Source organism: Enterobacter cloacae complex sp. P13B (assembly GCF_014895915.1).
GTDB lineage: Bacteria > Pseudomonadota > Gammaproteobacteria > Enterobacterales > Enterobacteriaceae > Enterobacter > Enterobacter bugandensis.
In genome coordinates this window covers 1-56,654 of sequence record NZ_JADBQN010000014.1, presented here as the reverse complement: position 1 = coordinate 56,654, position 56,654 = coordinate 1, and the positions used below count along the sequence as shown (strand labels likewise).

General features: G+C 56.3%; 55 protein-coding genes. 39 read left to right on the top strand and 16 right to left on the bottom strand.

Annotated features, from left to right (window positions below; genetic code table 11):
- Window positions 1-92 precede the first annotated feature (92 nt).
- The 9 genes from IM273_RS07935 (at window position 93) to trmL (ending at window position 10,179) form a co-directional block, all read left to right on the top strand.
- Window positions 93-2,000: a PTS mannitol transporter subunit IICBA gene (locus IM273_RS07935; protein WP_028015047.1), complete on the top strand. Its 1,908-nt coding sequence runs from the start codon at window positions 93-95 to the stop codon at window positions 1,998-2,000.
- A gap of 102 nt (window positions 2,001-2,102) precedes the next feature.
- Window positions 2,103-3,251 (top strand): mannitol-1-phosphate 5-dehydrogenase, encoded by a 1,149-nt coding sequence (gene mtlD / locus IM273_RS07930; RefSeq protein ID WP_045630257.1) that lies wholly within the window; start codon window positions 2,103-2,105, stop codon window positions 3,249-3,251.
- Window positions 3,248-3,838, top strand: a complete 591-nt coding sequence (gene mtlR, locus IM273_RS07925; protein WP_028015045.1) for a mannitol operon repressor MtlR — start codon at window positions 3,248-3,250, stop codon at window positions 3,836-3,838. Before mtlD ends, mtlR begins: the two co-directional genes overlap by 4 nt.
- A gap of 57 nt (window positions 3,839-3,895) precedes the next feature.
- Entirely contained in the window at window positions 3,896-4,258 is a 363-nt protein-coding gene (locus IM273_RS07920; RefSeq protein WP_008502724.1) for a YibL family ribosome-associated protein, read from the top strand.
- Window positions 4,259-4,529: 271 nt separating this feature from the next.
- A complete protein-coding gene (gene lldP, locus IM273_RS07915) occupies window positions 4,530-6,185 on the top strand; it encodes an L-lactate permease (protein ID WP_193051584.1) in 1,656 nt (551 codons plus the stop codon).
- Window positions 6,182-6,955, top strand: coding sequence for a transcriptional regulator LldR (gene lldR, locus IM273_RS07910; RefSeq protein ID WP_028015042.1), 774 nt, complete (start codon window positions 6,182-6,184; stop codon window positions 6,953-6,955). The genes lldP and lldR overlap by 4 nt, the downstream gene beginning before the upstream one ends.
- Window positions 6,952-8,139 carry an FMN-dependent L-lactate dehydrogenase LldD gene (lldD, locus tag IM273_RS07905; protein ID WP_193051583.1) on the top strand — a complete coding sequence of 396 codons (1,188 nt, stop codon included), beginning with the start codon at window positions 6,952-6,954 and terminating at the stop codon, window positions 8,137-8,139. Before lldR ends, lldD begins: the two co-directional genes overlap by 4 nt.
- 180 nt (window positions 8,140-8,319) lie before the next feature.
- Entirely contained in the window at window positions 8,320-9,660 is a 1,341-nt protein-coding gene (locus IM273_RS07900; RefSeq protein WP_193051582.1) for an aromatic acid/H+ symport family MFS transporter, read from the top strand.
- Window positions 9,661-9,705: 45 nt separating this feature from the next.
- Entirely contained in the window at window positions 9,706-10,179 is a 474-nt protein-coding gene (gene trmL, locus IM273_RS07895) for a tRNA (uridine(34)/cytosine(34)/5-carboxymethylaminomethyluridine(34)-2'-O)-methyltransferase TrmL (protein WP_193051581.1), read from the top strand.
- Here the strand turns inward: trmL and cysE are convergent.
- From cysE to IM273_RS07870, 5 genes are all read right to left on the bottom strand, one after another.
- The gene (cysE, locus tag IM273_RS07890) at window positions 10,176-10,997 is read right to left on the bottom strand and encodes a serine O-acetyltransferase (protein WP_008502718.1); all 822 of its coding nucleotides are present in this window, start codon (window positions 10,995-10,997) and stop codon (window positions 10,176-10,178) included. The genes trmL and cysE overlap by 4 nt on opposite strands.
- 75 nt (window positions 10,998-11,072) lie before the next feature.
- Window positions 11,073-12,092, bottom strand: coding sequence for an NAD(P)H-dependent glycerol-3-phosphate dehydrogenase (gpsA, locus tag IM273_RS07885; RefSeq protein ID WP_028015038.1), 1,020 nt, complete (start codon window positions 12,090-12,092; stop codon window positions 11,073-11,075).
- Window positions 12,092-12,559, bottom strand: a complete 468-nt coding sequence (secB, locus tag IM273_RS07880) for a protein-export chaperone SecB (RefSeq protein ID WP_003860835.1) — start codon at window positions 12,557-12,559, stop codon at window positions 12,092-12,094. Before secB ends, gpsA begins: the two co-directional genes overlap by 1 nt.
- A 32-nt stretch (window positions 12,560-12,591) precedes the next feature.
- Window positions 12,592-12,843, bottom strand: coding sequence for a glutaredoxin 3 (gene grxC / locus IM273_RS07875; protein WP_028015037.1), 252 nt, complete (start codon window positions 12,841-12,843; stop codon window positions 12,592-12,594).
- A gap of 11 nt (window positions 12,844-12,854) precedes the next feature.
- Window positions 12,855-13,286 (bottom strand): rhodanese-like domain-containing protein, encoded by a 432-nt coding sequence (locus IM273_RS07870; RefSeq protein ID WP_014882007.1) that lies wholly within the window; start codon window positions 13,284-13,286, stop codon window positions 12,855-12,857.
- A 246-nt stretch (window positions 13,287-13,532) separates the two neighbouring features.
- Between IM273_RS07870 and gpmM the strand changes: the two genes are divergently transcribed.
- Genes gpmM through IM273_RS07845 form a run of 5 tightly spaced genes read left to right on the top strand, consistent with a single transcriptional unit; the run spans window position 13,533 to window position 19,483 of the window.
- Complete coding sequence (gpmM, locus tag IM273_RS07865; protein ID WP_028015036.1) at window positions 13,533-15,077, top strand: 2,3-bisphosphoglycerate-independent phosphoglycerate mutase; 1,545 nt, start codon at window positions 13,533-13,535, stop codon at window positions 15,075-15,077.
- Window positions 15,078-15,110: 33 nt separating this feature from the next.
- The gene (gene envC, locus IM273_RS07860; protein WP_235428248.1) at window positions 15,111-16,370 is read left to right on the top strand and encodes a murein hydrolase activator EnvC; all 1,260 of its coding nucleotides are present in this window, start codon (window positions 15,111-15,113) and stop codon (window positions 16,368-16,370) included.
- Between the two features lie 3 nt (window positions 16,371-16,373).
- Entirely contained in the window at window positions 16,374-17,327 is a 954-nt protein-coding gene (locus IM273_RS07855) for a divergent polysaccharide deacetylase family protein (RefSeq protein WP_193051580.1), read from the top strand.
- Between the two features lie 20 nt (window positions 17,328-17,347).
- Window positions 17,348-18,553, top strand: a complete 1,206-nt coding sequence (locus tag IM273_RS07850) for a glycosyltransferase (RefSeq protein ID WP_047363319.1) — start codon at window positions 17,348-17,350, stop codon at window positions 18,551-18,553.
- Between the two features lie 15 nt (window positions 18,554-18,568).
- Window positions 18,569-19,483: a hypothetical protein gene (locus IM273_RS07845; RefSeq protein WP_045260055.1), complete on the top strand. Its 915-nt coding sequence runs from the start codon at window positions 18,569-18,571 to the stop codon at window positions 19,481-19,483.
- A gap of 26 nt (window positions 19,484-19,509) precedes the next feature.
- On the opposite strand, the gene tdh is transcribed toward IM273_RS07845, so the two are convergent.
- Both tdh and kbl read right to left on the bottom strand, forming a co-directional pair.
- Window positions 19,510-20,538, bottom strand: coding sequence for an L-threonine 3-dehydrogenase (gene tdh, locus IM273_RS07840; RefSeq protein ID WP_193051579.1), 1,029 nt, complete (start codon window positions 20,536-20,538; stop codon window positions 19,510-19,512).
- Between the two features lie 9 nt (window positions 20,539-20,547).
- On the bottom strand, window positions 20,548-21,744 hold the full coding sequence (kbl, locus tag IM273_RS07835) for a glycine C-acetyltransferase (RefSeq protein WP_045260056.1): 1,197 nt from the start codon (window positions 21,742-21,744) through the stop codon (window positions 20,548-20,550).
- A 215-nt stretch (window positions 21,745-21,959) separates the two neighbouring features.
- Here kbl and rfaD point away from each other — a divergent pair, with 215 nt between their 5' ends.
- The 6 genes from rfaD to IM273_RS07805 are packed head-to-tail and all read left to right on the top strand — an operon-like array spanning window position 21,960 to window position 28,148.
- Window positions 21,960-22,892 carry an ADP-glyceromanno-heptose 6-epimerase gene (gene rfaD / locus IM273_RS07830; RefSeq protein WP_041911658.1) on the top strand — a complete coding sequence of 311 codons (933 nt, stop codon included), beginning with the start codon at window positions 21,960-21,962 and terminating at the stop codon, window positions 22,890-22,892.
- A 2-nt stretch (window positions 22,893-22,894) separates the two neighbouring features.
- Entirely contained in the window at window positions 22,895-23,941 is a 1,047-nt protein-coding gene (gene rfaF, locus IM273_RS07825; protein ID WP_193051578.1) for an ADP-heptose--LPS heptosyltransferase RfaF, read from the top strand.
- 3 nt (window positions 23,942-23,944) lie between these two features.
- Window positions 23,945-24,928: a lipopolysaccharide heptosyltransferase RfaC gene (gene rfaC, locus IM273_RS07820; protein WP_193051577.1), complete on the top strand. Its 984-nt coding sequence runs from the start codon at window positions 23,945-23,947 to the stop codon at window positions 24,926-24,928.
- 3 nt (window positions 24,929-24,931) lie between these two features.
- Window positions 24,932-26,032 (top strand): glycosyltransferase family 9 protein, encoded by a 1,101-nt coding sequence (locus IM273_RS07815; RefSeq protein WP_049137160.1) that lies wholly within the window; start codon window positions 24,932-24,934, stop codon window positions 26,030-26,032.
- Window positions 26,033-26,037: 5 nt separating this feature from the next.
- Window positions 26,038-26,946, top strand: a complete 909-nt coding sequence (locus IM273_RS07810; protein WP_193051576.1) for a glycosyltransferase family 2 protein — start codon at window positions 26,038-26,040, stop codon at window positions 26,944-26,946.
- The gene (locus IM273_RS07805; protein ID WP_136344054.1) at window positions 26,934-28,148 is read left to right on the top strand and encodes an O-antigen ligase; all 1,215 of its coding nucleotides are present in this window, start codon (window positions 26,934-26,936) and stop codon (window positions 28,146-28,148) included. Before IM273_RS07810 ends, IM273_RS07805 begins: the two co-directional genes overlap by 13 nt.
- A gap of 24 nt (window positions 28,149-28,172) precedes the next feature.
- On the opposite strand, the gene IM273_RS07800 is transcribed toward IM273_RS07805, so the two are convergent.
- Window positions 28,173-29,129, bottom strand: a complete 957-nt coding sequence (locus IM273_RS07800; RefSeq protein ID WP_193051575.1) for a polysaccharide deacetylase family protein — start codon at window positions 29,127-29,129, stop codon at window positions 28,173-28,175.
- 150 nt (window positions 29,130-29,279) lie between these two features.
- Between IM273_RS07800 and rfaQ the strand changes: the two genes are divergently transcribed.
- The 7 genes from rfaQ (at window position 29,280) to coaD (ending at window position 36,172) form a co-directional block, all read left to right on the top strand.
- Entirely contained in the window at window positions 29,280-30,350 is a 1,071-nt protein-coding gene (rfaQ, locus tag IM273_RS07795; protein WP_049001246.1) for a putative lipopolysaccharide heptosyltransferase III, read from the top strand.
- Window positions 30,347-31,474 (top strand): glycosyltransferase family 4 protein, encoded by a 1,128-nt coding sequence (locus tag IM273_RS07790; RefSeq protein WP_193051574.1) that lies wholly within the window; start codon window positions 30,347-30,349, stop codon window positions 31,472-31,474. Before rfaQ ends, IM273_RS07790 begins: the two co-directional genes overlap by 4 nt.
- A 2-nt stretch (window positions 31,475-31,476) precedes the next feature.
- Window positions 31,477-32,577 (top strand): glycosyltransferase, encoded by a 1,101-nt coding sequence (locus IM273_RS07785; protein WP_041911667.1) that lies wholly within the window; start codon window positions 31,477-31,479, stop codon window positions 32,575-32,577.
- An 11-nt stretch (window positions 32,578-32,588) separates the two neighbouring features.
- On the top strand, window positions 32,589-33,578 hold the full coding sequence (locus IM273_RS07780) for a glycosyltransferase (RefSeq protein ID WP_193051573.1): 990 nt from the start codon (window positions 32,589-32,591) through the stop codon (window positions 33,576-33,578).
- A 66-nt stretch (window positions 33,579-33,644) separates the two neighbouring features.
- Window positions 33,645-34,919 (top strand): lipid IV(A) 3-deoxy-D-manno-octulosonic acid transferase, encoded by a 1,275-nt coding sequence (gene waaA / locus IM273_RS07775; protein WP_193051572.1) that lies wholly within the window; start codon window positions 33,645-33,647, stop codon window positions 34,917-34,919.
- Window positions 34,919-35,689 (top strand): glycosyltransferase family 2 protein, encoded by a 771-nt coding sequence (locus IM273_RS07770; protein ID WP_126818392.1) that lies wholly within the window; start codon window positions 34,919-34,921, stop codon window positions 35,687-35,689. The genes waaA and IM273_RS07770 overlap by 1 nt, the downstream gene beginning before the upstream one ends.
- Window positions 35,690-35,692: 3 nt before the next feature.
- Entirely contained in the window at window positions 35,693-36,172 is a 480-nt protein-coding gene (coaD, locus tag IM273_RS07765) for a pantetheine-phosphate adenylyltransferase (RefSeq protein ID WP_045260067.1), read from the top strand.
- 2 nt (window positions 36,173-36,174) lie between these two features.
- On the opposite strand, the gene mutM is transcribed toward coaD, so the two are convergent.
- The 4 genes from mutM to radC form a co-directional block, all read right to left on the bottom strand.
- On the bottom strand, window positions 36,175-36,984 hold the full coding sequence (gene mutM / locus IM273_RS07760) for a bifunctional DNA-formamidopyrimidine glycosylase/DNA-(apurinic or apyrimidinic site) lyase (RefSeq protein WP_028015018.1): 810 nt from the start codon (window positions 36,982-36,984) through the stop codon (window positions 36,175-36,177).
- Window positions 36,985-37,056: 72 nt separating this feature from the next.
- Window positions 37,057-37,224 (bottom strand): 50S ribosomal protein L33, encoded by a 168-nt coding sequence (gene rpmG, locus IM273_RS07755; protein WP_003024094.1) that lies wholly within the window; start codon window positions 37,222-37,224, stop codon window positions 37,057-37,059.
- Window positions 37,225-37,246: 22 nt separating this feature from the next.
- Window positions 37,247-37,483, bottom strand: a complete 237-nt coding sequence (gene rpmB / locus IM273_RS07750; RefSeq protein WP_002436699.1) for a 50S ribosomal protein L28 — start codon at window positions 37,481-37,483, stop codon at window positions 37,247-37,249.
- 218 nt (window positions 37,484-37,701) lie between these two features.
- Window positions 37,702-38,367, bottom strand: coding sequence for a DNA repair protein RadC (radC, locus tag IM273_RS07745; RefSeq protein WP_028015017.1), 666 nt, complete (start codon window positions 38,365-38,367; stop codon window positions 37,702-37,704).
- Window positions 38,368-38,540: 173 nt separating this feature from the next.
- Between radC and coaBC the strand changes: the two genes are divergently transcribed.
- The 3 genes from coaBC to slmA all read left to right on the top strand — a co-directional run bounded on the left by coaBC (window position 38,541) and on the right by slmA (window position 40,903).
- Entirely contained in the window at window positions 38,541-39,752 is a 1,212-nt protein-coding gene (gene coaBC / locus IM273_RS07740; RefSeq protein ID WP_028015016.1) for a bifunctional phosphopantothenoylcysteine decarboxylase/phosphopantothenate--cysteine ligase CoaBC, read from the top strand.
- Window positions 39,730-40,188 carry a dUTP diphosphatase gene (gene dut / locus IM273_RS07735; protein WP_193051571.1) on the top strand — a complete coding sequence of 153 codons (459 nt, stop codon included), beginning with the start codon at window positions 39,730-39,732 and terminating at the stop codon, window positions 40,186-40,188. Before coaBC ends, dut begins: the two co-directional genes overlap by 23 nt.
- Window positions 40,189-40,306: 118 nt before the next feature.
- Entirely contained in the window at window positions 40,307-40,903 is a 597-nt protein-coding gene (gene slmA / locus IM273_RS07730) for a nucleoid occlusion factor SlmA (protein ID WP_028015015.1), read from the top strand.
- Window positions 40,904-40,944: 41 nt separating this feature from the next.
- Here the strand turns inward: slmA and pyrE are convergent, their stop codons facing one another.
- Entirely contained in the window at window positions 40,945-41,586 is a 642-nt protein-coding gene (gene pyrE, locus IM273_RS07725) for an orotate phosphoribosyltransferase (protein WP_041911672.1), read from the bottom strand.
- A gap of 68 nt (window positions 41,587-41,654) precedes the next feature.
- Window positions 41,655-42,371: a ribonuclease PH gene (rph, locus tag IM273_RS07720; RefSeq protein WP_010426431.1), complete on the bottom strand. Its 717-nt coding sequence runs from the start codon at window positions 42,369-42,371 to the stop codon at window positions 41,655-41,657.
- Between the two features lie 125 nt (window positions 42,372-42,496).
- Between rph and IM273_RS07715 the strand changes: the two genes are divergently transcribed.
- Both IM273_RS07715 and IM273_RS07710 read left to right on the top strand, forming a co-directional pair.
- Entirely contained in the window at window positions 42,497-43,360 is an 864-nt protein-coding gene (locus IM273_RS07715; RefSeq protein WP_193051570.1) for a YicC/YloC family endoribonuclease, read from the top strand.
- 206 nt (window positions 43,361-43,566) lie between these two features.
- The gene (locus tag IM273_RS07710; protein ID WP_023334014.1) at window positions 43,567-44,184 is read left to right on the top strand and encodes a trimeric intracellular cation channel family protein; all 618 of its coding nucleotides are present in this window, start codon (window positions 43,567-43,569) and stop codon (window positions 44,182-44,184) included.
- A 2-nt stretch (window positions 44,185-44,186) separates the two neighbouring features.
- On the opposite strand, the gene ligB is transcribed toward IM273_RS07710, so the two are convergent.
- The gene (gene ligB / locus IM273_RS07705; protein WP_193051569.1) at window positions 44,187-45,857 is read right to left on the bottom strand and encodes an NAD-dependent DNA ligase LigB; all 1,671 of its coding nucleotides are present in this window, start codon (window positions 45,855-45,857) and stop codon (window positions 44,187-44,189) included.
- Window positions 45,858-46,108: 251 nt separating this feature from the next.
- On the opposite strand from ligB, the gene gmk reads away from it, so the two are divergent.
- From gmk to recG, 5 genes are read left to right on the top strand one after another with little or no spacing between them, the layout of a single operon-like run.
- Window positions 46,109-46,732, top strand: coding sequence for a guanylate kinase (gmk, locus tag IM273_RS07700; RefSeq protein WP_010426438.1), 624 nt, complete (start codon window positions 46,109-46,111; stop codon window positions 46,730-46,732).
- Between the two features lie 54 nt (window positions 46,733-46,786).
- The gene (rpoZ, locus tag IM273_RS07695) at window positions 46,787-47,062 is read left to right on the top strand and encodes a DNA-directed RNA polymerase subunit omega (protein ID WP_000135058.1); all 276 of its coding nucleotides are present in this window, start codon (window positions 46,787-46,789) and stop codon (window positions 47,060-47,062) included.
- Window positions 47,063-47,081: 19 nt separating this feature from the next.
- Entirely contained in the window at window positions 47,082-49,196 is a 2,115-nt protein-coding gene (gene spoT / locus IM273_RS07690; RefSeq protein ID WP_045630233.1) for a bifunctional GTP diphosphokinase/guanosine-3',5'-bis pyrophosphate 3'-pyrophosphohydrolase, read from the top strand.
- Between the two features lie 4 nt (window positions 49,197-49,200).
- On the top strand, window positions 49,201-49,890 hold the full coding sequence (trmH, locus tag IM273_RS07685; RefSeq protein ID WP_028015010.1) for a tRNA (guanosine(18)-2'-O)-methyltransferase TrmH: 690 nt from the start codon (window positions 49,201-49,203) through the stop codon (window positions 49,888-49,890).
- A 3-nt stretch (window positions 49,891-49,893) separates the two neighbouring features.
- Window positions 49,894-51,975, top strand: coding sequence for an ATP-dependent DNA helicase RecG (gene recG, locus IM273_RS07680; RefSeq protein ID WP_063437255.1), 2,082 nt, complete (start codon window positions 49,894-49,896; stop codon window positions 51,973-51,975).
- Between the two features lie 2 nt (window positions 51,976-51,977).
- On the opposite strand, the gene gltS is transcribed toward recG, so the two are convergent.
- On the bottom strand, window positions 51,978-53,180 hold the full coding sequence (gene gltS / locus IM273_RS07675; protein ID WP_047366905.1) for a sodium/glutamate symporter: 1,203 nt from the start codon (window positions 53,178-53,180) through the stop codon (window positions 51,978-51,980).
- 225 nt (window positions 53,181-53,405) lie between these two features.
- Between gltS and xanP the strand changes: the two genes are divergently transcribed.
- Both xanP and IM273_RS07665 read left to right on the top strand, forming a co-directional pair.
- The gene (xanP, locus tag IM273_RS07670; RefSeq protein WP_014881972.1) at window positions 53,406-54,797 is read left to right on the top strand and encodes a xanthine/proton symporter XanP; all 1,392 of its coding nucleotides are present in this window, start codon (window positions 53,406-53,408) and stop codon (window positions 54,795-54,797) included.
- 119 nt (window positions 54,798-54,916) lie between these two features.
- Complete coding sequence (locus tag IM273_RS07665; protein ID WP_193051568.1) at window positions 54,917-56,605, top strand: AsmA family protein; 1,689 nt, start codon at window positions 54,917-54,919, stop codon at window positions 56,603-56,605.
- The last annotated feature ends 49 nt before the right edge of the window (window positions 56,606-56,654 follow it).

Here is a 56,654-nt window from a genome sequence, read left to right as displayed (position 1 = left end):
AGCATCAGAACAGGGTCCGGCTACCTCTGCCGCCTCATTAACAATAAACCTCGGGCCGCAAGCCTAAGCGTAAACAGAAGAAGGGGTGTTTTATGTCATCCGATTTCAAGATCAAAGTTCAAAGCTTTGGTCGTTTCCTCAGCAACATGGTGATGCCAAATATCGGCGCGTTTATCGCGTGGGGTATTATCACCGCATTGTTCATTCCGACAGGGTGGTTGCCTAACGAAACGCTGGCGAAACTTGTTGGCCCAATGATTACCTATCTCCTGCCGCTGCTCATCGGTTATACCGGTGGTCGTCTGGTGGGCGGTGACCGTGGTGGCGTCGTGGGTGCCATCACAACCATGGGCGTGATCGTCGGTGCGGATATGCCGATGTTCCTCGGTGCGATGATTGCCGGTCCTCTGGGCGGCTGGGCGATTAAGAAATTCGACGTCTGGGTTGATGGCAAGATCAAGTCCGGCTTCGAAATGCTGGTGAACAACTTCTCTGCGGGCATCATCGGGATGATCCTCGCGATTCTGGCGTTCCTCGGTATTGGTCCGGCTGTTGAAGTGCTGTCCAAACTGCTGGCGGCGGGCGTTAACTTCATGGTGGCGCACGACATGCTGCCGCTGGCGTCTATCTTCGTTGAACCGGCGAAAATCCTGTTCCTGAACAACGCCATTAACCACGGTATCTTCTCGCCGCTGGGTATTCAACAGTCTCACGATCTCGGCAAGTCCATCTTCTTCCTGATTGAAGCGAACCCGGGTCCGGGTATGGGCGTTCTGCTGGCGTACATGTTCTTTGGTCGCGGCAGCGCGAAGCAGTCTGCTGGCGGCGCGGCTATCATCCACTTCCTGGGCGGTATCCACGAAATTTACTTCCCGTACGTGCTGATGAACCCACGTCTGATCCTGGCCGTTATCCTCGGCGGTATGACTGGTGTGTTCACCCTGAGCGTGCTGGGCGGCGGTCTGGTCTCCCCTGCTTCTCCAGGCTCTATCCTGGCGGTGCTGGCGATGACGCCGAAAGGCGCATACTTCGCGAACATCGCGGCGATCTGTGCGGCGATGGCGGTCTCCTTCGTGGTCTCTTCTATCCTGCTGAAAACCAGCAAGGTGAAAGAAGACGACGATATCGAAGCGGCAACCCGTCGTATGCACGACATGAAAGCCGAATCCAAAGGTGCGACCCCGCTGGCGGCTGGCGATGTTTCTAACGACCTGAGCCACGTGCGTAAAATCATCGTTGCCTGCGACGCCGGTATGGGTTCCAGCGCAATGGGTGCAGGCGTGCTGCGTAAGAAAGTGCAGGATGCGGGTTTGACCAATATCTCTGTGACCAACAGCGCGATTAACAACCTGCCGCCGGACGTTGACCTGGTTATCACGCACCGCGATCTGACCGAGCGCGCTATGCGTCAGGTACCGCAGGCACAGCACATCTCGCTGACCAACTTCCTGGACAGCGGCCTGTACACCAGCCTGACCGAACGTCTGGTTGCCGCGCAGCGCCACGAAGACAACGAAGTGAAGGTGCGCACCAGCCTGCAGGACAGCTTTGACGAGAGCAATGCTCACCTGTTTAAGCTGGGCGCGGAGAACATCTTCCTCGGCCGTACCGCGAGCACCAAAGAAGAGGCGATTCGCTTTGCCGGTGAACAGCTGGTGAAGGGCGGCTACGTTCAGCCAGAATACGTTGACGCGATGCTGGAACGTGAAAAACTGACGCCAACCTACCTGGGTGAATCCATCGCGGTTCCGCACGGTACGGTTGAAGCGAAAGACCGCGTGCTGAAAACTGGCGTGGTGTTCTGTCAGTATCCTGACGGCGTGCGCTTCGGTGAAGAAGAGGACGACATCGCCCGTCTGGTGATTGGTATCGCCGCTCGCAACAACGAGCATATTCAGGTGATTACCAGCCTGACCAACGCGCTGGATGATGAGTCCGTCATCGAGCGCCTGGCACAAACTGAAAGCGTTGAAGAAGTTCTGGCCCTGCTCAACAAATAGCAGCGCCTCTTCCCTCTCCCCTTCGGGGAGAGGGCTAGGGTGAGGGGGAAACGTTCCTCACCCCAGCCCTCTCGGGTAAAAACATTGATGAAGGTTAACACTATGAAAGCATTACATTTTGGCGCAGGTAATATCGGTCGTGGCTTTATCGGTAAACTGCTGGCAGACGCGGGCATTACCCTGACATTCGCCGATGTGAATCAGGTGGTTCTGGATGCCCTGAATGCCCGTCATAGCTATCAGGTTCATGTGGTGGGTGAAAACGAACAGGTTGAAACCGTCTCTGGCGTCAACGCGGTCAGCAGCATCGGCGACGACGTGATTGACCTGATCGCCAGCGTTGATCTGGTGACCACCGCCGTGGGTCCGGTGGTGCTTGAACGTATTGCTCCTGCGGTCGCGAAAGGCCTGAAGAAGCGTAAAGCACAGGGCATTGAAACACCGCTGAACATCATCGCCTGTGAAAACATGGTGCGCGGCACCACGCAGCTGAAAGGCCACGTTATGGCGGCCGTGGCTGAGGAAGATAAAGCCTGGGTTGAAGCGCACGTCGGGTTTGTGGATTCCGCTGTAGACCGCATCGTTCCGCCGTCCGAATCCGCCACCAACGATCCGCTGGAAGTCACTGTTGAAACCTTCAGCGAGTGGATCGTCGATAAAACTCAGTTCAAGGGCGCGCTGCCGACCATTCCGGGAATGGAACTCACTGATAACCTGATGGCATTTGTCGAACGCAAACTCTTCACGCTGAACACCGGGCATGCTATAACCGCGTACCTCGGAAAGTTGGCCGGTCATCAGACCATTCGCGACGCGATCCTCGATGAGCAGATTCGCGCGGTGGTGAAAGGGGCAATGGAAGAGAGCGGCGCGGTGCTGATCAAACGCTACGGTTTTGATGCTGATAAACACGCAGCATACATCCAGAAAATCCTCGGTCGTTTTGAAAACCCGTATCTGAAAGATGACGTTGAGCGCGTGGGCCGTCAGCCGCTGCGTAAGCTGAGCGCGGGCGACCGCCTGATTAAGCCGCTGCTGGGCACGCTGGAATACGGTCTGCCGCACGCCAACCTGGTGAAAGGAATTGCTGCCGCGATGCACTACCGCAGCGAGCAGGACCCGCAGGCGATTGAGCTGGCTCAGTTGATTGATGACAAAGGCGCGCAGGCTGCGCTGGCGCAGATTTCCGGTCTGGACGCCAGCAGCGACGTGGTTGCGGAGGCGGTTAACGCATACAACGCAACCAAATGATGCAGAATCCGGCGCAGGTGAGCCTGCGCCCGAATAACAGATTGTCAGATATGCAGGCAATAATGGAACAAACCCAGGCCTTTGAAAATCGTGTGCTTGAGCGTCTGAATGCTGGCAAAACCGTACGAAGTTTCCTGATTGCCGCCGTCGAGCTGTTAACCGAGGCGGTGAATATCCTGGTGCTTCAGGTGTTTCGCAAAGACGACTACGCGGTAAAGTACGCTGTAGAACCGTTACTGGACGGAGACGGACCGCTGGGCGATCTGTCGGTGCGTCTGAAGCTGATTTATGGTCTTGGCGTGCTCAACCGCCAGGAGTATGAAGACGCTGAACTGTTAATGGCGCTGCGCGAAGAGCTCAATCATGACGGTAATGAGTACACTTTTACCGATGATGAGATCCTGGGGCCGTTCGGCGAGCTGCACTGCGTCACCGCCCTGCCTCCTGCTCCCCATTTTGATAACAGCGACCCTGAACTGTACGCGATGCAAAAGCTGCGCTATCAACAGGTTGTCCGTTCCACGATGGTCCTCTCCCTGACTGAGCTGATTTCTAAAATCAGCTTAAAAAAAGCGTTTCAGAAGTAAGCCCGTTCACATTGGTGTATCCTTCCCTGTAATTCCCCCGATTTAGAGTCAATTGTCATGAAAGAAGTCGAAAAGAACGAAATTAAACGCCTGAGCGACCGTCTGGATCTGATCCGTCACCAGATGGCTGGCCTGTCTCTGGTTGATTCCGCCGAGAAATATGCCGAGCTGGAAAAAGAGACCGCGAAGCTGGAAGCGGAAATCGAGCGTCTGCGCGAAGTGAAAGGCCAGAAGCTGAGCAAAGAAGCGCAGAAGCTGATGAACATGCCGCACCGCCGCGCGATCACCAAAAAAGAGCAGGCTGACATGGGCAAGCTGAAGAAAAGCGTCCGTGGTCTGGTGGTGGTGCACCCGATGACCGAGCTTGGCCGCGAAATGGGCCTGAAAGAGATGACGGGTTTTTGTAAGACCGCATTCTGATTTCATGCCGGGTGGCGCTGCGCTTACCCGGCCTACTCTTTTCCCCTTCGCGCGAATTGGTCCAACCAATAGCGCAATCAATCCTCCCCCGGTTCACAATTCCATCATTTCCGCTCACAAAACCATTGCCACTCCATAACATCTGGTTAACCATTCATTGTCATTAACCCTACAACACAATATTGGCAGGACCACCTTTACACAGTTTGTGACGCAGAGTTGAGCGGAGACTCACCCACAGCACAGGCTGTCTGGTCCCCAGGAGACCTGCATGAGCCTCTGGCAACAAAACTACGACCCGGCCGGCAATATCTGGCTGTCGAGCCTGATCGCATCGCTACCGATCCTGTTCTTCTTCTTTGCGCTGATTAAGCTCAAGCTGAAGGGCTACCTCGCCGCGACGTATACCGTTGCCATCGCCCTGCTGGTGGCGCTGTTCTTCTACAAGATGCCGGTCGACCGCGCGCTGGCCTCCGTCGTCTACGGTTTCTTCTACGGCCTGTGGCCGATTGCGTGGATCATCATCGCCGCGGTCTTTGTCTATAAAATCTCGGTAAAGACCGGGCAGTTCGACATCATTCGTTCGTCGATTCTCTCCATCACGCCTGACCAGCGCCTGCAGATGCTGATTGTCGGCTTCTCCTTCGGGGCGTTCCTTGAAGGCGCGGCAGGATTCGGCGCACCGGTGGCGATCACCGCCGCGCTGCTGGTCGGGTTGGGCTTTAACCCGCTTTACGCCGCTGGCCTGTGCCTGATTGTGAACACCGCACCGGTGGCGTTTGGCGCGATGGGGATTCCGATTCTGGTCGCGGGCCAGGTGACCGGGCTGGACAGCTTTGAGATCGGCCAGATGGTTGGCCGCCAGCTGCCGTTCCTGACCATTATCGTGCTGTTCTGGATCATGGCGATTATGGACGGCTGGCGCGGCGTGAAGGAGACCTGGCCTGCTGTGATGGTAGCGGGCGGTTCGTTCGCGATTGCCCAGTATCTCAGCTCAAACTTCCTCGGCCCGGAACTGCCGGACATTATCTCTTCCCTGGTGTCGCTGGTCTGTCTGACGCTGTTCCTGAAACGCTGGCAGCCGGTGCGTATCTTCCGCTTTGCGGACATGGGCGCGTCGCATGTGGATCAGACCCTCGCCCGCACGGGCTATACCGCAGGACAGATCGTCCGCGCATGGTCGCCGTTCCTGTTCCTGACTGCTACCGTGACGCTGTGGAGCATACCGCCGTTTAAAGCGCTGTTCGCTCCCGGCGGCGTGCTGTACGACATGGTGATTAACGTCTCCGTGCCGTTCCTCGACAAGATGGTTGCCCGTATGCCGCCGGTCGTGCACGACGCCACCCCGTATGCGGCAGTGTTTAAATTTGACTGGTTCTCCGCCACCGGTACGGCCATCCTGTTTGCGGCACTCCTTTCCGTGGTGTGGCTGCGCATGAAGCCTGCCGCCGCGGTACAGACTTTTGCGGCAACGATTAAAGAGCTGATGCTGCCGATCTACTCCATCGGCATGGTGCTGGCGTTCGCGTTTATCTCGAACTACTCCGGCCTGTCGTCGACGCTGGCATTAGCGCTGGCCCACACCGGACACGCGTTCACCTTCTTCTCGCCGTTCCTCGGCTGGCTGGGGGTGTTCCTGACGGGTTCAGATACCTCGTCTAACGCCCTGTTTGCTGCCCTGCAGGCGACGGCTGCGCAGCAGATTGGCGTGTCGGACGTGCTGCTGGTCGCCGCGAACACCACCGGCGGCGTGACCGGCAAAATGATCTCCCCGCAGTCCATCGCCATTGCCTGTGCGGCGGTGGGACTGGTGGGCAAAGAGTCGGACCTGTTCCGCTTTACCGTGAAACACAGCCTGATATTCACCTGCATGGTGGGCGTGATCACCACCCTGCAGGCCTATGTCTTAACCTGGATGATCCCATGATAGTGATGCCCAGACGCCTATCCGACGAGATTGCCTCTCGCGTGCGGGCGCTGATTGAAGAACAACAGCTGGAAGCGGGCATGAAATTGCCCGCCGAGCGCCAGCTTGCCGCCCAGCTTGGCGTATCGCGTAACTCATTGCGCGAGGCGCTGGCGACGCTGGTCAGCGAAGGCGTACTGGTGAGCCGTCGCGGCGGCGGCACCTTTGTGCGCTGGCAGCATGACGACTGGTCCGAGCAAAACATCGTTCAGCCGCTGAAGACGCTGCTGGAAAACGACCCGGACTACAGCTTCGACATTCTAGAAGCGCGTCACGCCATCGAAACCAGTACCGCATGGCACGCAGCGATGCGGGCAACCGAAGCCGACAAAGAGAAGCTCAAAGCCTGCTTCGAAGCCACGCTAAGCAGCGACCCGGACATCGCCTCCCAGGCGGACGTGCGTTTCCATCTGGCAATCGCCGAGGCGTCGCACAACGTGGTGCTGCTCCAGACCATGCGCGGGTTCTTCGACCTGCTGCAATCCTCCGTGAAGCAGAGCCGCCAGCGCATGTATCTGGTCCCGCCGGTCTTTGCCCAGCTGACCGAACAGCACGAGGCGGTGCTCAACGCCATTCTGGCCGGCGATGCCGAAGCCGCGCGCAAAGCGATGATGGCGCATCTCGGCTTCGTGCACACCACCATTAAACGATTTGATGAAGACCAGGCCCGACAGGCGCGTATTACCCGTCTGCCTGGCGACAGTGATATTTCCAGGGAGAACAAAGCATGATTATTTCAGCAGCCAGTGACTACCGCGCCGCGGCGCAGCGCATTTTGCCGCCGTTCCTGTTCCACTACATCGACGGTGGGGCGTATGCCGAATACACCCTGCGCCGCAACGTGGAGGATCTGTCAGAAGTGGCCCTGCGCCAGCGCGTGCTGAAGAATATGTCTGACCTGAGCCTTGAGACGAAGCTGTTCAACGAAACGCTCTCCATGCCGGTAGCGCTCGCGCCTGTCGGCTTATGCGGCATGTACGCCCGTCGCGGTGAAGTGCAGGCCGCCGCCGCGGCAGATGCCAAAGGCATTCCGTTTACCCTGTCTACCGTCTCGGTCTGTCCGATTGAAGAGGTCGCCCCGACCCTCAAGCGCCCGATGTGGTTCCAGCTGTACGTCCTGCGCGATCGCGGCTTTATGCGTAACGCCCTGGAGCGTGCCAAAGCGGCAGGCTGCTCAACGCTGGTCTTTACCGTTGATATGCCCACGCCCGGCGCGCGCTACCGTGATGCCCACTCCGGCATGAGCGGCCCGAATGCCGCCCTGCGCCGCTACTGGCAGGCGGTAACGCATCCACAGTGGGCGTGGGATGTGGGTCTGAACGGCCGACCGCACGATCTGGGGAATATCTCGGCCTATCTCGGCAAACCGACCGGGCTGGAGGATTACATCGGCTGGCTGGCGAACAACTTCGATCCGTCGATCTCGTGGAAAGACCTGGATTGGATCCGCGAGTTCTGGGATGGACCGATGGTGATCAAAGGGATCCTCGATCCGGAAGATGCCCGCGATGCGGTACGCTTTGGTGCAGACGGGATTGTGGTCTCTAACCACGGCGGACGCCAGCTCGACGGCGTGCTCTCTTCCGCCCGCGCCCTGCCGGCCATTGCCGATGCGGTGAAAGGCGATATTGCCATTCTGGCCGACAGCGGCATCCGCAACGGGCTGGACGTGGTGCGCATGATTGCGCTGGGTGCCGACAGCGTGCTGCTGGGCCGCGCGTACCTGTACGCGCTGGCCACCAGCGGCCAGGCGGGCGTGGCAAATCTGCTGAACCTGATCGAGAAAGAGATGAAGGTGGCGATGACCCTGACCGGCGCGAAGTCGATCAGTGAAATCAGCAAGGATTCGCTGGTGCAGGAGTTGAGCAAACTACCGGCGGCGCTGGCTCCGCTGTCACGTGGCGACGCGGCCTGATCCTCTCCCGTTCCCCCACCTTTCCCATGCGTCCGATTTCCCCCTCGGGCGCTTTTTTTGTCGAAAATAACACCTGCGTAACATTCTGGATAAGAAAATTTGACACATCCCTCCCGTTCGCAATTGTATAGACAAGCAAATACAAGAACACAAAAACAACATCACATCGGAGGGGAGCGTATGACCTATTCAGGTAAGGTGGATATTCAGCAGGTGATCGACGAGAGTCCTTTTTCAGGGTTTCACTGGCTTCTTATCGTGCTGGGCTTTCTGGTTCTGGCGATCGATGGTTTTGATACGGCAGCGATGGGCTACATCGCGCCTACGCTGTCGGCGGAGTGGGGAATACATAAACAGGATTTGGGGCCGGTGCTGAGTGCGGCGCTGCTGGGGCTGTCGCTGGGAGCCCTTATTGCAGGTCCGGTATCGGACCGGATGGGACGCAAGCGCGTGCTGGTCTTTTCGTGCCTGTTCTTCGGCCTGGCGAGCCTGGGGACGGCCTGGGCGCAAAGCCTGAATACCCTGACGCTCTGGCGCTTTCTGACGGGTCTCGGGCTCGGCGCCGCCATGCCAAACGCCATCACGCTGATCTCAGAGTTCGCCCCCCAGCGCTGCCGCGCAATGGCGATTAATACCATGTACTGCGGCTTCCCTCTGGGCGCTGCGGGCGGCGGCGCGATCTCTTCCTGGCTTATTCCCCACCACGGTTGGCGAAGCGTGCTGTTGACCGGCGCGATTGCGCCGCTGATTTTAACCGTGCTGCTGGCGCTGCTGCTGCCGGAATCGGTGAAGTTTCTGGTGCAGCGTGGGAAAGACGTCGCGCAGGTTCGCCGCATCGCCAGCCGGTTCAGCCGCAGCACGCTGGAGAGCGTTACGGGCTTTTTCCTGGCGGAAGAGAAAGCCGCGTCTAAAAAAGGAAGCGTGGGGCAGCTGTTTTCCATGCCCTGGCTACCCGGCACCCTGATGCTGTGGGTGACTTATTTTATGGGGCTGGTGATTTACTACGTCCTGCTTAGCTGGATGCCGATGCTGATGCAGGGGATGGGTTATGCCCTGGCGGAATCCGCCTGGCTCACCTCGCTGTTTACCTTCGGCGGCACCGCAGGCATTCTGCTCGCGGGCTGGATGATGGACCGCTGGGAAGCGCACAAGGTGGTCGCAGGTGGTTTTGGGCTGACGATGGGCCTGATTCTTTTGCTTGGCCTTGAGCATAACCATATCGCCCTGTTTGGCGGGCTGATTTTCCTGATGGGGATCGCGATGAACGGCGCGCAGTCGGGCATGCAAACCCTCGCGGCCACCTTTTACCCTACCGAGTGCCGCGCGACGGGCATCGCCTGGATGCAGGGGATCGGCCGCTTTGGCGGCGTGGCGGGCACCATGACCAGCGCCCAGCTTCTTTCCATGCAGTGGCGGGCAGACAGTATTTTAATGATCCTCAGCGTACCCGCCCTGCTGGCCGCGGCGGCAACCGTCTACAAAATGCTGTACAGCCGCTCGCAGGAACCCGGCGTCGCGTAGTTCCTCTCTTTTCTGCTATTCTGCCCCCGTAATTAAGGGGGCAGCATGCTTAACATCGTTTTATTCGAACCAGAAATTCCGCCGAACACCGGCAATATCATCCGCCTGTGCGCCAACACCGGTTTTCGTCTGCACATCATCGAGCCGATGGGCTTTACGTGGGACGACAAACGCCTGCGCCGCGCGGGGCTGGATTACCATGAATTTACCGCCGTGGTTCGCCATCACGATTACGCCGCGTTTCTGGAAGCAGAGAAGCCGCAGCGCATGTTCGCCCTGACCACCAAAGGCACGCCAGCGCACAGCGCCGCGAGCTATCAGGAGGGTGACTATCTGATGTTTGGCCCGGAAACCCGCGGCCTGCCGGCCACGATCCTGGATGCCCTGCCCGCTGAGCAGAAAATCCGTATTCCGATGATGCCGGACAGCCGCAGCATGAACCTGTCGAACGCGGTGTCGGTGGTGGTGTATGAAGCCTGGCGCCAGCTGGGTTACCCGGGCGCCATTCTCAGAAGTTAAATGCCGTCACCATACTCGAAGGTATGGTGAATGCCGTTGAAGTGCTGATCCATATCCATCGACGGCTTATCGCTGTCTGGCTTACCAACGATGCGCGCCGGTACGCCAGCGGCGGTGGTGTGCGGCGGCACGGGCTGGAGCACAACCGACCCCGCGCCGATCTTCGCGCCGCGCCCGACTTCGATATTGCCGAGGATTTTAGCCCCCGCGCCAATCATCACCCCTTCACGAATTTTCGGGTGGCGATCGCCGCTGGTTTTCCCGGTACCGCCCAGGGTAACCGACTGCAGGATCGAGACGTCGTCTTCAATCACCGCCGTTTCCCCGACAACGATCCCGGTGGCGTGGTCGAGCATGATCCCGCGGCCAATCTTTGCCGCCGGGTGAATATCAACCTGAAACGTCACGGAAACCTGGTTTTGCAGGAAGATCGCCAGCGCGCGGCGGCCTTCATTCCACAGCCAGTGGCCAATGCGGTACGCCTGCAGCGCGTGGAAGCCTTTCAGGTAGAGAAGTGGCGTAGAATATTTATCCACCGCCGGGTCACGCGTGCGCACGGCCTGGATATCACAGGCGGCAGAGGCGATCATTTCCGGGTCGGCGGCGTAGGCCTCTTCCACTACCTCACGAATGGCGATAGCAGGCATGATGGAAGAAGCCAGCTTGTTGGCGAGCATATAGCTCAGCGCGCTGCCGAGATTTTCGTGCTTGAGTAGCGTCGCGTGATAGAAACTGGCCAGCATAGGCTCACAGTCGGCCAGCGCCCGGGCTTCGGCTTTAATGTTATTCCAGACGATATCCAGTTCTTCACACGGCATTGCTTACTCCAGACGATAGTTAATGACCAGCCAGTTCTGCGCTGGCTGGGTCATTCAGGTGACGATACTTCCCGGCTAATTGCTGCTGCGCTCGTCCTTGCGCGCACGACCTAATAAGGTCAATGCTGCCTCGCGCGCATTTTTTCCGCAATACAATACCTGATAAATTTCCTCGGTTATTGGCATTTCGACACCAAACCGGTGCGCCAATTCGCGGACTTCTTTGGTATTGCGGTAGCCTTCCACCACCTGTCCAATCTTCTCCTGCGCGCTTTTTACATCGCTGCCCTGTCCGAGCATCATGCCAAAGCGGCGGTTACGAGACTGGTTATCGGTACAGGTCAGCACCAGATCCCCCAGACCCGCCATCCCCATAAAGGTGGCCGGATCGGCACCCAGCGCTTCGCCCAGACGGGACATCTCGGTTAAGCCGCGGGTAATCAACGCCGTACGCGCGTTGGCGCCAAAGCCAATACCGTCAGACATCCCGGCCCCGATGGCAATCACGTTCTTCACCGCGCCACCCAGCTGCACGCCGATAAAATCGGGGTTGCTGTAAACGCGGAAGCTCTTACCGCAGTGCAGCAGTTGCTGGAGATCGTCGGAGAAGGCCTGATCGGTGGATGCCAGCGAGATCGCCGTCGGCAGGCCCGCAGCCAGCTCTTTGGCAAAGGTCGGCCCGGAGATGACCGCCAGCGGGATCTCTTCCCCCAGCGCTTCGCGGGCAACGTCCTGCAGCAGACGTCCGGTTTCCGCTTCCAGCCCTTTGGTCGCCCAGACGATACGCGCATCCGGGCGCATCAGCGGCTTGATCTGATTCAGCACGTCGCCAAAGACATGGCTTGGCACCACAATCAAAATGTTGCGGCTGGCCGCCAGCGCGGTTGCAAGATCGCTTTCCAGGTGCAGGGTGTCAGGGAACGGAACGTCCGGGAGAAACGCCACATTGCAACGGTCGCGCTGCAGCGTGGCGATATGTTTTGGATCGTGGCCCCACAGGACCACGTCGTGACCATTTCTTGCCAGCGTGATGGCAAGAGCGGTGCCGTATGAGCCGGCACCGATCACAGTCATTGACGCATTAACAGTGCTCATCAGGCATCCTGATGTTGTTCGGCACCTTCGCCAGCCTGCTGCTGCAGATAGTTCATGAACAGCGCATCAAAGTTCACTGGCGCAAGGTTCAGTTGCGGGAATGTACCGCGAGAAACCAGGCTGGTGATGCATTCACGGGCATACGGGAACAGGATGTTCGGGCAGTATGCACCCAGGCAATGCGCCATCTGGTTGCCTTCGATGCCGCCGATGGAGAAGATACCGCCCTGCTGTACTTCGCACAGGAATGCAGTTTCTTCGCCCAGAGAGGCGGTCACGGTCACACGCAGTACGACTTCATACACGTCATCCGCCAGCTGGGTGGATGCGGTATCCAGATCAAGTTTAACCTCTGGCTGCCAGTCTTTCTGGAAAACGTGCGGCGCATTTGGCGCTTCGAAAGAGACATCCTTGGTGTAGATACGCTGGATCTGGAAAGTCATTTCGGTGTTGTTTTGTTCTGACATGGAAATACCCTTTTTAATTGTCCTAAAGTCTCTTAGCTCAGCAGCGGATCGAGTCCACCACGGGCGTCGAGCGCATACAAGTCATCACAGCCGCCAATGTGCTGCGCATCAATAAAAATCTGCGGAACCGTCGTACGACCACTACGTTGGATCATCTCTTCGCGTTTGATCGCGTCACCGTCAATCGGCAGTTCCTGGAACGTGACGCCTTTGCTGCTCAGCAGCGCTTTCGCACGGTGGCAGAACGGGCACGTCGCTTTGGTGTAGATCTCAATATTGGCCATGACTGAACTCCTTATTTACCGCGAACCAAAGGAAGATTTTCCCCGCTCCAGCCGGAAATCCCTTCTTTCAGTACCGTTACGTTTTCGAAGCCCGCTTTGTAAAGCGCGCTGGCAGATTCCTGCGCCTGCATACCGGTCGCATCCACAACGATAATGGGCTGGGCTTTGTGTTTCTCAAGCTCACCAACGTTGTTGGCTTTGATTTCAGCTGGCAACAGGTTGATTGCGCCGGCAATGTGACCTTTACGGAAATCGTCACGCTGACGCAGATCGACAACGACGGCATCTTCTTTGTTAATCAGACGCGTCGCTTCACCACGGGTGATAACCTTAATCTTAGACGTCAGGCTCTTAAATGTGGTGAACAGCACAGCAGCCAGCAGGCCAATCCACGCGATGCTCAGTACCGGATGGCGGCTAACGAATTGCATAATTTCTTGCATGGAGGGTAACTACTCCCGACTAAGTGATAAAAAAACCAGGACAGGAGTATACCTGTGCGTTCTGGCAAATACAGCCAGCGACCATAACCTAATCCATTTTCTGCGGCATGCCACCTAAAAAAATGCCTCAAAATGGTCCGGTCAGCATCTTGCCCCCGCGTTTTCTTTGATCTTCTGCGGCTATTTGATCGATTCAGCTGTAGTAAAATTACGCAAATTTTGACTCTTGAGCATGAGGTTGTTGCAATGTCGGTTTCTAAAAAACCTATGGTACTGGTGATTCTGGATGGCTATGGCTACCGTGAAGATAGCCAGGATAACGCTATTTTCAACGCAAAAACCCCGGTCATGGATGCACTGTGGGCAAAACGTCCGCATACCCTGATTGACGCATCCGGTCTGGAAGTGGGCCTGCCGGATCGCCAGATGGGCAACTCCGAAGTTGGCCACGTTAACCTCGGCGCGGGTCGTATCGTGTATCAGGATCTGACCCGTCTGGACGTCGAAATCAAAGAACGCACCTTCTTCGCTAACCCGGTTCTCTGCGGTGCGGTAGATAAAGCCGTTGCGGCAGGTAAAGCGGTGCACATCATGGGTCTGCTCTCCGCAGGCGGCGTGCACAGCCACGAAGATCACATCATGGCGATGGTTGAACTGGCCGCTGAACGCGGTGCGGAAAAAATCTACCTGCACGCCTTCCTGGACGGTCGCGACACGCCACCGCGCAGCGCAGAAGGGTCCCTGAAAGCTTTCGAAGACAAATTCGCTGCGCTGGGCAAAGGCCGCGTGGCCTCCATCATTGGCCGTTACTACGCTATGGACCGCGACAACCGCTGGGATCGCGTTGAACAGGCCTATGACCTGATGACCCTGGCAAAAGGGGAATTCCAGTTCCCGACTGCGGTTGAAGCACTTGAAGCCGCTTACGCGCGTGATGAAAACGATGAATTCGTAAAAGCGTCCGTGATTCGCGCGGAAGGCCAGGCCGATGCCGCAATGGAAGATGGCGACGCGCTGATCTTCATGAACTTCCGCGCTGACCGCGCGCGCGAAATCACCCGTGCGTTCGTCAACAGCGACTTCGACGGTTTTGCCCGTAAGAAAGTGGTTAACATCGACTTCATCCAGCTGACCGAATACGCGGCAGATATCAAAGCGCCGTGCGCGTACCCACCAGCCTCGCTGGCTAACACCTTCGGTGAGTGGATGGCGAAGAACGACAAAACGCAGCTGCGTATTTCCGAAACGGAAAAATACGCGCACGTGACCTTCTTCTTTAACGGCGGCGTTGAAGAGCCGTTCAAAGGCGAAGAGCGCATTCTGATCAACTCGCCGAAAGTCGCGACTTACGATCTGCAGCCAGAGATGAGCTCTGCGGAATTGACTGAAAAACTGGTCGCGGCCATCGAAAGCGGCAAGTACGACACCATCATTTGTAACTACCCGAACGGCGACATGGTCGGCCATACCGGCGTAATGGAAGCGGCAGTGAAGGCGGTTGAAGCGCTGGACCACTGCGTTGAGCAGGTTGCGAAAGCGGTTGAGTCCGTTGGCGGCCAGCTGCTGATCACCGCTGACCACGGTAACGCCGAGCAGATGCGTGACCCGGCAACCGGTCAGGCGCACACCGCCCATACCAACCTGCCTGTTCCACTGATTTATGTAGGTGATAAATCACTGAAAGCAGTAGAAGGCGGCAAGCTTTCCGACATCGCGCCAACCATGTTGTCGCTGATGGGTATGCCGATCCCTGAAGAGATGACTGGTAAGCCGCTGTTCATCGTGGAATAATCGCTCCCCATGAGGGGAAAGGCGATTTTTTCAATCACATGGGTCGTGAAGCCGCTTAGGCTATCAGTCAGACCTCTGCTTTGCGCCAGCGCACTCAGCGCTGGCGTATTGCTGTGCGCCGCATCCGCCCACGCGGATGACCGCGACCAGCTGAAATCCATTCAGGCCGATATCGCCGCCAAAGAGCGTGCGGTACGCCAGCAGCAACAGCAGCGCGCCGCCCTGCTCGCCCAGCTTAAGCAGCAGGAAGAGGCCATCTCCGCTGCCGCACGTAAACTCCGTGAAACGCAAAACACCCTCACCCAGTTGAACAAACAGATCGACGAGATGAATGCGTCGATTGCCAAACTGGAGCGCCAGCGTGATGCGCAGGAGCGCAACCTCGCAGCACAGCTGGATGCCGCATTCCGTCAGGGTGAGCATACCGGACTCCAGCTGATCCTCAGCGGTGAAGAGAGCCAGCGCGGCCAGCGTCTGCAGGCCTATTTCGGCTATCTGAACCAGGCGCGTCAGGAGACCATTGCACAGCTGAAGCAGACGCGTGAAGAGGTTTCCACCCAAAAAGCGGAGCTGGAAGAGAAGCAGAGCCAGCAGCAGACGTTGCTCTACGAACAAAAAGCGCAGCAGGCGAAACTTGAGCAGGCCCGTAACGAACGCAAGAAAACGCTGTCCGGTCTTGAGTCCTCCATTCAGGCAGGACAGAGCCAGCTGAGCGAAATGCGCGCCAACGAATCAAAACTGCGTAACAGCATTGCCCGTGCGGAAGCCGCAGCGAAGGCGCGCGCCGAAAAAGAGGCCCGCGAGGCGCAGGCGGTTCGCGACAAGCAGCAGGAAGCCTCCCGCAAAGGGACCACCTACAAGCCAAGCGAAAGCGAACGCTCCCTGATGTCGCGTACCGGCGGTCTGGGTTCCCCGCGCGGTCAGGCCTACTGGCCCGTTCGCGGCACTATTCTGCATCGCTATGGCGAACAGCTGCAGGGTGAGCTACGTTGGAAAGGGATCGTTATCGGTGCGTCTGAAGGTAGCGAAGTGAAAGCCATCGCCGATGGCCGCGTGATCCTGGCCGACTGGCTGCAGGGTTACGGACTGGTGGTGGTGGTCGAGCATGGTAAAGGCGACATGAGTCTTTACGGCTACAACCAGAGCGCGCTGGTCAGCGTCGGCACCCAGGTGCGCGCCGGCCAACCCATCGCCCTTGTGGGCAGCAGTGGCGGTCAGGGCCGCCCGTCACTCTATTTCGAAATTCGTCGTCAGGGTCAGGCGGTCAATCCACAGCCGTGGTTGGGAAGATAAGTTTTGCTTCAATTTCGTCGAATGGTTCTCTCCGTCGTCAGCGCACTGGCGCTGGCTGCACTACCGGTATATGCAGGTAAACTCGCCATCGTGATTGATGACTTCGGTTATCGACCACACTATGAAAATCAGGTGCTGGCGATGCCATCAGCCATCTCCGTCGCCGTCCTGCCGAATGCGCCTCACGCGCATGAAATGGCGACCAAAGCGCACAATAGCGGCCACCAGGTCCTCATCCATCTTCCGATGGCACCGCTCAGCAAGCAGCCGCTGGAAAAAGACACCCTGCGCCCGGATATGAGCAGCGATGAGATCGAACGCATCATCCGCGACGCCTACAACAAGGTGCCGTATGCCGTGGGTCTGAACAACCATATGGGTAGCGCGATGACCTCCAGCCTGTACGGTATGCTGAAAGTGATGCAGGCGCTGGAGCGTTACAATCTCTATTTCCTCGACAGCATGACCATCGGCAACAGCCAGGCGATGCGCGCCGCTCAGGGGACGGGCGTCAAGGTCATTAAGCGCAAGGTGTTCCTGGATGACACCCAGAATGAAGCGGATATCCGCGTGCAGTTCAACCGCGCGGTAGCGCTGGCGCGCCGTAACGGTTCGGCGATTGCCATCGGGCATCCGCATCCGTCTACCGTTCGCGTTTTGCAGCAAATGCTGCCGAGCTTACCCGCCGATATCACGCTGGTACGCCCGAGCGATCTGCTCAATGAACCGCAGGTAGACACGTCTCGTCCGGAGAGCGCTCAACCTCCGGCAACGCAGCCGCGTAATCCGTTCCGCGGCGTGAAGAACTGCGCGCTGAAAAAGCCGCTCGAGCCGGTGCATGCAACCCGCTTCTTTACGGTCATCAGCGAAAGCGTGGGCCAGAGTACGCTGGTGCAGTACTTCCAGCACCAGTGGCAGGGATGGGGTAAAAAAGTCTCAGCGAACCAATCCCAGTGACAGGCGATTAAGGTAGAAAGATGCCACAGCGACACAAAATTCTGCTCCTCGATACCGGTAAAGAGTGGGGAGGAGGCACCAACAGCATGCTTGAGCTTCTGAAGCGGATTAACCGCGAGAAGTTCGATATTACCTGTTGTTTTTACAGTGATTACAGCCGGGCCGAAGGACAAACCATCGGCCAGGTGTTGAACGGCATTGGCATCCCGTTAATTGTCATTCCGCAGCAAAAGCAGCCCGGATGGGCGAAGGTTGCGAAAGAGCTGGGCCGCAGCCTGCTATTTTTCTCGCGCAGCGCCCGCAAGGCATTTACCCGACATATTGACACGCTCTGGCGCATCCGGCCCAACGTCAGCAAGATCGAGACGATTTTCCGGGAAGGCGGTTTCGATACGCTGTACATGAACAATCAGCCGGGCTCTAACGAAGAGGGTTATCTGGCGGGCGCGAACCTGCATGCGCGGATAATTCAGCATTGCCGGATTGAACCGGTGCTGACCCCGCCGCTGGTGAAGCTGGTGAATGCCCACGCCACAAAAATCATCGCCGTCTCGCACGGCGTTGAACGCGTGCTTCTTCAGCATGGCGTCCGGCCAGAGCTGTGTACCACGGTCAACAACGCCATCGACATCCACCAGCCTTTGCCCGACCGACGCGCCATGCGCCAGCGTCTGAACATCGATGACGACACCTTTGTGTTCGGCAGCATTGGGTCGCTTATCCCTCGCAAGTCCAACCACCATACTCTGGAGGCGCTGGCCCAGTTCAGCCAGAAGCACCCGCAGGCAAAATGGAAGATGGTGCTGGTCGGTGAAGGGGCTGAACGCGGCGCGCTGACGGCGCAGGCTGACGCGCTGGGGATTGCTGAGCACATCATTTTTACCGGTTTCCAGAACACGCCTTTTGACTATCTCGCCACCTTTGACGCGTTTATTCTGGCTTCGAAGAGCGAAGGTTTGCCCCGCGTCGTGCTGGAGGCAATGCTGCTGAATATCCCGGTGATTGGCTCAAAGGTAACCGGCACGGCAGAATTGATCGACCATGAGTCGACCGGGCTGCTGTTCCCGTGGAGCGATGTGTCGCAACTTGCTCAACATCTGGATAATATCTGGCAGGATCCTGCTCTGCGCGCCCGGCTAGCCGCAGCCGCGCACCAGAATGTCTGCAACGTGTATGCCATTGAAAGCTATGTTAACGGTGTCGAGGCCGTTCTTGGCGCGCAATAACCAAACGAGAAGAACATGTTTAAATTCCTGAATGCTCGCTACCGCCACATTACCGGGCGTCATAACATTCCTTACGCTTCCCTTCCGGTCACGCGCGATCTCGTTGCGGTTGATTCCATCGTGATCCCTTGTACGGGCGCGGATTTCGTCGAAGAGGCGTTATTATCAGCGACCTTTGCAGAGCGTTACGCCACCGACGTCAGCGAGATTGTTATCGTCAGCGATCAGCCTGAATCCGCTTTCGGCGAGCTGCCGCCAAAAACCCGCGTTGTGACCCTCACGCTGCCAAAACGTGAAGAGGGGTACCGCTATAAGCAGATCTACCTCAGCCGTCTGGTGAAGCTTAACGCTCCGCTTCAGGCGCGCGGAGAAGGCGTATTGATGATCGACTCCGATCTCAACCTGCTGAAGATGCCCCAGATCAACATGGCCGATATGCACATCTACTCCAGCTTCCGTCAGGGCAAAATGATCGCCAAGCTGGACGGCGCCCCCGCAGAAAAAGTGCCGGCATATTACAAAGAAACGGTGCGCCCGTATCTGGTCGATCACGTTAACGGCGCGTTTCTTGCCGCAACCAAAAAGACCTGGCGTCGCATCTGCCCGCTGTGGCTGACGCTGTTCCAGGATACCTGGGAGCTGATGGACGACACGCAGCCGCCGACCGATCAGCTGCCGCTCGCTGCGCTGCTGGACATGCTGGATGTTAAAACGGTTAACCTGGGCGACTGGATGAACTGGCCTGTATCCAAGAAGATCGGCGGTCAGGAAGCCGTTGTGCCGAAAGAGGTGATTGGCGCGCATGGGGGTTTCCCGCTTTCCGAATGGCAGAAGTATCTGGAATCGCCGGATAACAAATTGCTGTTCAAAGGGCAGGACTATACCCGCAAGGTGCGCTACCTGACGGACGAAGAGAAAAAGAATCAGTAAAAAAGGGGCCTGAGGCCCCTTTTTGTTTACTTATCCCAGCTCAGGATCACTTTCCCTGACAGGCCGGAACGCATCGCGTCGAAGCCCTGCTGGAACTCATCGATGGAGAAACGGTGAGTGATAATCGGGGACAGATCCAGGCCGGACTGGATCAGCGCTGCCATCTTGTACCAGGTTTCGAACATCTCGCGGCCATAGATGCCTTTGATGAACAGCCCTTTGAAGATGACTTTGTTCCAGTCGATGGACATATCTGACGGCGGAATGCCCAGCATCGCGATACGGCCACCGTGGTTCATAGTGTCCAGCATGGTGCGGAACGCCGGCGGCGCGCCGGACATCTCCAGGCCTACGTCAAAGCCTTCGGTCATACCCAACTCTTCCATCACGTCGGTCAGGCTCTCTTTCGAGACATCCACCGCACGGGTGACGCCCATTTTGCGCGCCAGCGACAGGCGGTATTCGTTCACGTCGGTGATCACCACGTTGCGCGCGCCCACGTGCTTCGCCACGGCTGCCGCCATAATGCCGATTGGGCCGGCGCCGGAGACCAGCACGTCTTCACCGACCAGGTCGAAGGAGAGCGCGGTGTGTACCGCGTTGCCGAACGGGTCGAAGATGGAGGCCAGATCGTCAGAGATATTATCCGGGATTTTGAAGGCGTTAAACGCCGGGATCACCAGGTATTCCGCGAAGCAGCCCGGACGGTTTACGCCCACGCCGACGGTGTTGCGGCACAGGTGGGTGCGACCGCCACGGCAGTTGCGGCAGTGACCGCAGGTAATATGGCCTTCACCAGAGACGCGATCGCCAATGCTAAAGCCTTTTACTTCCTGGCCGATGCCGACCACTTCGCCGACGTATTCGTGACCGACCACCATCGGTACCGGAATGGTTTTCTGCGACCACTGGTCCCAGTTGTAGATGTGAACGTCAGTACCGCAGATAGCCGTTTTACGAATTTTGATCAGCAGATCGTTATGACCGACTTCCGGCTCCGGCACGTCGGTCATCCAAATCCCTTCTTCCGCTTTCAGTTTGGATAACGCTTTCATCACACGTCCTCAGGCAATTACGCCCAGCTGTTTGCCGATGCGGGTAAAGGCTTCCACCGCACGCTCAATTTGTTCAGGCGAATGCGCCGCAGACATCTGGGTGCGGATGCGCGCCTGACCTTTTGGTACCACCGGGAAGAAGAACCCGGTGACGTAAATCCCTTCTTTCTGCAGCTCGCGGGCAAACTGCTGCGCCACAACCGCATCGCCGAGCATCACAGGAATGATCGCGTGGTCAGCGCCGGCCAGGGTGAACCCTGCGGCGCTCATTTTTTCGCGGAACAGACGGGCGTTTGCCCACAGTCGGTCGCGCAGCTCGGCGCCGGACTCCACCATCTCCAGCACTTTGATGGAGGCGGCCACAATGGCCGGCGCCAGGGAGTTGGAGAACAGGTACGGACGGGAGCGCTGACGCAGCCACTCAACCACCTCTTTACGCGCAGCGGTATAACCGCCGGACGCGCCGCCGAGCGCTTTTCCCAGCGTACCGGTGATGATGTCCACGCGGCCCATCACGTCACAGTATTCATGGGAGCCGCGGCCGTTTTCGCCGACAAAACCGACCGCGTGGGAGTCATCGACCATCACCAGCGCATCGTATTTATCCGCCAGGTCGCACACGCCTTTCAGGTTGGCGATCACGCCGTCCATGGAGAACACGCCGTCGGTCGCGATCAGTACGTGGCGGGCACCCGCTTCGCGTGCCTCTTTGAGCCGCGCTTCCAGCTCAACCATGTCATTGTTGGCGTAGCGGAAACGCTTCGCTTTACACAGGCGAACACCGTCGATTATGGAGGCGTGGTTCAGGGCGTCGGAGATAATCGCATCTTCTGCGCCGAGCAGGGTTTCAAACAGACCGCCGTTGGCGTCGAAGCAGGAGGAGTACAGAATCGCGTCTTCCATTCCGAGGAAGTTTGCCAGCTTTTGCTCAAGCTGCTTGTGGCTATCCTGGGTGCCGCAGATGAAGCGCACGGAGGCCATGCCAAAGCCGTGGGTGTCCATGCCGTTTTTCGCGGCGGCAATCAGCTCAGGGTGATTCGCAAGACCTAAGTAGTTGTTCGCGCAAAAGTTGATCACATGGCTGCCGTCGGCAACGGTGATGTCCGCCTGCTGGGCAGACGTGATAATACGCTCTTCTTTGAACAACCCTTCCGCACGAGCGGTGTCGAGGTCGCTGTTTAACTGTTTGTAAAAATCACCACGCATTGCAATTCTCCAGACTCGGCAAATTTTGGCACATATTACCCAAACCTATAGTTCATGACGAGATGACGCCGTATCTCTTCTCGTTTTTGCAGCATAAATCACGTGTACCCCTGCTGCATATCGGTGAATGGCTGAAGACCGGGCATTGTGATGATATGATATGAATATTAGCGTCCGGGATTGTCCCCGGGCTCAACACTTCAAAGGTTACAGTTATGATCATCGTTACCGGCGGCGCGGGCTTTATCGGCAGCAACATTATTAAGGCCCTCAATGATAAGGGCATCACCGACATTCTGGTGGTGGACAACCTGAAAGACGGCACCAAGTTCGTTAACCTGGTGGATCTGAACATCGCTGACTACATGGATAAAGAAGACTTCCTTATCCAGATTATGGCGGGTGAAGAGTTCGGCGAGATCGAAGCCATCTTCCACGAAGGTGCGTGCTCTTCCACCACCGAGTGGGACGGCAAGTACATGATGGATAACAACTATCAGTACTCTAAAGAGATCCTGCACTACTGCCTGGAGCGTGAAATTCCGTTCCTGTATGCCTCTTCCGCGGCAACCTACGGCGGGCGCACCTCGGACTTCATCGAATCCCGCGAATACGAGCAGCCGCTGAACGTCTACGGCTACTCCAAGTTCCTGTTTGACGAGTACGTGCGTCAGATCCTGCCGGAAGCGAACTCGCAGATTGTCGGCTTCCGCTACTTCAATGTCTACGGGCCGCGCGAAGGGCACAAGGGCAGCATGGCGAGCGTGGCGTTCCACCTGAACACCCAGCTGAATAACGGTGAAAGCCCGAAACTGTTCGAAGGCAGCGACGGCTTCAAGCGCGACTTCGTCTATGTGGGCGACGTTGCAGCCGTAAACCTGTGGTTCCTGGAAAACGGCGTCTCCGGCATTTTCAACCTGGGCACGGGCCGCGCGGAATCCTTCCAGGCGGTGGCAGACGCGACGCTGGCATATCATAAGAAAGGCAGCATCGAGTACATTCCGTTCCCGGATAAGCTGAAAGGCCGCTACCAGGCGTTCACGCAGGCCGACCTGACCAACCTGCGCGCCGCGGGCTACGACAAGCCGTTCAAGACCGTTGCCGAAGGCGTAACGGAATATATGGCCTGGCTGAACCGCGACGCGTAAGTATGAAGATTCTGGTGATCGGCCCGTCATGGGTGGGCGACATGATGATGTCGCAAAGTCTCTATCGCACGCTCAAGGCGCGTTATCCCCAGGCGATAATCGACGTGATGGCACCCGCCTGGTGCCGTCCGCTGTTATCGCGTATGCCGGAAGTAAACGAGGCGATCCCGATGCCGCTCGGCCACGGGGCGCTGGAAATCGGTGAACGCCGCAAACTCGGTCATAGCCTCCGCGAGAAGCGCTATGACCGTGCGTACGTGCTGCCAAACTCCTTTAAATCCGCCCTTGTGCCCTTCTTTGCGGGCATTCCGCACCGTACCGGCTGGCGCGGCGAAATGCGCTACGGTCTGCTGAACGACGCGCGGGTGCTGGATAAAGCGGCCTGGCCGCTGATGGTGGAGCGCTACGTGGCGCTGGCCTACGACAAAGGGGTGATGCGCAGCGCGAAAGATCTGCCGCAGCCGCTGCTCTGGCCGCAGCTTCAGGTGAACGAGGGGGAAAAATCCCACACCTGCAACGCGTTTGGCATTTCGTCCGAACGCCCAATGATTGGCTTCTGCCCCGGCGCAGAATTTGGCCCGGCTAAACGCTGGCCGCACTACCACTACGCCGAACTGGCGAAACAGCTGATCGACGAAGGCTACCAGATTGTGCTGTTTGGCTCGGCGAAGGATCACGAGGCGGGCAACGAAATTCTCGCCACGCTGAGCACCGAGCAACAGGCCTGGTGCCGCAACCTGGCTGGAGAAACGCAGCTTGAGCAGGCCGTTATCCTGATTGCCGCCTGTAAGGCCGTGGTCAGCAATGACTCTGGCCTGATGCACGTCGCCGCCGCGCTGGATCGTCCGCTGGTTGCGCTGTATGGCCCAAGCAGCCCGGACTTCACGCCGCCGCTGTCGCACAAAGCGCGCGTAATCCGTTTGATTACCGGGTACCACAAGGTACGCAAAGGCGATGCGGCAGAAGGTTACCATCAGAGCCTGATCGACATAACGCCGCAGCGCGTTCTCGAAGAGCTCAACGAACTGTTGTTGAGCGAAGAAGGATAACGGATGCGGGTATTGATCGTTAAAACCTCCTCAATGGGTGATGTTCTGCATACGCTACCGTCGCTGACGGACGCCATGCGGGCCATTCCCGGCATCCGTTTTGACTGGGTGGTAGAAGAAGGCTTCGCGCAGATCCCCACCTGGCATGAAGCGGTTGACCGCGTGATCCCGGTCGCGATTCGCCGCTGGCGCAAAGCGTGGTTCTCCGCGCCGATTAAAGCCGAGCGTAAAGCCTTCCGTGAAATGGTGCATGCGCAGCGTTACGACGCGATTATCGACGCGCAGGGGCTGGTGAAAAGCGCGGCGCTGGTCACGCGTCTGGCGCACGGCGTAAAGCACGGCATGGACTGGCACACCGCCCGCGAACCACTGGCGAGTCTGTTCTATAACCGTCGCCACCACATCGCAAAGCAGCAGCACGCCGTAGAACGCACCCGCGAGCTGTTTGCGAAAAGCCTCGGCTATGCGAAACCGGAAGCGCAGGGCGACTACGCCATTGCGCAGCACTTTTTGCGCAATACAGATCCCTGTGCTCAGCCTTATCTTGTCTTTCTGCATGCCACAACGCGCGACGATAAGCACTGGCCGGAAACACACTGGCGAAGGCTGATTGAACTAATGCAACCCTCCGGTATCCATATTAAACTCCCGTGGGGCGCTGAGCATGAGCGGCAGCGTGCGGCGCGTCTGGCAGCAGGCTTTTCCCACGTCGAGGTGTTACCCAAACTCACGCTGGCGCAGGTTGCCGCAGAGCTGGCAGGCGCTAACGCCGTTGTTTCCGTGGATACGGGTTTAAGCCATTTAACCGCGGCGCTGGATCGCCCAAATATCACCCTTTTTGGCCCGACCGATCCCGGCCTGATCGGGGGCTATGGCAAAAACCAGCATCAGATGGTCAGCCCGACTCAGCAAACGAAGGATATCAGCGCAGATGCGATTTTTTCATTTTTACAGGGCAGCCGTTGGCTTTCCAACAGGGATATTTAACCCATGAGTTACGTATTTCTGCTGATTTTACTCTTTCCGGTGAAGCTTATCCGGAAGCTGTTGCGCAAAGAGACAGGGAAAAACCTGGTCATTCAGACAGCCAAAATCGGTGATTTTGTTAATGCAACGCCTCTTCTGGCCTGGCTGCAAAAAAGCGACGTGCTCATCAGCCGCAGCGTGGGTGCGCTGGCGAAGCATGACGAGACGGTCGAAGAGATTTATTTTATTGAGCAGCATAAGCGTAACCTGTGGCGTAAGCTCTGTTTCGCCTGCAGGATCATGAACCGCTATGACAACGTCTACCTTCTGCAGCCTAACAGCGTGAATCTTTTTTTCGCCTCCGTTTGTAACGCCAAAAACAAGCAATTCTTAAGCACTTACACGCGCAGGTGGTATCACGGGATTTTCTATTCAACGGCCGATGGTACGGTTGACCACGGTAGAAAAACGTTAACAGTCACTAACTATCTTAAGCTGGCCGACCGCGCTCTGACCTGGCAAGACTCTCCAAAGCACGCCACAAAGCCACTGTTTAAACCCGCGACTTATCCGGCGATCCTTGATAAACCCGGCGCGGTCCGCATTGGCATCAGTATCGCCGCCGGGAATAAAGCTAAAACCGTTCCGCCTGTCATCTGGAAGCAAATTGCCGATCGTCTCGCCGACCTGCCCTGCGAGTTTTACGTGTTTGGCGCCCCGAATGAACAGTCCTGGATGGATGACATCACCCGCGCTTACGGTGAACTGCCCAACTTTATTAATCTGATTGGCAAGATCTCGCTTGAAGAGCTGCCGTGGGCAATTTCTAAAATGGATTGTTATATCGCCTCCGACTCGGGGAATGTCTACATCGCCGATGCGGTTGGCGTGCCGGTCGTCTTACTGTTCGGTCCGTGCTGTCACTACGAGCAGCGCCCGCTTGGCAACGTGTTGCTGATTGGCAACGATGACAATATTTGCTCGTATGTTTTTGAAACTCGTTATTATTTCTCGCAAGGCCGGGAAGAACTCTTCGCGGTAACAGATGAATCGCTGGACGAACTCAAACATTTCATTTGCGGGCTACCAACAGCAAAATCTGCCTTTGATGCTCAGGGAAACTAATTACTATGGCTTTTCTCAGCATCATTATTGCCGCACATAATGCCGAAAACACGCTTCACGCCACTCTGGAAAGTCTGCAAAACGCGATTGAGAATGCAGGCGATGATGTAGAAGTTATTATCATTAATGACAGTTCCAACGATTCCACACAGGATATTATTGAGGCGTGGTTGCCAAAGCTTCCGCATGCGCAATGCCAATACGTTGAGTACCGTAACGTAGGGCATGTTCGAAACAGCGCAGTCTCGCTGGCGTCAGGCGATTACATCACGATGCTTGATAGCGACGATCTGTTAAAGCCGGGTAGCATCCGGGATGCCGCCGCCTTCCTGAAAGCAGAGCGTCCTGATATGTTGCTGACGCGCCTGCTGGAAATACGCGATATGCGGAAAATCACCTCCGCCTGGCAGGGATTCACGCCCGTCTCATTATCGCAAAATGATGCAATAAAGCGTTTCCTGCAGCACAAAGATTTTCAGGCGCATCTCATCGGGCAATTCGTACACCGCAGGCTATACGCAACCAACCCTATCCCTTCTATGGTCTGCTATGAAGATTTCGCGGTATTTCCCGGCATGCTGATGCAATCGCGTAAAATCTTCTTTCAGCGTCAGGGACACTATTTTTACATCAAACGCAGCGACAGTTTGTCGAGCCGTCTTGACGCCAGTAAAATCGCCACGCTGATTGAATGTACACTACAGATGGAAAATACATTCCCGCAATCATTTAAGCATCTTATTAATTGCCACTGGTTTGATATTTACAGTAATCACCGACAATATCTGACCGACCTGCAGCTCAAACTGGTTAAGGCGCGGGTAAATGCACTTTATTCTTTCTCTTTTTTCTTCTCCAGAGATGTACGTTTCAGCTACAAAAAAAGGGTCATTGAGGCATTATGGAAAAAGTAAAACTGCGGCTCTATCAGCTGACGCTGATTTTGAGCCTCATTTCGTTTGCACTGGCGCTGCTGAGCTCAGGTAAACAACGAGAATTTTTCTATATTGCGGTTTATGCCAGCATTATCGGCTTAGCTTGCGAATATAAAAAAATCACCCTGCGCCCCTTTTCAATCGCGCTCCCAATATTGCTGATTGGGCTACTCAATCTTGTCTGGTATATGGTGTATGAATATCATAGCGAAGGTTTAAACGCTTACAGCGATTATCTGGGTGCCAGTAAGAAACTGATATTAGCGAGCATTCTCGTTTTCTATCTTGACCGGTTTAAAACTTACGTCGATAAAAGCGCTTTCCAGAAGTACTTCCTGTACGCGGCAGGTACAGGGTTTGTCCTCGCCACGGGATATGGCTTGTGGCAGGCGACGCAGGGTATGGCACGTATAGAGATGGCCATCAATCGCGCCACCGTGTCTGCCTATGTTTACTCCGTACTGTCACTGGCGCTGGTATACAGCCTTTATCTTCAAAAAAACAGAAAACTATATGTAGTCGCGGGTCTTACCATCTTAATATCTTACTTCGTTATTCTTTTAACGGGGACGCGTGCTGCAATGGGATTATATTTGCTCCTTGCGATTGTACTCACGCTCTACCACTTCAGAAGAATTCATCTGAAATCAACGCTGATTTTTTTATGTATTGTGGCGGGCATTATTATCGTTAGCTACAAGCCGTTGATCTCGCCAAAGATAGTTCAAACGCAGATGGAACTGGAAAGCTACCAGCAGGGGCATGACGCGACGTCGCTCGGAGCGCGTTTTTCCATGTGGACAATTGGTATTCAGAACGGACTTGCGCACCCGCTGGGGCAGTCAGTCGAAGACCGTGAGGTATGGACACAGCAGTATGTGCAGCATGGGCATCCGCATCTCGCGGCCGCGCTCGAGTTTATCAGGGTACATTTACACAATGAATTTATCGAAAAATACTCTCTGCAGGGGCTTCCGGGTCTGGCGATATTACTCTTTTTCTTCGTTTCGATGATCGCTTACGCGCTTAAAAACCGAAATGGCCTGCTGCTGACAACGATGCTTCTTTTATTACTCTATGGCCTGACGGACGTCATTTTATTGAGCTCAGAAGCCCTAATATTCTTTGTTACTCTGTTTGCATTGAGTACTCCCTTCTCGCAAACCAGACAACATCAATAAGAGATAATGCCCGCCAGCCGGGCATTATTTTTTCTTGTATTGATAAAACTCCGCCAGCGTCATCCCCACCGTCTTATCGGATAGCCAGCTAAAAAGCGCTTCTAAATCCTGATATAAACCTTCAATCGCCGCCTCATCTTTAAAGGTCGGACTTCCGCCTGGCATAAATTCAGACGAGTGAAGCATAAACTCCACATAATCCTGTCCCTGCGACAGACATTGCTGCGCGACCTGAATCATCTGCGACGCATTGCCACCGGTCGGTCGCAGCCAGTTCACGGAAGGCGAGCGATATTTACCGCGAAGCCGATCGTATCCCTGTTTGATCGTGTTCAACCAGGCCGGATGTTTATACTGAATGCTCATCGGCACTTCGAGTAAGGGGCTATTTCCCGCCCGGGAAATAGTATCTAAATCCATAAAATAGGCGTGGTCGGGGAAATGCTGATAATCCGTTCCGCCATTGCCCTGCGGAGCACCTTTCGCATTGCGCCAGTTCACGCGTGGCGTCACGGAGCAATCAACCTGGTAGCCCAGTTCAACGAGCAATCTTGCATAGCGGCTATCAAATGCCCAACGCCCGGCGCGGTGGCTCAGCATTTTGGTCTGGAATGTCTCTTCCAGCAGACGGGTCATGAACAGCACTTTCTCACGCATCACCTCGTCTGAAAATTCAATCAAATACGGTTGCCAGCGCCAGTCATCTCCCGTGAGATCGTGTTCAGGTGGGCTATTCCATGCGTGAAGGTGCATTCCCACCTCCCCCTGACCGCGAGCGATCGCGTCCCTGGCGAATTCAATGAAAACGGGCTCGATTGCCATCTCATAGTTTGTCAGCCATACGGGCTTAAAACCAAAACGCTCACAGAGGGCCTGGAACCGGGCCAGATAGCGCGCATTTTCCGTTTTAATGACGCGGTGATTCTCCCAGAGATTATCGCCCTCAGTATCAATCGTGATGATAAACGCTGGTTTTTTCATAATGAGTCCGCATGACAGGGAAGTTAGCGCTATGTTACGCACTCTCCAAAGCCTGAGTAAACCCTTCCTGGGAAATTCCTGAGATTATGGAGAAAGAGTGCAAGTCGCTACCAGGTCTATTAGAATTGCCAACAGTACAACGCCGATAAGATGATGATGAATAACTTACCTGACACGCCTGATTTGCGCATTCTACTGATCAAACTCCGCCATCATGGCGATATGTTATTGACCACCCCCGTCATTGATTCATTACGTCAAAAATGGCCACAAGCGCAAATTGACGTGCTGTTGTATGAAGAAACGCGCGATATGCTCGCCGCGCACCCGACGATTGGCACTATTTATGGAATCGATCGTAAATGGAAGCAGCTGGGCACGCTAAAGCACCTTCAAAAGGAGTGGCAGTTACTCTGCGCGTTACGAAAGCAACATTATCATCTGGTGATAAATCTTGCCGATCAGTGGCGTAGCGCTATCGTCACCCGTTTCACCGGTGCGCCGGTTCGCCTCGGATTCGCCTTTAACAAACGCAACAATCCATTCTGGCGTTTCTGTCATAGCGATTTAGTCTCTGTTGCAAATCACAAATCCCTGCACACTGTCGAACAAAATCTCTCCATTCTGTCACCATTACAGGTCGCACCTGAGCCAGCTGTTACCATGGCCTACAGCGCAGAAGACTGGCACCACGCCCGCCAGCAGCTGGTGCAAAAAGGAGTGGGCGATAACTACATCGTCATTCAGCCGACATCACGCTGGTTCTTCAAATGCTGGGATGAAAGCAAAATGGCGCAAACCATCACCGCGCTGCAGCAGGATGGGCATACCGTTGTACTCACGGCCGGGCCGGATAAAAAAGAGCTGGCGATGATAGATCGCATACTCGCCGCCTCACCGAAAACGGGGGTCGTCTCGCTGGCGGGACAGCTAACGTTGCGCCAGCTGGCCTCACTCATCGACCACGCGTGTCTTTTTATTGGCGTTGACTCCGTTCCGATGCATATGGCCGCCGCGCTGCAGACGCCCTGCGTGGCGCTGTTTGGCCCTTCCAAACTGACGTTTTGGTCTCCATGGCAAGTCAACGGTGAAGTCATCTGGGCTGGCGACTACGGTCCCCTTCCCGATCCCGACGCTATTGATACCAAAACGAAAGAACGCTATCTCGACGCCATTCCTGTTGATGCTGTCGTCTCCGCTGCAAGGAGATATTTGTCATGAAACACCATCGTCTGGCGATTGTTCGCCAAAAGTATCGCCCTGATGGCGGAGCGGAGCGCTTCGTTTCACGTGCGCTCACCGCACTGAGCAATCAGAATCTTGAACTCAACGTCATTACGCGTGAATGGCAGGGCGAGAGACAGGACGACTGGCATATCCATATTTGCGACCCGCGCAAATGGGGCCGAATTAGCCGCGAACGCGGGTTTGCCCATGCTGCCCGCGCGCTGTGGCAGCAACAGCAGTTTGATATTGTGCAAAGCCACGAGCGGATTCCGGGCTGTGATATCTACCGCGCTGGCGATGGCGTCCATCGCCGCTGGCTGCTACAGCGTGCGCGCATCCTGCCCGCCTGGCGCGCGAAAATTCTGATGGTCGACCGCTATCACCGCTACGTGATGCACGCCGAGCGTGAAATGTACCAGGCGCCAGAGCTGAAAGCGGTTATCTGTAATGCGGAGATGATCAAACGCGAAATCGTCGAAGACTTTGATATTGACGCAAAAAAGATACATGTGATTTATAATTCAATTGATTCCAGCCGCTTCGTTCCGGCCCAGGAAGCACAGCGTGCCGCGCTGCGTCAGCAATTTGGTTTGCCAGCCGATGCCGTGGTGTTCTGTTTTGTAGGATCGGGATTTGAACGAAAAGGATTGGCCAGCGCCATACGCGCTATCGCAGGAACTTCAGCCTGGCTGATTGTGGTTGGACAGGATAAAGCAGAACATCGCTATCGTGACCTCGCCCGTTCATTGGGCTGCGAAGGGCAAATCCGTTTCCTGGGGATGCAGAAAGAAACGCTGCCTTTTTATCAGCTATCCGATGGTTTACTGTTGCCAACGCTGTATGATCCCTTTCCAAACGTCATTCTTGAAGCGATGGCCTGCGGCTTGCCCGTCATTATTTCAGAGAGTTGCGGAGGCGCTGAATTTATTCAGCAAGGCCAGAACGGATTTTATTGTGACGCCCTGGATATCAACACATTGAAGGAGGCAATTGCAGCCACTCCTTCTCTGGGAAAAAATAACACGATGGGGCAAGCGGCACGTGAACGGGTAAAAGACGCCACCCCCGAAAAACTGTCAAGTCAGCTTATTTCGCTTTATCAAAAATTACTGGATTAAAAATGCGCATCCTAATGATTATTGATGGTTTACCCGGTGGGGGAGCTGAAAAAACAGTTCTTACACTTTCCAGCGGATTAACGGAAATGGGGCATCAGGTCTCCCTTTTCTCTCTGCGGAAAGTGTGTGATTACGCCATCCCGGAAGGCATTGATTATCAGGTGGTCCAGGATACCTGCAAAAAACCGTGGCGCAAGCTGACGGAGATCCCACGCCGAGCCCGCCTGCTGGATCAGGCAATTGAGCGGGCTGAGCGCAGCGGAAAATTTGACGTTGTGTTCTCTCATCTGCACAAAACTGACCGCATTGTGGCGCACTGCCGCGCGCTGGAGCGTGAAAAAGTCTGGTTCTGCGTGCATGGCATGTTCTCTTTCTCCTATCTTCGCCATCGCAGCGGGCTGTCGCGCTGGTTTAAGCATCTTAAAATTCGTCATACCTACGAAAACCGCAACGTTGTCGCCGTCTCAGGCGCCGTGCTGAAAGACCTTTCCGAGACCCTGGCTCTGAAACTCCGGCGTAAAGCGGTTATCCACAATCCTTTTGATATCCCTGAAATTCAGCGTCTGGCGGATGCCCCCTTCGAGATGCAAGGGAAGGATTACATCATCCATGTCGGCCGCTTCCATGAACACAAACGCCACGACCGTCTTTTACGCGCGTTCGCACAGAGTCAGCTCGACACTACGCTTGTCATGATGGGCAATGGTTCCGAAGCCAAAATTCAAAAGCTCAAACAGCTTGCCCGCGACCTGGGTATTGAAGACAAGACGGTTTTCCGTCCCTTCGACTCCAATCCCTACCCCTGGATTAAAGGGGCACGCCTCTTAGTGTTAAGTTCTGACTGCGAAGGTTTTGGTAATGTGCTGGTGGAATCCATTATCTGCCAGACGCCACCGGTCAGTACCAATTGTCCGGGTGGCCCCGCAGAAATCCTCACCGGCGCCTTAGCGCGCGGGCTGGCAGAGCTAAATGACGCGTCACTGGCAAAAACCCTGGTAGATATTTATACCGCCCCGCCGGTCGTTGGCGATGCAACGATTGCGTCGTTCGGTATCAATGCCATTTGCCAGCAGTACATTGCTTTGGTCGACAATCAAAAATAATCAGGTTTCTTATGCAAAATTCAGCGCCATTGTTAAGCGTGGTGGTTGCCGTTTATAACGGCGAAGCTTTTCTGGATCAGTTCTTTACCTGCCTTGTGAATCAACGCATCGACAGCATGGAAGTCATTATTGTCAATGATGGCTCAACTGACCGCTCGATGCAGATCGTCGAAAGCTGGCGTGAAAAACTGCCGCAGATGCAGGTGATTGAACAGCAAAACCAGGGCGTTTCCATTGCGCGAAATACCGGCCTGGCCGTTGCAACCGGTCAGTATCTCTCTTTCCCGGATATTGATGACGTCTTCAAACCTGGCATGTACCAGCGTCTGCTGGATATGGCCGTCACGCAGGATCTGGATGTCGCCACCTGCAACGGCAACTACGTCTGGGAAAATGATAAGAAACCGTCTCGACCTATCTTCCCCGAGGATAAACTCGCCTCAACGGGCATTATGACGGGCCCGGCATGGTTAAAGATGGCGCTGGATTCACGTAAGTTCCTGCACGTGACCTGGCTTAATATCTATCGTCACGATTTTATTCGTAAACACAGTTTCCATTTCGAACCCGGGCTGCGCCATCAGGATATCCCGTGGACCACCGAGGTGCTGCTTGCCGCAGAGCGCGTTCAGTACACCAGCGAACGCTTTTATGACTACTACATTCACTCTGCCTCGGTATCGCATACGCCGGATAATGACGACACGCTGATCCGCTCCGCGCGCCACTACATGAAAATCCTGCAGATGCTTGATGCCATTAACCAGCGTTACCCGGATAAAGTGAAAAATATTCCCGCCTGCCACTGGCAAATCGCCAAAGAGGGGCTGGGGATCATTCATACCTTCGACAACATGAAGGATGAGACAAAGAAAACAATGATTATCAAAGAGTTCTTCGACACCGGGATCTGGAAGCTTATCTGGAAAAGTGCCAAAAGCCCGCGTTTGCGCTGGCGCCTGGGCCGACGCTACTTCCGTTTAAAACGGTATCTGGCATAAGAGATAGCTTTACCTGGCTTAAATGCTTAGAATTTGCCCGCCGAAACTAAAAAGACGGATAATCGCTTGGAATTGTTGTATACCGCCCTGCTCTATATCATTCAGCCACTGGTGTGGCTGAGACTGTTGCTTCGTAGCCGTAAAGCGCCTGCGTATCGTAAACGCTGGGCTGAACGCTATGGCTTTTGCCGCAATAAAGTCGCCCCGGACGGTATTTTGCTGCATTCCGTTTCTGTCGGTGAAACGCTGGCGGCGATCCCGCTGGTTCGCGCTCTGCGCCACCGCTACCCGTCTCTGCCGATTACCGTCACTACCATGACGCCAACCGGCTCAGAGCGCGCGTTATCCGCGTTTGGTAAAGACGTTCATCACGTCTACCTCCCTTACGATCTGCCCTGCGCTATGAATCGTTTCCTGAATACCGTTCGCCCGAAGCTGGTTATCGTGATGGAAACCGAGCTGTGGCCGAACATGATTTCCGCTCTGCATGCCCGTAAAATTCCGCTGGTGATTGCCAACGCGCGCCTTTCAAAGCGCTCGGCGAAAGGCTACGGCAAGCTGGGCAAATTTATGCGCCGCCTGCTGAGCAAAATCACGCTGATTGCCGCGCAGAACGAAGAAGACGCGGCGCGCTTTATCTCCCTGGGCCTGAAGCGCAACCAGCTTGCCGTGACCGGCAGCCTGAAATTCGATATTTCCGTTACCCCTGAACTGGCCGCCCGCGCCATCACGCTGCGCCGCCAGTGGGCTCCGCGTCGCCAGGTCTGGATAGCGACCAGTACTCATGAGGGCGAAGAGGCGATTATCCTGCAGGCGCACCGTAAGCTGCTGGAAACCTTCCCGGACCTACTGCTGATTCTGGTGCCTCGTCACCCCGAACGTTTTAAAGATGCCCGCGAAATGGTGCAGAAAGGCGGCTTCAGCTTCACCCTGCGCAGCAGCGGAGAGATCCCTTCCGGCAGTACCCAGGTGGTGATTGGCGATACGATGGGCGAACTGATGCTGCTCTACGGCATTGCTGACCTCGCCTTTGTTGGCGGCAGTCTGGTGGAGCGCGGAGGCCATAACCCGCTCGAGCCGGCAGCCCACGCCATTCCTGTGTTGATGGGTCCACACACGTTTAACTTCAAAGATATCTGCGCTAAATTGCAGCAGGCCGATGGTTTAATTACCGTGACCGATGCGGACTCGGTCGTCAAAGAAGTATCGACCCTTCTGACGGATGAAGATTACCGCCTGTGGTACGGTCGCCACGCCGTCGAAGTGCTGCACCAGAACCAGGGCGCACTCACCCGTCTGCTGCAGCTTCTGCAACCTTATCTGCCTCAGCGGAGCCACTAATGTCTACGCGTCTGTCGGTCGTCATGATCGCCAAAAACGCCGCCGACCTGCTTCCGGACTGCCTGGCCTCCGTCGCCTGGGCTGACGAAATTGTTATCCTCGACTCCGGAAGCACGGACAACACGGTGGACATCGCCCGGGCTGCGGGCGCAAAAGTCTTTACCGATACCGACTGGCAGGGCTTCGGCATTCAGCGCCAGCGCGCGCAGGGTCACGCCACGGGCGATTATGTGCTGATGATCGACACCGACGAGCGCGTCACCCCGGAACTCCAGCAGGCCATTCAGGCGGTGCTTTCCTCACCCCAGCCTGGCGCCGTATACAGCATCGCGCGTCGTAACTACTTCCTTGGCCGCTTCATGCGCCACAGCGGCTGGTATCCGGATCGCGTAATGCGCCTCTACGAGCGCGGGCGCTTTCAGTACAACGACAACCTTGTCCATGAGTCACTGGCCTGCGACGGCGCCCAGGTCATCCCCCTGACGGGTGATTTGCTGCATCTGACCTGCCGTGATTTCGCCAGCTTCCAGCAAAAGCAGCTCAACTATGCCACCGCATGGGCGCAGGAACGCCACCAGCGCGGCAAGAAGGCCTCGCTGACAGGAATCTTCACCCACACGCTGGGCGCGTTTCTGAAAACGCTGCTGCTGCGCGGCGGTGTGCTGGATGGTAAGCAGGGCTGGTTACTGGCGGTAGTGAATGCCCAGTATACTTTCAACAAATACACCGAGCTGTGGGCGCTCTGCCGCGGCTACTCAGAGAAAACGTGAGCCATGAGCACAAAAGCGATTTATCCGGGTACCTTCGATCCGATCACTAACGGTCATCTTGACATCATTACCCGTGCAGCGTGCATGTTCGACAAGGTGATCCTGGCGATTGCCGCCAGCCCCAGCAAAAAGCCGATGTTTGATCTCAACGAGCGCGTGCAACTTGCCACCGACGCCATTTCGCACCTGCCGAATGTTGAAGTTGTCGGGTTCAGCGATCTGATGGCGAACTTCGCCCGCGCCCAGCAGGCCAATATTCTGATTCGTGGCCTGCGCGCGGTGGCAGACTTCGAGTATGAGATGCAGCTGGCGCACATGAACCGCCACCTGATGCCGGAGCTGGAAAGCGTATTCCTGATGCCGTCAAAAGAGTGGTCGTTTATCTCGTCCACGCTGGTAAAAGAGGTGGCGCGCCATCACGGGGACGTTACCCATTTCCTGCCGGATAACGTCCACCTGGCACTGATGGAAAAGCTAAAGTAGTTCTATTTCTGACACTGGCGGCAGTAGAACGTGGCGCGTTGGGCGTGCTTCGTGGCAATAATCGGCGTCCCGCATGCCCTGCATGGCTCGCCCTTACGGCCATACACCTGCAGCTCCTGGGCAAAATAGCCTGGTTTACCGTCGCTTTGCAGAAAATCCTTCAGGGTGGTCCCGCCTTGCTCAATCGAGCGCAGCAGCACTGCTTTAATGACCCGAACCAGCAGCTCACACTCCTGCGCGGACAGCGACGAGGCCAGCCGATCGGGATGGATCCCGGCCGCGAACAGCGATTCACTGGCGTAAATATTCCCCACGCCGACCACCAGCTTATTATCCATCAGCCAGGGCTTGATCGGGGTCTTTTTCTTCGCGCACTTCTCTTTCAGGTAGTCCGCATTAAACGCGTCTGAAAGCGGCTCAGGGCCCAGATGCGCCAGCACGTTGTGTCCTTCCAGCTCCTTCGTCCACAGCCACGCGCCAAAGCGCCGCGGATCGGTGTAGCGGAGCACTTTGCCGTTGCTCATTACCAGGTCAACGTGATCGTGTTTTTCCGCAGGCAGTTCTTCGGTCAGGATGCGCAGGCTCCCGGACATCCCAAGATGGATAATGATCCAGCCGTCAGGCAGCTCCAGCAGCAGGTATTTCGCGCGGCGCTGCACGCTAAGGACGGGTTTGTCGCTTAACGCGTGGATCTCATCGGACACCGGCCAGCGCAGTCGTCCATTGCGAACGACGGCATGAAGAATAGTCGCGCCGACCAGATGGGGCTCAATGCCGCGACGGCTGGTCTCTACCTCAGGTAATTCAGGCATGGTTCCTCCGTTGAGATGCAGAATGCAAAAAACCCCGCAGTTGCGGGGTTTTTCAATACAAGGAGGCTAAAATTATTTGATTTTAGCTTCTTTGTACAGTACGTGCTGGCGTACAACTGGATCGAATTTTTTCAGTTCCAGTTTTTCCGGCTTAGTACGTTTGTTCTTCGTGGTGGTGTAGAAGTGACCTGTACCAGCAGAAGAAACCAGCTTGATTTTCTCGCGAATACCTTTAGCCATGATTTATTTCCTCTTTAAGTACTTAGTACTTTTCGCCACGGGCACGCAGTTCAGACAGAACTGTATCGATGCCTTTCTTATCGATTACACGCATACCTTTAGCAGATACACGCAGGGTGACAAAACGCTTCTCGCTCTCAACCCAGAAACGGTGAGAGTGCAGGTTCGGCAGGAAACGGCGTTTAGTCGCGTTCAGTGCGTGGGAACGGTTGTTACCGGTCACCGGACGCTTGCCAGTAACTTGGCAGACTCGGGACATGTCTATTCTCCAAAAATCAAATTAGCTCGAGCTTCGTATGGGGTATCGGCGCCTCGTCAGGCTTTACAGCCCGGTCATCGCGTAGTTCTAAGTGAACTCTCGATTGCCAGGCCCAAATGCCAAACCCGAGATTCTCAAAGGTGGCGTAGTATACGCTGACTCGGCGGTGTGCTCAAGTCCCGAACAGACAAAGATCCCGATGGATCGCGAGAAATAGCCTAAATCCAGCCATGTTCTGCAAAAGAAATGTACTCTCCGCGGCCAATTATCAGATGGTCCAGAACACGAATGTCCATGAATTGACAGCATTTGATAATGCGTTCGGTGATTTCTTTGTCAGCTCTGCTCGGTTCTGCACAGCCAGAGGGGTGATTATGCGCGAGGATCACCCCCGCTGCATTCACTTTTATCGCTTCACGCACAATTTCACGCGGATGTACCTCAACGTGGCTCAGTGTACCCGAAAACAGGCGGCTGTGCTTCAGTACCCGGTTCCTGTTGTCGAGAAAGATCACCATAAAGATCTCCCGCTCCAGACCGGATAGCTGGCTTTGCAAAAATTCGCGGGTCATGTCAGGGGTAAGGATCGGATCTTGCTCCTCCATCTGTACGTTATAAAATCGCCGGGCAAGTTCAGCAATACCCCGTAACTGGGCATACTTCGCGACGCCAATGCCTTCTACGTGCGTAAATGCCTCCAGTTCGGCTGTCAGCAAACCATGTAGTGAACCAAAATGGTCTATCAGATTTTTCGCCAGCGTAAATACCGTTTTTCCCTTCGTACCTGTACGTAAAAAGAGCGCCAGCAGCTCCTCGTCTTTTAATAACGCGACGCCATGACGCAGCATTTTTTCGCGCGGTAGCAGCAGTTCAGTCTCTTCCATGCCCGGCCTCCTTCTGTTTGCCATTATGCTGCCACAGGCAAATCCGGGGCTCGACGCTGAGGTTCCGTTCTTGCGTAGCGCCTCGCAAAGTGCATAAAGGACTTCATCACCCCCTATTTGGGATTGTGGTAAAATGCCCGCTCTCTGGTGAAACCCAACAGGAAAGAATCATGATGAGCCTGGCCGGTAAAAAAATCGTTCTTGGCGTGAGCGGCGGCATTGCTGCTTATAAAGCGCCGGAGCTGGTGCGTCGTCTGCGCGAGCGCGGGGCGGACGTGCGGGTCGCGATAACCGAAGGCGGTAAAGCCTTTATCACCCCTCTGAGCCTGCAGGCGGTTTCAGGATACCCGGTATCTGACAGCCTGCTCGATCCGGCCGCCGAAGCCGCGATGGGGCATATTGAGCTTGGGAAATGGGCCGATCTGGTGATTCTTGCCCCTGCCACGGCAGATTTAATTGCCCGCGTGGCGGCCGGTATGGCGAACGATCTGGTTTCGACCATTTGCCTCGCGACGCCTGCGCCCGTCGCCGTTGTGCCCGCCATGAACCAGCAGATGTACCGCAATGCCGCCACCCAGCATAATCTGGAGACGCTGGCTTCGCGCGGCCTGCTTGTCTGGGGCCCGGACAGCGGCAGCCAGGCCTGCGGCGACGTTGGCCCGGGACGTATGCTCGACCCGCTGACGATTGTGGATATGGCCGCCGCCCATTTTTCACCTGTCAACGACCTGCAACATCTCAACATCATGATTACCGCGGGCCCGACGCGCGAGCCGCTGGACCCGGTGCGTTACATCACCAACCACAGCTCCGGCAAAATGGGCTTTGCGATTGCTGCCGCAGCGGCAAAACGCGGTGCTAACGTCACGCTGGTCAGCGGCCCGGTCTCGTTACCTACGCCACCTTTTGTACAGCGTATTAATGTTACCACCGCGCTGGAGATGGAAGCCGCCGTGCAGGCTCATGCGCAACGCCAGCAGATTTTTATCGGCTGTGCGGCCGTGGCAGACTATCGCGCCGAGACCATCGCCGAGTCTAAAATCAAAAAGCAAGGCGATGAATTAACACTGAAAATGGTGAAAAACCCGGACATTGTTGCCGGTGTCGCCGCATTAAAAAGCCATCGTCCTTACGTTGTTGGATTTGCCGCAGAAACGAATAATGTGGAAGAATATGCCCGGCAAAAACGTACCCGCAAAAACCTCGATTTAATTTGCGCGAACGACGTATCGCTGGCCACGCAAGGATTTAATAGCGACAGCAACGCACTGCACCTTTTCTGGCAGGATGGAGATAAAATCTTACCGCTTGAGCGCAAGGAACTCCTGGGCCAACAATTACTGGACGAGATCGTTACCCGTTATGATGAAAAAAATCGACGTTAAGATTCTGGACCCGCGTGTTGGCGAGGAATTCCCGCTGCCAACCTATGCCACCTCCGGCTCTGCCGGACTTGACCTGCGCGCCTGTCTCGATGACGCCGTAGAACTGGCTGCCGGTGCCACTACCCTGATCCCGACTGGCCTGGCGATCCACATTGCAGACCCGTCTCTGGCGGCAGTGATCCTGCCGCGCTCGGGTCTGGGCCATAAGCACGGCGTAGTGCTGGGTAACCTGGTCGGCCTGATCGACTCCGACTACCAGGGTCAGCTGATGGTGTCCGTCTGGAACCGTGGTCAGGACAGCTTCACCATTGAACCGGGCGAGCGTATCGCGCAGATGGTTTTTGTACCGGTGGTACAGGCAGAATTTAACCTGGTGGCAGATTTTGATGTCACCGACCGTGGCGAAGGCGGCTTCGGCCATTCCGGGCGCAAATAACCGCCCGACACACGTATCTCGCAGCGCCATAACGCAATAACAAACCGCAAACGTCAGTTTGCGGTCGCTGTGTGGATGCCAGCCTGGCAAGTGCTTATTTTCAGGGGTATTTTGTAACATGGCAGAAAAACAAACCGCGAAAAGGAATCGTCGCGAAGAAATACTTCAATCTCTGGCTCTGATGCTTGAATCCAGCGATGGCAGTCAACGCATCACTACCGCCAAACTGGCCGCCTCTGTGGGCGTGTCTGAGGCGGCGCTGTATCGTCATTTCCCCAGCAAAACAAAAATGTTCGACAGCCTGATCGAGTTTATTGAAGACAGTCTGATCACGCGCATTAACCTGATTCTGAAAGATGAAAAAGATACCACCGCGCGTCTTCGTCTGATTGTGCTGTTAATTCTGGGCTTTGGGGAGCGCAATCCGGGTTTAACCCGTATCCTGACCGGCCACGCGCTGATGTTTGAGCAGGACAGGCTGCAGGGCCGCATCAATCAGCTTTTTGAGCGTATTGAAGCGCAGCTGCGCCAGGTACTGCGCGAGAAGAAAATGCGTGAAGGCGAAGGATACAATACGGATGAGACATTGCTGGCAAGCCAGATTCTGGCGTTTTGTGAAGGCATGCTCTCCCGCTTTGTGCGCAGCGAATTCAAATACCGACCAACGGACGATTTTGACGCCCGCTGGCCGTTAGTGGCAGCGCAGCTGCAGTAGCACCGCAGGCCCGGTAAGCGTAGCGCCGCCGGGCAATTCAATTACACGCCAAACTCTTCGCGATACGCCCGCACCGCCGCCAGGTGATCCGCCATCTCTGGCTTCTCTTCCAGATACGCAATCAGGTCTTTCAGGGTGATGATAGAGGTCACTTTGCAGCTGTAATCACGCTCTACTTCCTGGATAGCAGAGATATCGCCACGACCGCGCTCCTGACGATCAAGAGAAATCAGCACGCCAGCCAGCGTCGCACCGTTGGCCTGGATAATCTCCATAGATTCACGGATCGCGGTGCCTGCGGTAATTACGTCGTCGACCAGCATCACGCGGCCCTGCAGCGCGCTGCCCACAAGATTGCCGCCTTCACCGTGGGTTTTGGCCTCTTTGCGGTTAAAGCAGTACGGCACATCACGGTCATGGTGCTCCGCCAGCGCCACCGCCGTGGTAGTTGCAATCGGAATGCCCTTGTACGCAGGGCCAAACAGCAGGTCGAAATCAATCCCGGAATCCACCAGCGCTTCGGCATAGAAGCGGCCTAACAGTGCCAGATCGCGCCCAGTATTAAACAGCCCGGCGTTGAAGAAATACGGGCTCTTACGCCCGGATTTCAGCGTAAATTCGCCAAACTTAAGTACCTGTTTATTAATCGCAAACTCAATAAACTGGCGCTGATACGATTTCATGGATTCGCTCCTTTGGTTTTTTCTGTCTTACAGGCAAAAAAAAGGCGACTCATTGGTCGCCTTTAAAATCAATTTTCTAACGCCGCTTTTTGCGTCGTAACAATGGATTCGATTCCCCCTCGGGCCAACGCCAGCAGGGAGAGAAGTTCTTCATGGGTGAACGGCTCACCTTCCGCCGTCCCCTGCACCTCAATGATACGACCATCTTCGGTCATCACCACGTTCATGTCGGTCTCGGCGGCAGAATCTTCAACATATTCCAGATCGCAAAGCGCTTCACCGTTAACGATCCCCACGGAAACCGCCGCGACCATCCCTTTCATAGGGTTGGTTTTCAGCTTACCGGCTGCAACCAGCTTGTTGAGGGCATCGGCCAGCGCCACACAGGCACCGGTAATGGACGCGGTACGCGTGCCGCCATCTGCCTGAATCACGTCGCAGTCCAGGGTAATAGTGAATTCACCGAGGATTTTCAGATCAACGGCGGCGCGCAGCGCACGTGCGATCAGGCGCTGGATTTCCATGGTACGTCCACCCTGCTTGCCCTTTGCCGCTTCACGGGCGTTACGGGTATGGGTCGCGCGCGGCAGCATGCCGTACTCGGCGGTGATCCAGCCCTGGCCCTGACCTTTCAGAAAGCGCGGAACACCTTCTTCGATGGACGCGGTGCAAAGCACTTTGGTGTCACCAAACTCAACCAGCACGGAGCCTTCAGCGTGTTTTGTATAGTTACGGGTCAGGGTGACGGGACGCACCTGATTGGCGCTACGACCTGATGGACGCATGATGGATTCTCCGGCTTGAAACGAATGTGGCTGCGCATTATACGGATAAAGGACGCTTATTCCTATCCTGAGAAGCCCCCGAAAGCTATAATCCCCCCATCTCTCCTTTAAAAACGGGAATGTCTATGATCCGCAGTATGACCGCCTACGCCCGGCGTGAAATCAAGGGTAGCTGGGGTAGCGCTACCTGGGAAATGCGTTCGGTAAACCAGCGCTATCTGGAAACATATTTCCGTATGCCGGAACAGTTCCGCAGCCTTGAACCTGTAGTGCGCGAGCGTATCCGTACGCGTCTGACCCGCGGGAAAGTGGAATGCAACCTGCGCTTTGAGCCCGATGCCAGCGCACAGGGCGAGCTGATCCTCAATGAAAAACTGGCGAAACAGCTCGTTAATGCGGCGAACTGGGTCAAAATGCAGAGCGATGAAGGCGAAATCAACCCGGTTGATATTCTGCGCTGGCCTGGCGTCATGGCCGCCGGCGAGCAGGATCTGGACGCGATTGCCGCAGAAATTCTGGCAGCCCTCGACGGCACGCTGGATGACTTTATCGTTGCCCGCGAAACCGAAGGTCAGGCGCTGAAAGCGATGATTGAGCAGCGCCTTGAAGGCGTCAGCGCTGAAGTGGCGGAGGTTCGCGCCCATATGCCGGAAGTGCTGCAATGGCAGCGCGAGCGTCTGGTCGCCAAGCTGGAAGAAGCGGAAGTTCAGCTGGAAAACACCCGTCTGGAACAAGAGCTGGTGCTGATGGCGCAGCGTATCGATGTTGCTGAAGAGCTGGATCGTCTGGAAGCGCACGTGAAAGAGACCTATAACATCCTGAAGAAGAAGGAAGCTGTAGGCCGCCGCCTGGACTTTATGATGCAGGAGTTCAACCGCGAGTCGAACACTTTGGCGTCTAAGTCTATCAACGCTGAAGTGACCAACTCAGCGATTGAACTCAAGGTTCTGATTGAGCAGATGCGCGAGCAGATCCAGAATATTGAGTAATCGCTTTTTGGATGGCGTCGGCTGACGCCATCCATTATTATTTCTAATCCGAATTCCCGTCTCTTTTCAAATTCAGCAGCCAAGAATCAAAGATATTCAACATGTATTGATTAAATTTTATAGGTGAAACCCAATCGCCTTAGAAAATCTCAATCGTGATCTTGCGCACAAATCGCTAACCTTTCCGCGTTCACACCGGAGGGTATATGCTGCTTCACATTCTTTATCTTATTGGTATCACCGCTGAAGCCATGACTGGCGCTCTCGCCGCCGGGCGTCGCCGGATGGACACCTTCGGCGTGATCATTATTGCCACTGCAACCGCCCTGGGCGGCGGTTCCGTGCGCGATATCCTGCTTGGCCATTACCCGCTCGGCTGGGTGAAACATCCTGAGTATGTGATTATCGTCGCAACGGCTGCCGTATTAACCACCATAGTGGCACCCGTTATGCCCCATCTGCGCCGCCTGTTCCTGGTGCTTGACGCGCTGGGGCTGATCGTCTTTTCTATCATCGGCGCGCAAATCGCGCTCGATATGGGGGAAGGCCCGGTTATCGCCACCATTGCTGCCGTGGTGACGGGCGTTTTCGGCGGCGTGCTGCGCGATATGTTCTGCAAGCGCATTCCTCTGGTCTTCCAAAAAGAGCTGTATGCCGGCATCTCCTTCGCCGCAGCGGTGCTCTACATTGCCCTGCAGCATTACGTTTCAAACCACGACGTGGTGGTCATCTCAACGCTGCTGTTTGGCTTTACGGCCCGCATGCTGGCGCTGCGTCTGAAGCTCGGATTGCCCGTGTTTCACTATAAGCACAGCGCCCATTGATCTCAGAACCCATTGATGTGCTGCTGAGCAAGCCACCTGACCAGCACATCGATCTCTGGCGCGTGCAGCCAGGCAACGATTTGCCGCGCCGTCTCCGCACCCGTACCCGGCAAGGCCTGCCAGGCCTTTTCACTGCGTTCGCTCATCTTTTGCCACGACACATCTTCCAACGCCTTCAGCGAGGCCTGTGGCAGCGGAACACCCAGCGCCATAATCCAGCGGATAAAAGGCTGCTCATGCACCTGATTAAAGCGATGCCAGAGCGCCAGCCCGCGTGCGGCAGAGAATCCCGGCGTCGACTGCAGCTGCTCCTGCGTTAATAGCAGCCACGAAAAGAGATGTTCAAAATGATGCGCCTGCCAGAGTGTGCGCCAGCCTGACTCACCTAATCCTTCAATGTTGAATACCTGCTTTGAACTGAGCCACGTCAGCCGGGCAAAGAACTGATCCATACACTCCGGCGAGGCATAAAAGCAACTCAGGGAGTGATAACGCGAGGCCGGAGGCTCTGGTTTTTGTCTGTCCGCTCCTCGCCAGACCACCTTATCAAACCGGGGGATACCCTGCCCTGCCAGGCTGACCTGGATCTGATCGCCCGGGGCAATATCCAGCCTCTGCCAGCGCCCAACCGAACCGAGACTCACTCGCTGCACCCGTTTATCGTCCAACTGCACATGCTCAAGTGCCGCCACGACAGAAATTTTGCCCGTGCGCCCCACGGAAAAAAGAATATTCCTGACCTCTGCCACCTGTGCCGCAGGCGAATATTTCCACGCGATAATCCAGTTGCCTTCGCCGGGCAGCCAACTTTCCCCTGTAGGTGACTCCGCAGACCGAACCACTATGCCATCCGTGGCAAAGGGCAATGCCGTTTTTTGCCAGGCCAAACGCTGTTTTTCAACAGCATCAACCGCTTGTACGGGCAACGTATAGCGCGCCGTCAGGGAAAAGCCTGCGCTGGACAGCTCAGAAAGCCTGTTTTCCATTCCTTTCGGTCCATCCGGCCAGGCCCAGATAAATATTCCTGTCTGGCTCAGAAGCGCGTTGTCCTTTTGTCGCATCATCGCGCCCGCCACTTTTGCGCGAGCATTCATTCCGCCCATCTGCCGCTGGACGTGGTTTTCGCGTAGCCAGAAAAGCTCCCCCTGTAAGACGCTGTTTGCAAGCGCGCCGGATACCTCCTTGGGTACGGACGGGATCAAACGCACGCGGGCCGTCCAGTCCTCGCCTTTTAGCCCATTACCACGGCTGATGGCCCGCGCTAGCTTTCCGTTGCGATACACCAGCGTCACCGCCACGCCATCGACTTTTGGCTGCATCCAGAGATTTTTCCGGCCGTGCATCCAGTGACCCAGCGCTTCTTTGCTGGCTGCTTTACGTACCCCCGTATGGGCAACAGGATGTTTTACGTTTCCCTCCAGCGCAGGAAGGGCGCTATCAGCAAAATCGTTGCCGAAACAGCGCTGCCACTGGGTTAAACGGCCGTTGAGCTGGTCATACACTTCGTCACTGACCTCGCTCACCCCCAGCTTCCAGTAAGCCTCATCCCAGCGTTTGATTTGTGCGCTTAATGACGCAATCTCTTTTTCGGCTTTTGCCTGTGACCACACCGGGCACACCGCCGCCCCGTAACCACACCACAACAGCATTAACCCGCTTATCCACCGCCACATCGCTATCCCTCCTTTGCAATGCAGGAGGTATAACCTGACGTGAGAAACGACGCTAATAGCAACCTTTCACGTTGCGAGGCGCTATCCAGCGTTAATTTTTATTGCTGCAAACCGCAGGTAAAACCTGAAAACGGTACGCAAAATTCAATAATCCAGGGGAAAAAGTGTGACAAAGGCTACGTCACACAGCGGCGACGTGTATAATAAGCCCGTATGTAGGACTTCTTCGTTAACACATACAAAAGACTCTCATGGCTCAAGGCACGCTTTATATTGTTTCTGCCCCTAGCGGCGCGGGTAAATCCAGCCTTATTCAGGCACTGTTAAAAACCCAACCGTTGTACGACACACAGGTTTCTGTTTCTCACACCACGCGAGCGCCGCGTCCGGGTGAAGTGCACGGTGAACACTATTTCTTTGTGGATCACGACGAGTTCAGAGCGATGATCGGCAGAGATGCGTTTCTTGAACACGCAGAAGTGTTTGGTAACTACTACGGCACCTCGCGTGAAACCATTGAGCAGGTTCTGGCGACGGGCGTGAATGTGTTCCTCGACATCGACTGGCAGGGCGCACAGCAAATTCGCAAGAAAATGCCTGACTCGCGCAGTATCTTTATTTTACCGCCGTCGAAGGATGAGCTGGATCGCCGCCTGCGTGGCCGCGGTCAGGACAGTGAAGAAGTCATCGCAAAGCGTATGGAACAGGCAGTTGCAGAAATGAGCCATTACGCGGAATATGATTACCTTATTGTGAATGATGATTTTGATGCCGCGCTGAGCGATCTCAAAACCATTCTTCGCGCAGAACGACTGCGTATGAGCCGCCAGAAGCAGCGACATGACGCATTAATCACCAAACTGTTGGCAGACTGAACCCACTTTCAGTATCATGCCCAGTCATTTCTTCACCTGTGGAGCATTTTAAGTATGGCACGCGTAACTGTTCAGGACGCTGTAGAGAAAATTGGTAACCGTTTTGACCTGGTGCTGGTCGCCGCGCGTCGCGCTCGTCAGATGCAGGTGGGCGGTAAAGATCCGCTGGTACCGGAAGAAAACGATAAAACCACCGTTATTGCACTTCGCGAAATCGAAGAAGGTCTGATCAACAACCAGATCCTCGACGTGCGTGAGCGCCAGGAGCAGCAAGAGCAGGAAGCCGCAGAACTGCAGGCCGTAACCGCCATTGCTGAAGGTCGTCGTTAATTAAACCTGCGGGTCGCCCTTGTATCTGTTTGAAAGCCTGAATCAACTGATTCAAATCTACCTGCCTGAAGACCAGATTAAGCGTCTTCAGCAGGCGTATCTCGTTGCACGTGACGCTCACGAGGGCCAGACACGTTCAAGCGGTGAACCCTACATCACCCACCCAGTTGCGGTAGCCTGTATTCTGGCCGAGATGAAACTCGACTACGAAACGCTGATGGCCGCCCTGCTGCACGACGTGATCGAAGATACCCCTGCCACCTACCAGGATATGGAACAGCTGTTTGGCAAAAGCGTTGCCGAGCTGGTGGAAGGGGTCTCTAAGCTTGATAAGCTGAAATTCCGCGACAAGAAAGAGGCGCAAGCCGAAAACTTCCGCAAGATGATTATGGCGATGGTGCAGGATATCCGCGTCATTCTCATCAAACTCGCTGACCGTACCCACAACATGCGCACGCTGGGCTCACTTCGCCCGGATAAACGTCGCCGCATTGCCCGTGAAACCCTCGAAATTTACAGTCCGCTGGCGCACCGTTTAGGTATCCACCACATCAAAACCGAGCTGGAAGAGCTGGGCTTTGAAGCGTTGTACCCGAACCGCTATCGCGTGATTAAAGAGGTGGTGAAAGCCGCACGCGGTAACCGTAAAGAGATGATTCAAAAGATCCTCTCTGAAATTGAAGGGCGTTTGCAGGAAGCGGGAATCCCGTGCCGCGTCAGCGGTCGCGAAAAACATCTTTACTCCATCTACTGCAAAATGGTGCTCAAAGAGCAGCGTTTTCACTCGATCATGGATATCTACGCGTTCCGCGTAATCGTCCACGACTCTGACACCTGCTACCGCGTGCTGGGGCAGATGCACAGCCTCTATAAACCGCGCCCGGGGCGCATGAAAGATTACATCGCCATTCCGAAAGCGAACGGCTATCAATCTTTGCATACCTCGATGATCGGTCCGCACGGCGTGCCTGTTGAAGTGCAGATCCGCACCGAAGACATGGACCAGATGGCAGAGATGGGTGTAGCCGCACACTGGGCTTACAAAGAGCACGGTGGCGAAAGCAGCACCACCGCGCAAATCCGCGCCCAGCGCTGGATGCAGAGCCTGCTGGAGCTTCAGCAGAGTGCGGGTAGCTCGTTCGAATTTATCGAGAGCGTTAAATCCGATCTCTTCCCGGATGAGATTTACGTTTTCACCCCAGAAGGCCGCATTGTCGAACTGCCTGCGGGCGCAACGCCGGTCGACTTCGCCTACGCCGTGCATACCGATATCGGGCACGCCTGCGTGGGCGCGCGCGTCGACAGACAGCCTTACCCGCTGTCTCAACCGCTCTCCAGCGGCCAGACGGTCGAAATTATTACCGCGCCGGGCGCACGTCCGAACGCGGCCTGGCTGAACTTTGTCGTGAGTTCCAAAGCGCGCGCCAAAATTCGTCAGCTGTTGAAAAACCTCAAGCGCGATGACTCCGTGAGCCTGGGGCGTCGCCTGCTCAACCACGCGTTGGGCGGCAGCCGCAAGCTGGCTGAGATCCCACCGGAGCATATTCAGCGTGAACTCGACCGTATGAAGCTCACGTCTCTGGACGATCTGCTGGCGGAAATTGGTCTGGGTAACGCGATGAGCGTCGTGGTGGCGAAAAACCTGCAGCAGGGCGAAGCGACGCCATCTGCTCCAGGCGCATCCGGCCATGCTCATCTGCCGATCAAAGGCGCGGACGGGGTGCTGATCACCTTCGCAAAATGTTGCCGTCCAATCCCTGGGGACCCGATTATTGCGCACGTCAGTCCGGGCAAAGGGCTGGTTATCCACCATGAATCCTGTCGTAACATTCGCGGCTACCAGAAAGAAGCCGAGAAGTTTATGGCGGTCGAGTGGGATAAAGAGACGGCGCAGGAATTTATCACCGAAATTAAGGTGGATATGTTCAACCACCAGGGTGCCCTGGCGAACCTGACGGCAGCCATCAACACGGCCTCGTCCAACATTCAGAGCCTGAATACGGAAGAAAAAGACGGCCGCGTCTATAGCGCCTTTATCCGTCTGACCGCTCGCGACCGCGTGCATCTGGCGAACATTATGCGCAAGATCCGCGTCATGCCGGACGTGATTAAAGTCACCCGAAACCGAAACTAGGTTTATGAATTCACAACGTTATGCCCGTATCTGCGAAATGCTTGCCAGACGCCAGCCTGACCTGACGGTCTGCATGGAGCAGGTGCATAAACCTCATAACGTCTCTGCCATCGTCCGTACCGCAGATGCCGTCGGCGTGCATGAAGTGCACGCCGTCTGGCCGGGTCACCGGATGCGAACCATGGTCTCTGCTGCGGCAGGCAGTAACAGCTGGGTATCCGTCAAATCTCACCAGACGATTGGCGATGCCGTATCGCATCTGAAAGGACGCGGGATGCAGATCCTGGCGACAAACCTGTCCGATAAGGCCGTGGATTTCCGCGAGATCGACTATACCCGCCCGACCTGCATTTTGATGGGTCAGGAGAAAACCGGGATCTCCCAGGAAGCGCTGGATCTGGCGGATCGGGACATCATCATTCCGATGATCGGCATGGTCCAGTCCCTTAACGTCTCCGTGGCATCCGCGCTCATTCTGTATGAAGCGCAGCGCCAGCGTCAGAACGCCGGGATGTACGAGCGCAGCAACAGCATGCTGCCGGAAGAAGAACAGCAGCGCCTGCTGTTTGAAGGTGGCTATCCGGTGCTGGCACGCGTTGCGAAGCAGAAAAAATTGCCTTACCCCCACGTCAACGCGCAGGGCGAAATTGAAGCCGATGCCGAGTGGTGGGCCACTATGCAGTACGCCGGGTAACCGATGAAAGGCCGCCTGCTGGATGCTATCCCGCTCAACAGCCTGACGGGCGTGGGCGCGGCGCAAAGCAATAAGCTGGCAAAAATTGGCCTGCACACCGTGCAGGATCTCCTGCTTCACCTCCCCCTGCGTTACGAAGACCGCACTCAGCTCTACAAGATTGGCGATCTGCTTCCCGCCATTTACGCCACCGTTGAAGGCGAAGTCCTGAACTGCAACATCTCTTTCGGCGGACGCCGGATGATGACCTGTCAGATCAGCGACGGCACCGGCATCCTCACCATGCGTTTCTTCAACTTCAGCGCGGCGATGAAGAACAGTCTGGCGACCGGCCGTAGGGTGCTGGCCTATGGCGAAGCTAAACGCGGGAAATACGGCGCAGAGATGATCCACCCGGAGTACCGCGTGCAGGGCGATCTCAGCACGCCGGAACTGCAGGAGACGCTCACTCCGGTTTACCCGACGACCGAAGGCATTAAGCAGGCGACGCTGCGTAAGCTCACCGATCAGGCCCTGGAGCTGCTGGATACCTGCGCCATTACCGAGCTGCTGCCGCCAGAACTGGCTCAGGGGATGATGAGCCTGCCCGAGGCGCTGCGCACCCTGCACCGCCCGCCGCCAACGCTGCAGCTCAGCGATTTAGAAAGCGGTAAACACCCCGCCCAACGGCGTCTTATCCTTGAGGAATTACTGGCGCATAACCTGAGCATGCTGGCGCTGCGCGCTGGCGCGCAGCGTTTCCACGCTCAGCCGTTAAGCCCGAATGATGTGCTCAAAGATAAGCTGCTGGCCTCGCTGCCCTTTAAGCCCACCGGCGCGCAGGCGCGCGTCACCGCCGAGATTGAGCGCGACATGGCGCTCGACGTGCCGATGATGCGCCTGGTGCAGGGCGACGTAGGTTCAGGTAAAACGCTGGTTGCCGCCCTGGCCGCGTTACGCGCCATCGCCCACGGCAAACAGGTCGCCCTGATGGCACCGACAGAGCTGCTGGCCGAGCAGCACGCCAATAATTTCCGCGCCTGGTTCGCACCGCTCGGGATTGAGGTGGGCTGGCTCGCCGGAAAGCAAAAAGGCAAAGCGCGTCTTGCGCAGCAGGAAGCCATCGCCAGCGGCCAGGTGCAGATGATTGTCGGCACACACGCTATCTTTCAGGAGCAGGTGCAGTTTAACGGCCTCGCGCTGGTGATTATCGACGAGCAGCACCGCTTCGGCGTGCATCAGCGTCTGGCGCTGTGGGAAAAAGGGCTGCAGCAGGGCTTCCACCCGCATCAGCTGATCATGACCGCCACGCCGATCCCGCGTACCCTGGCGATGACCGCCTACGCCGATCTGGATACCTCTACCATCGACGAACTGCCGCCGGGCCGAACGCCGGTGACGACGGTCGCCATACCGGATACGCGCCGCAGCGACATCATTGACCGCGTGCGCAACGCCTGCACCCATGAAGGGCGCCAGGCCTACTGGGTCTGTACCCTGATAGAAGAGTCTGAACTGCTGGAAGCCCAGGCCGCCGAAGCGACGTGGGAAGAGCTCAAGCTGGCACTGCCCGAGCTGAACGTTGGCCTGGTTCACGGCCGCATGAAGCCTGCCGAGAAGCAGGCGGTGATGCAATCCTTCAAACAGGGGGAACTGCATTTGCTGGTCGCGACGACGGTCATTGAAGTGGGCGTTGACGTACCCAACTCCAGCCTGATGATTATCGAAAACCCGGAACGTCTGGGGCTTGCCCAGCTCCACCAGCTGCGCGGGCGCGTTGGCCGCGGCGCGGTAGCATCTCACTGCGTTCTGCTTTACAAAGCCCCTCTCTCGAAAACCGCCCAGATGCGACTGCAGGTGCTGCGCGATAGCAACGACGGCTTTGTGATTGCGCAAAAAGACCTGGAGATACGCGGCCCGGGCGAACTACTGGGCACGCGCCAGACGGGAAATGCTGAATTCAAAGTGGCGGATTTACTGCGCGATCAGGCCATGATCCCGGAAGTTCAGCGCCTTGCGCGCCATATTCATGAACGCTACCCCGAACAGGCGGCAGCGTTAATTGAGCGCTGGATGCCGGAAACCGAACGGTATTCCAACGCCTGATCTCAGGCAAATATCGGCAGCATCAGGTACAGCTTGATCACCAGCGCGTTGACGATATCAATGAAGAATGCGCCGACCATCGGGACCACCAGAAACGCCATATGCGATGGCCCGAACCGTTCAGTGATCGCCTGCATGTTGGCGATAGCCGTTGGGGTAGCCCCCAGACCAAACCCGCAGTGACCAGCCGCCAGCACCGCCGCATCATAGTTTTTCCCCATCATGCGCCAGGTCACGAACATGGCATAAAGAGCCATAAACAGTGCCTGCACCGCCAGAATCGCCACCATCGGCAGCGCCAGCGAGGCCAGCTCCCACAGCTTCAGGCTCATCAGCGCCATCGCCAGGAACAGCGACAGACAGACGTTGCCGAGCACCGATACCGCCCGTTCAAACACGCGGTAGAAGCCCATCAGCGCCAGACCGTTGCTCAGGATCACCCCGATAAACAGCACGCAGACAAAGGTCGGCAATTCAAACGCCGTTCCCGCCAGCCATTGCGCAACCACTTTGCCCACGGTCAGGCAGATGGCAATCATCGCGATGGTTTCAATCATCACCAGCGAGGTGATGCTGCGTCCAACGTCCGGTTTTTCAAACGCGGTCGGCACCATTTCATCGTCCGGTCTGCCATTCGGCGTGGTGGAGTGCTTCACCAGATAACGCGCTACCGGGCCGCCAATCAGGCCACCCAGTACCAGGCCAAAGGTCGCGCAGGCCATCGCCACTTCCGTCGCGTTTTCAAAACCGTAGCGTTCGATGAACAGCTTGCTCCACGCCGCGCCGGTGCCGTGACCGCCCGAAAGGGTAATCGACCCCGCCAGCAGCCCCATCAGCGGATCCAGCCCCAGCAGCGTTGCCATACCGATGCCAATGGCGTTCTGCATCAGCAGCAGCCCCACCACCACAATCAGGAATACGCCGAGCACCTTACCGCCCGAGCGCAGGCTCGCCAGGTTGGCGTTCAGGCCGATAGTGGCAAAGAAAGCCAGCATCAGCGGGTCTTTCAGGGACATATCAAAATCAATTTCCCAGCCCATGCTTTTTTTCAGTATCAGCAAGGCCAGCGCCACCAGCAGACCGCCGGCGACAGGTTCAGGAATAGTGTATTTTTTCAGAAAGGAAACGCTGTGGACCAGCTTGCGACCAAGCAGAAGAACCAGCGTTGCGGCAACAAGGGTCGACAACGTATCGAGATGAATCATAAAAGGCTCCTGTTATGCGCGTATTCCATACACACGCGGCGTTATCCTGGGCCGGTTTGCGCTCGTCATGAGCCCCCGGCGCAAAAAGTGTAATTTTTTTTTCCGATAGGTTGTAAAAAACCTGCTCACAGCGGCAGATTTTCTTCCTTTTTTTTGCTGGCAATCGTTTGCTTTTACCAGGTGGTCAGATAAAATGCCCGCTTTTCCACCGTGGGATTGCCGCCGATGTCCGTTAACACCATAGAATCGCCAGATGCGCAACCGATTGCGCAGAAGCAAAATAGCGAACTGATTTACCGCCTTGAAGACCGACCGCCGCTGCCGCAGACGCTTTTTGCCGCCTGCCAGCATCTTCTGGCGATGTTTGTTGCGGTGATCACCCCGGCGCTGCTGATTTGCCAGGCGCTCGGCTTACCGGCGCAGGACACACAGCACATTATCAGTATGTCTCTGTTCGCCTCCGGCGTGGCCTCCATTATTCAAATTAAAGCCTGGGGCCCGGTGGGGTCTGGGCTACTGTCGATTCAGGGCACCAGCTTTAACTTCGTGGCGCCGCTGATCATGGGCGGTACGGCGCTGAAAACCGGCGGTGCGGATGTTCCGACCATGATGGCGGCGCTGTTCGGCACGCTGATGCTGGCAAGCTGCACAGAGATGGTCATCTCCCGCGTGCTGCACCTGGCTCGCCGTGTGATCACCCCGCTGGTTTCCGGCGTGGTGGTGATGATTATCGGCCTGTCGCTGATTCAGGTGGGCCTCACCTCCATCGGTGGCGGCTACGCGGCAATGAGCGACCACACCTTCGGCGCGCCGAAAAACCTGCTGCTGGCGGGCGTGGTGCTGGCGATCATTATTTTGCTTAACCGTCAGCGTAACCCTTACCTGCGCGTGGCCTCGCTGGTGATCGCCATGGCGGCGGGCTATCTGCTGGCGTGGGCGCTGGGGATGCTGCCGGAGAACACCGCGCCGACCAACAGCGCGCTAATCACCGTCCCAACGCCGCTTTATTACGGCCTGGGCATAGACTGGGGTCTGCTCCTGCCGCTGATGCTGGTCTTTATGATTACTTCTCTGGAGACCATCGGTGATATCACCGCTACCTCCGACGTCTCTGAGCAGCCGGTTTCCGGCCCGCTGTACATGAAGCGTCTGAAAGGCGGCGTGCTGGCGAACGGCCTGAACTCGTTTGTCTCTGCGGTATTCAACACCTTCCCGAACTCCTGCTTCGGCCAGAACAACGGTGTGATCCAGCTGACCGGCGTGGCCAGCCGCTACGTTGGTTTCGTGGTGGCGCTGATGCTGATCGTCCTCGGCCTGTTCCCGGCGGTGAGCGGCTTTGTGCAGCACATTCCTGAGCCGGTGCTGGGCGGCGCAACGCTGGTGATGTTTGGGACTATCGCGGCCTCCGGCGTGCGTATCGTCTCCCGCGAGCCGCTGAACCGTCGCGCGATCATGATTATCGCGCTGTCGCTGGCCGTTGGTCTGGGTGTTTCCCAGCAGCCGCTGATCCTGCAGTTTGCGCCGGACTGGGTTAAAAACCTGCTCTCTTCCGGCATTGCCGCGGGCGGTATCACCGCTATCGTGCTGAACCTCGTTTTCCCGCCTGAGAAGAACTGATCTCCCTCACGGCAGGCAGTCAATGCCTGCCGTGACATCTAATTACACCATTCCCGCCTTGAGCATTGCGCATAAATCGTGCATAACTCCCTTATGTTCGTTTCGCGGGATGGAAGACCATGAAATTTATTGGAAAGCTACTCGTCTATCTGCTGATAGCCCTGCTTATTGTGCTGCTGGCGCTCTATATTTTGCTCCAGACCCGCTGGGGCGCGGCGCAAGTCAGCAGCTGGATTACGGTGAATACCGACTACGAACTCAGTTTCGACAAGATGAATCACCGCTTTTCATCGCCTTCCCACCTCATTCTGGAAAATGTCACCTTTGGGCGGGACGGTAAACCCGCCACATTAGTTGCCAAAAAAGTCGATATTGGCCTGAGCAGCCGTCAGATCACCGCTCCGCTGCACATGGGCACTATCACCCTGTTCGACGGCACGCTGAATCTCTCGCCTCAAACAGCACCGCTGCCCTTCCAGGCCGATCGTCTGCAGCTGAACAACATGGCCTTTAACAGCCCGAATACTGAATGGGATCTGAGCGCACAGAAGGTCACGGGCGGCGTCAGCCCATGGCAGCCAGAAGCCGGGAACGTGCTGGGTAAAAACGCGAAGATTCAGATGAGCGCCGGCTCGCTGACCCTGAACGGCGTACCGGCCACCAACGTGCTAATCGACGGCCAGTTGAACGGCAAGGAGGTGGTGCTGAACACTATTGGTGCCGATATGGCCCGTGGCTCGCTCACCGGCTCCGCCCTGCGTAACGCTGACGGAAGCTGGATAATCGACACCATGCGCCTGAACGAGATCCGCCTGCAGAGCGACAAAACGCTGAAGGCGTTCTTCGCGCCGCTGGCTACCATCCCCTCCCTGCAAATTGGCCGTCTGGAGGTCACCGATGCCCGCCTGCAAGGCCCGGACTGGGCGGTGACCGATCTCGACTTAAGCCTGCGCAACCTGACTCTCAGCAAAGGCGACTGGCAGAGCCAGGAAGGTCGCCTGTCCATGAACGCCAGCGAGTTTATCTTCGGCTCGCTGCATCTGTTTGACCCGATCCTGAATGCGGAGTTTTCCCCGCAGGGCATAGCGCTGCGTCAGTTCACCTCGCGCTGGGAAGGCGGTATGGTGCGCACGTCCGGCAACTGGCTGCGCGACGGTAAAGCGCTGGTTTTGGACGATGTTGCCATCGCCGGGCTGGAGTACACCCTTCCTGAAAACTGGAAAACGCTGTGGATGGAGCCGCTGCCGGAATGGATGAACAGCGTCACGCTGCAAAAATTTGGCCTGAGCCGCAACCTGGTGATCGACATCGATCCCGCCTTCCCGTGGCAGATCACCTCCCTGGACGGCTACGGCGCAAACCTGCAGCTGGCGAAAGATCGCCAGTGGGGCGTCTGGGGCGGCAGCGCAACATTAAACGGCGCGGCGGCGACCTTTAACCGCGTGGACGTGCGCCGTCCGTCGCTGGCGCTGAATGCCAACGCCGCCACGGTGAACATTAGCGACCTGAGCGCCTTTACCGAGAAAGGTATTCTGGAAGCCACGGCGACGGTTTCACAACTCCCGCAGCGGCAGACCACGGTGAGCCTGAACGGGCGCGGCGTACCGCTCAACGTGCTGCAGCAGTGGGGCTGGCCTGCGTTACCGATTACGGGCGACGGCAATATTCAGATGACCGCCAGCGGCAGCGTGCAGGCGAATGCCCCACTGAAGCCAACGGTGAATGGGAAGCTGAGCGCGGTAAATATGGATAAGCAGCAGGTTGAGCAGACGATGACGGGCGGCGTGGTTGCAACGCCTGTGCAATAAAGTTTTTGATGTTTGTTCCCTCTCCCTGTGGGCTGAGGAATCCCCATAA

Excerpts from the sequence above, each read along its gene's own strand:
- IM273_RS07935 (WP_028015047.1), top strand. The coding sequence starts at position 93 with ATGTCATCCGATTTCAAGATCAAAGTTCAAAGCTTTGGTCGTTTCCTC.
- mtlD (WP_045630257.1), top strand. The coding sequence starts at position 2,103 with ATGAAAGCATTACATTTTGGCGCAGGTAATATCGGTCGTGGCTTTATC.
- mtlR (WP_028015045.1), top strand. The coding sequence starts at position 3,248 with ATGATGCAGAATCCGGCGCAGGTGAGCCTGCGCCCGAATAACAGATTG.
- IM273_RS07920 (WP_008502724.1), top strand. The coding sequence starts at position 3,896 with ATGAAAGAAGTCGAAAAGAACGAAATTAAACGCCTGAGCGACCGTCTG.
- lldP (WP_193051584.1), top strand. The coding sequence starts at position 4,530 with ATGAGCCTCTGGCAACAAAACTACGACCCGGCCGGCAATATCTGGCTG.
- lldR (WP_028015042.1), top strand. The coding sequence starts at position 6,182 with ATGATAGTGATGCCCAGACGCCTATCCGACGAGATTGCCTCTCGCGTG.
- lldD (WP_193051583.1), top strand. The coding sequence starts at position 6,952 with ATGATTATTTCAGCAGCCAGTGACTACCGCGCCGCGGCGCAGCGCATT.
- IM273_RS07900 (WP_193051582.1), top strand. The coding sequence starts at position 8,320 with ATGACCTATTCAGGTAAGGTGGATATTCAGCAGGTGATCGACGAGAGT.
- trmL (WP_193051581.1), top strand. The coding sequence starts at position 9,706 with ATGCTTAACATCGTTTTATTCGAACCAGAAATTCCGCCGAACACCGGC.
- cysE (WP_008502718.1), bottom strand. The coding sequence starts at position 10,997 with ATGCCGTGTGAAGAACTGGATATCGTCTGGAATAACATTAAAGCCGAA.
- gpsA (WP_028015038.1), bottom strand. The coding sequence starts at position 12,092 with ATGAGCACTGTTAATGCGTCAATGACTGTGATCGGTGCCGGCTCATAC.
- secB (WP_003860835.1), bottom strand. The coding sequence starts at position 12,559 with ATGTCAGAACAAAACAACACCGAAATGACTTTCCAGATCCAGCGTATC.
- grxC (WP_028015037.1), bottom strand. The coding sequence starts at position 12,843 with ATGGCCAATATTGAGATCTACACCAAAGCGACGTGCCCGTTCTGCCAC.
- IM273_RS07870 (WP_014882007.1), bottom strand. The coding sequence starts at position 13,286 with ATGCAAGAAATTATGCAATTCGTTAGCCGCCATCCGGTACTGAGCATC.
- gpmM (WP_028015036.1), top strand. The coding sequence starts at position 13,533 with ATGTCGGTTTCTAAAAAACCTATGGTACTGGTGATTCTGGATGGCTAT.
- IM273_RS07850 (WP_047363319.1), top strand. The coding sequence starts at position 17,348 with ATGCCACAGCGACACAAAATTCTGCTCCTCGATACCGGTAAAGAGTGG.
- IM273_RS07845 (WP_045260055.1), top strand. The coding sequence starts at position 18,569 with ATGTTTAAATTCCTGAATGCTCGCTACCGCCACATTACCGGGCGTCAT.
- tdh (WP_193051579.1), bottom strand. The coding sequence starts at position 20,538 with ATGAAAGCGTTATCCAAACTGAAAGCGGAAGAAGGGATTTGGATGACC.
- kbl (WP_045260056.1), bottom strand. The coding sequence starts at position 21,744 with ATGCGTGGTGATTTTTACAAACAGTTAAACAGCGACCTCGACACCGCT.
- rfaD (WP_041911658.1), top strand. The coding sequence starts at position 21,960 with ATGATCATCGTTACCGGCGGCGCGGGCTTTATCGGCAGCAACATTATT.
- rfaF (WP_193051578.1), top strand. The coding sequence starts at position 22,895 with ATGAAGATTCTGGTGATCGGCCCGTCATGGGTGGGCGACATGATGATG.
- rfaC (WP_193051577.1), top strand. The coding sequence starts at position 23,945 with ATGCGGGTATTGATCGTTAAAACCTCCTCAATGGGTGATGTTCTGCAT.
- IM273_RS07815 (WP_049137160.1), top strand. The coding sequence starts at position 24,932 with ATGAGTTACGTATTTCTGCTGATTTTACTCTTTCCGGTGAAGCTTATC.
- IM273_RS07810 (WP_193051576.1), top strand. The coding sequence starts at position 26,038 with ATGGCTTTTCTCAGCATCATTATTGCCGCACATAATGCCGAAAACACG.
- IM273_RS07805 (WP_136344054.1), top strand. The coding sequence starts at position 26,934 with ATGGAAAAAGTAAAACTGCGGCTCTATCAGCTGACGCTGATTTTGAGC.
- IM273_RS07800 (WP_193051575.1), bottom strand. The coding sequence starts at position 29,129 with ATGAAAAAACCAGCGTTTATCATCACGATTGATACTGAGGGCGATAAT.
- rfaQ (WP_049001246.1), top strand. The coding sequence starts at position 29,280 with ATGATGATGAATAACTTACCTGACACGCCTGATTTGCGCATTCTACTG.
- IM273_RS07790 (WP_193051574.1), top strand. The coding sequence starts at position 30,347 with ATGAAACACCATCGTCTGGCGATTGTTCGCCAAAAGTATCGCCCTGAT.
- IM273_RS07785 (WP_041911667.1), top strand. The coding sequence starts at position 31,477 with ATGCGCATCCTAATGATTATTGATGGTTTACCCGGTGGGGGAGCTGAA.
- IM273_RS07780 (WP_193051573.1), top strand. The coding sequence starts at position 32,589 with ATGCAAAATTCAGCGCCATTGTTAAGCGTGGTGGTTGCCGTTTATAAC.
- IM273_RS07770 (WP_126818392.1), top strand. The coding sequence starts at position 34,919 with ATGTCTACGCGTCTGTCGGTCGTCATGATCGCCAAAAACGCCGCCGAC.
- coaD (WP_045260067.1), top strand. The coding sequence starts at position 35,693 with ATGAGCACAAAAGCGATTTATCCGGGTACCTTCGATCCGATCACTAAC.
- mutM (WP_028015018.1), bottom strand. The coding sequence starts at position 36,984 with ATGCCTGAATTACCTGAGGTAGAGACCAGCCGTCGCGGCATTGAGCCC.
- rpmG (WP_003024094.1), bottom strand. The coding sequence starts at position 37,224 with ATGGCTAAAGGTATTCGCGAGAAAATCAAGCTGGTTTCTTCTGCTGGT.
- rpmB (WP_002436699.1), bottom strand. The coding sequence starts at position 37,483 with ATGTCCCGAGTCTGCCAAGTTACTGGCAAGCGTCCGGTGACCGGTAAC.
- radC (WP_028015017.1), bottom strand. The coding sequence starts at position 38,367 with ATGGAAGAGACTGAACTGCTGCTACCGCGCGAAAAAATGCTGCGTCAT.
- coaBC (WP_028015016.1), top strand. The coding sequence starts at position 38,541 with ATGAGCCTGGCCGGTAAAAAAATCGTTCTTGGCGTGAGCGGCGGCATT.
- dut (WP_193051571.1), top strand. The coding sequence starts at position 39,730 with ATGATGAAAAAAATCGACGTTAAGATTCTGGACCCGCGTGTTGGCGAG.
- slmA (WP_028015015.1), top strand. The coding sequence starts at position 40,307 with ATGGCAGAAAAACAAACCGCGAAAAGGAATCGTCGCGAAGAAATACTT.
- pyrE (WP_041911672.1), bottom strand. The coding sequence starts at position 41,586 with ATGAAATCGTATCAGCGCCAGTTTATTGAGTTTGCGATTAATAAACAG.
- rph (WP_010426431.1), bottom strand. The coding sequence starts at position 42,371 with ATGCGTCCATCAGGTCGTAGCGCCAATCAGGTGCGTCCCGTCACCCTG.
- IM273_RS07715 (WP_193051570.1), top strand. The coding sequence starts at position 42,497 with ATGATCCGCAGTATGACCGCCTACGCCCGGCGTGAAATCAAGGGTAGC.
- IM273_RS07710 (WP_023334014.1), top strand. The coding sequence starts at position 43,567 with ATGCTGCTTCACATTCTTTATCTTATTGGTATCACCGCTGAAGCCATG.
- ligB (WP_193051569.1), bottom strand. The coding sequence starts at position 45,857 with ATGTGGCGGTGGATAAGCGGGTTAATGCTGTTGTGGTGTGGTTACGGG.
- gmk (WP_010426438.1), top strand. The coding sequence starts at position 46,109 with ATGGCTCAAGGCACGCTTTATATTGTTTCTGCCCCTAGCGGCGCGGGT.
- rpoZ (WP_000135058.1), top strand. The coding sequence starts at position 46,787 with ATGGCACGCGTAACTGTTCAGGACGCTGTAGAGAAAATTGGTAACCGT.
- trmH (WP_028015010.1), top strand. The coding sequence starts at position 49,201 with ATGAATTCACAACGTTATGCCCGTATCTGCGAAATGCTTGCCAGACGC.
- recG (WP_063437255.1), top strand. The coding sequence starts at position 49,894 with ATGAAAGGCCGCCTGCTGGATGCTATCCCGCTCAACAGCCTGACGGGC.
- gltS (WP_047366905.1), bottom strand. The coding sequence starts at position 53,180 with ATGATTCATCTCGATACGTTGTCGACCCTTGTTGCCGCAACGCTGGTT.
- xanP (WP_014881972.1), top strand. The coding sequence starts at position 53,406 with ATGTCCGTTAACACCATAGAATCGCCAGATGCGCAACCGATTGCGCAG.
- IM273_RS07665 (WP_193051568.1), top strand. The coding sequence starts at position 54,917 with ATGAAATTTATTGGAAAGCTACTCGTCTATCTGCTGATAGCCCTGCTT.